The sequence below is a fragment of the Butyrivibrio hungatei genome, assembly GCF_900101605.1.
Taxonomy (GTDB): Bacteria; Bacillota; Clostridia; order Lachnospirales; family Lachnospiraceae; genus Butyrivibrio; species Butyrivibrio hungatei_B.
The window spans coordinates 115,344-173,014 of the sequence record NZ_FMUR01000009.1 but is presented as its reverse complement, the minus strand read 5'-3'; the positions used below and the strand labels follow the sequence as shown (position 1 = coordinate 173,014).

48 protein-coding genes (2 of these 48 cut by a window edge) are annotated in these 57,671 nt (G+C 41.7%); 42 read left to right on the top strand and 6 right to left on the bottom strand.

What is annotated here, in order from left to right; all coding sequences use genetic code 11:
- Both clpP and clpX read left to right on the top strand, forming a co-directional pair.
- Positions 1–419 carry the 3' portion of an ATP-dependent Clp endopeptidase proteolytic subunit ClpP gene (gene clpP / locus BLP87_RS08620; protein WP_074462336.1) on the top strand. The gene continues 184 nt to the left of window position 1, outside the view, so 419 of the gene's 603 nt are visible here — the last part of the coding sequence; its start codon lies beyond the left edge, outside the window; it ends in the stop codon at positions 417–419.
- On the top strand, positions 419–1,687 hold the full coding sequence (gene clpX, locus BLP87_RS08615) for an ATP-dependent Clp protease ATP-binding subunit ClpX (RefSeq protein WP_074462335.1): 1,269 nt from the start codon (positions 419–421) through the stop codon (positions 1,685–1,687). Before clpP ends, clpX begins: the two co-directional genes overlap by 1 nt.
- A gap of 98 nt (positions 1,688–1,785) precedes the next feature.
- On the opposite strand, the gene BLP87_RS08610 is transcribed toward clpX, so the two are convergent.
- Together BLP87_RS08610 and BLP87_RS08605 are read right to left on the bottom strand one after the other, a co-directional pair.
- Positions 1,786–3,084: a galactokinase gene (locus BLP87_RS08610; protein ID WP_074462334.1), complete on the bottom strand. Its 1,299-nt coding sequence runs from the start codon at positions 3,082–3,084 to the stop codon at positions 1,786–1,788.
- 12 nt (positions 3,085–3,096) lie between these two features.
- The gene (locus tag BLP87_RS08605; RefSeq protein ID WP_074462333.1) at positions 3,097–5,151 is read right to left on the bottom strand and encodes a beta-galactosidase; all 2,055 of its coding nucleotides are present in this window, start codon (positions 5,149–5,151) and stop codon (positions 3,097–3,099) included.
- Positions 5,152–5,486: 335 nt separating this feature from the next.
- On the opposite strand from BLP87_RS08605, the gene BLP87_RS08600 reads away from it, so the two are divergent.
- The 9 genes from BLP87_RS08600 (at position 5,487) to BLP87_RS08560 (ending at position 16,762) form a co-directional block, all read left to right on the top strand.
- On the top strand, positions 5,487–6,530 hold the full coding sequence (locus tag BLP87_RS08600; protein WP_074462332.1) for a LacI family DNA-binding transcriptional regulator: 1,044 nt from the start codon (positions 5,487–5,489) through the stop codon (positions 6,528–6,530).
- A gap of 120 nt (positions 6,531–6,650) precedes the next feature.
- Complete coding sequence (locus tag BLP87_RS08595) at positions 6,651–7,973, top strand: extracellular solute-binding protein (protein WP_074462331.1); 1,323 nt, start codon at positions 6,651–6,653, stop codon at positions 7,971–7,973.
- 105 nt (positions 7,974–8,078) lie between these two features.
- Positions 8,079–9,578: a carbohydrate ABC transporter permease gene (locus BLP87_RS08590; RefSeq protein WP_242871834.1), complete on the top strand. Its 1,500-nt coding sequence runs from the start codon at positions 8,079–8,081 to the stop codon at positions 9,576–9,578.
- On the top strand, positions 9,578–10,426 hold the full coding sequence (locus tag BLP87_RS08585; protein ID WP_074462330.1) for a sugar ABC transporter permease: 849 nt from the start codon (positions 9,578–9,580) through the stop codon (positions 10,424–10,426). The genes BLP87_RS08590 and BLP87_RS08585 overlap by 1 nt, the downstream gene beginning before the upstream one ends.
- A gap of 202 nt (positions 10,427–10,628) precedes the next feature.
- On the top strand, positions 10,629–11,159 hold the full coding sequence (locus BLP87_RS08580) for a UBA domain-containing protein (protein WP_074462329.1): 531 nt from the start codon (positions 10,629–10,631) through the stop codon (positions 11,157–11,159).
- A 31-nt stretch (positions 11,160–11,190) separates the two neighbouring features.
- On the top strand, positions 11,191–11,910 hold the full coding sequence (locus BLP87_RS08575; protein WP_074462328.1) for a response regulator transcription factor: 720 nt from the start codon (positions 11,191–11,193) through the stop codon (positions 11,908–11,910).
- Entirely contained in the window at positions 11,885–13,147 is a 1,263-nt protein-coding gene (locus tag BLP87_RS08570; protein WP_176756625.1) for a sensor histidine kinase, read from the top strand. Before BLP87_RS08575 ends, BLP87_RS08570 begins: the two co-directional genes overlap by 26 nt.
- Before the next feature lie 136 nt (positions 13,148–13,283).
- Positions 13,284–15,128: a diguanylate cyclase domain-containing protein gene (locus BLP87_RS08565; RefSeq protein ID WP_074462327.1), complete on the top strand. Its 1,845-nt coding sequence runs from the start codon at positions 13,284–13,286 to the stop codon at positions 15,126–15,128.
- Positions 15,129–15,130: 2 nt separating this feature from the next.
- Entirely contained in the window at positions 15,131–16,762 is a 1,632-nt protein-coding gene (locus BLP87_RS08560; RefSeq protein ID WP_074462326.1) for an alpha-amylase family glycosyl hydrolase, read from the top strand.
- On the opposite strand, the gene yihA is transcribed toward BLP87_RS08560, so the two are convergent.
- Positions 16,763–17,362 (bottom strand): ribosome biogenesis GTP-binding protein YihA/YsxC, encoded by a 600-nt coding sequence (gene yihA, locus BLP87_RS08555; RefSeq protein WP_074462325.1) that lies wholly within the window; start codon positions 17,360–17,362, stop codon positions 16,763–16,765.
- Positions 17,363–17,664: 302 nt separating this feature from the next.
- Here yihA and BLP87_RS08550 point away from each other — a divergent pair, with 302 nt between their 5' ends.
- The 5 genes from BLP87_RS08550 (at position 17,665) to BLP87_RS16330 (ending at position 26,044) form a co-directional block, all read left to right on the top strand.
- Entirely contained in the window at positions 17,665–17,874 is a 210-nt protein-coding gene (locus BLP87_RS08550; protein ID WP_074462324.1) for a hypothetical protein, read from the top strand.
- A gap of 102 nt (positions 17,875–17,976) precedes the next feature.
- Positions 17,977–18,486 carry a hypothetical protein gene (locus BLP87_RS08545; RefSeq protein ID WP_074462323.1) on the top strand — a complete coding sequence of 170 codons (510 nt, stop codon included), beginning with the start codon at positions 17,977–17,979 and terminating at the stop codon, positions 18,484–18,486.
- Positions 18,487–18,652: 166 nt separating this feature from the next.
- Positions 18,653–21,136: an efflux RND transporter permease subunit gene (locus tag BLP87_RS08540; RefSeq protein WP_074462322.1), complete on the top strand. Its 2,484-nt coding sequence runs from the start codon at positions 18,653–18,655 to the stop codon at positions 21,134–21,136.
- A 1-nt stretch (position 21,137) separates the two neighbouring features.
- On the top strand, positions 21,138–24,827 hold the full coding sequence (locus BLP87_RS08535; protein ID WP_074462321.1) for a hypothetical protein: 3,690 nt from the start codon (positions 21,138–21,140) through the stop codon (positions 24,825–24,827).
- A 98-nt stretch (positions 24,828–24,925) separates the two neighbouring features.
- A complete protein-coding gene (locus tag BLP87_RS16330; RefSeq protein WP_242871833.1) occupies positions 24,926–26,044 on the top strand; it encodes a cob(I)yrinic acid a,c-diamide adenosyltransferase in 1,119 nt (372 codons plus the stop codon).
- An 80-nt stretch (positions 26,045–26,124) separates the two neighbouring features.
- Here BLP87_RS16330 and BLP87_RS08525 read toward each other — a convergent pair whose 3' ends face one another.
- A complete protein-coding gene (locus BLP87_RS08525; protein ID WP_074462320.1) occupies positions 26,125–27,177 on the bottom strand; it encodes a LacI family DNA-binding transcriptional regulator in 1,053 nt (350 codons plus the stop codon).
- Positions 27,178–27,389: 212 nt separating this feature from the next.
- Between BLP87_RS08525 and BLP87_RS08520 the strand changes: the two genes are divergently transcribed.
- The 7 genes from BLP87_RS08520 (at position 27,390) to clpB (ending at position 37,619) form a co-directional block, all read left to right on the top strand.
- On the top strand, positions 27,390–28,310 hold the full coding sequence (locus BLP87_RS08520) for an ABC transporter permease (RefSeq protein ID WP_026514944.1): 921 nt from the start codon (positions 27,390–27,392) through the stop codon (positions 28,308–28,310).
- 12 nt (positions 28,311–28,322) lie between these two features.
- Positions 28,323–29,237 (top strand): carbohydrate ABC transporter permease, encoded by a 915-nt coding sequence (locus tag BLP87_RS08515; protein WP_074462319.1) that lies wholly within the window; start codon positions 28,323–28,325, stop codon positions 29,235–29,237.
- A 109-nt stretch (positions 29,238–29,346) separates the two neighbouring features.
- Positions 29,347–30,999, top strand: a complete 1,653-nt coding sequence (locus tag BLP87_RS08510) for an ABC transporter substrate-binding protein (RefSeq protein ID WP_026654170.1) — start codon at positions 29,347–29,349, stop codon at positions 30,997–30,999.
- A 127-nt stretch (positions 31,000–31,126) separates the two neighbouring features.
- The gene (locus tag BLP87_RS08505) at positions 31,127–32,434 is read left to right on the top strand and encodes a family 43 glycosylhydrolase (RefSeq protein WP_176756624.1); all 1,308 of its coding nucleotides are present in this window, start codon (positions 31,127–31,129) and stop codon (positions 32,432–32,434) included.
- Complete coding sequence (locus tag BLP87_RS08500; protein WP_074462317.1) at positions 32,431–33,915, top strand: glycoside hydrolase family 32 protein; 1,485 nt, start codon at positions 32,431–32,433, stop codon at positions 33,913–33,915. Before BLP87_RS08505 ends, BLP87_RS08500 begins: the two co-directional genes overlap by 4 nt.
- Positions 33,912–34,883 carry a carbohydrate kinase family protein gene (locus tag BLP87_RS08495; RefSeq protein ID WP_074462316.1) on the top strand — a complete coding sequence of 324 codons (972 nt, stop codon included), beginning with the start codon at positions 33,912–33,914 and terminating at the stop codon, positions 34,881–34,883. The genes BLP87_RS08500 and BLP87_RS08495 overlap by 4 nt, the downstream gene beginning before the upstream one ends.
- Positions 34,884–35,027: 144 nt before the next feature.
- Entirely contained in the window at positions 35,028–37,619 is a 2,592-nt protein-coding gene (gene clpB, locus BLP87_RS08490; protein WP_074462315.1) for an ATP-dependent chaperone ClpB, read from the top strand.
- 198 nt (positions 37,620–37,817) lie between these two features.
- On the opposite strand, the gene BLP87_RS08485 is transcribed toward clpB, so the two are convergent.
- Positions 37,818–38,000, bottom strand: coding sequence for a DUF4250 domain-containing protein (locus BLP87_RS08485; protein WP_074462314.1), 183 nt, complete (start codon positions 37,998–38,000; stop codon positions 37,818–37,820).
- Between the two features lie 104 nt (positions 38,001–38,104).
- Here BLP87_RS08485 and BLP87_RS08480 point away from each other — a divergent pair, with 104 nt between their 5' ends.
- The 14 genes from BLP87_RS08480 to BLP87_RS08415 all read left to right on the top strand — a co-directional run bounded on the left by BLP87_RS08480 (position 38,105) and on the right by BLP87_RS08415 (position 50,107).
- A complete protein-coding gene (locus BLP87_RS08480; RefSeq protein WP_074462313.1) occupies positions 38,105–39,034 on the top strand; it encodes a hypothetical protein in 930 nt (309 codons plus the stop codon).
- Positions 39,035–39,249: 215 nt separating this feature from the next.
- Positions 39,250–39,975 carry a CpsB/CapC family capsule biosynthesis tyrosine phosphatase gene (locus BLP87_RS08475; protein ID WP_074462312.1) on the top strand — a complete coding sequence of 242 codons (726 nt, stop codon included), beginning with the start codon at positions 39,250–39,252 and terminating at the stop codon, positions 39,973–39,975.
- A 60-nt stretch (positions 39,976–40,035) separates the two neighbouring features.
- Complete coding sequence (locus tag BLP87_RS08470; protein ID WP_074462311.1) at positions 40,036–40,749, top strand: YveK family protein; 714 nt, start codon at positions 40,036–40,038, stop codon at positions 40,747–40,749.
- Between the two features lie 20 nt (positions 40,750–40,769).
- A complete protein-coding gene (locus tag BLP87_RS08465) occupies positions 40,770–41,603 on the top strand; it encodes a polysaccharide biosynthesis tyrosine autokinase (protein WP_074462310.1) in 834 nt (277 codons plus the stop codon).
- A 54-nt stretch (positions 41,604–41,657) separates the two neighbouring features.
- The gene (locus tag BLP87_RS08460) at positions 41,658–42,119 is read left to right on the top strand and encodes a DUF5011/hyalin repeat domain-containing protein (RefSeq protein ID WP_074462309.1); all 462 of its coding nucleotides are present in this window, start codon (positions 41,658–41,660) and stop codon (positions 42,117–42,119) included.
- Positions 42,120–42,128: 9 nt separating this feature from the next.
- A complete protein-coding gene (locus BLP87_RS08455) occupies positions 42,129–43,190 on the top strand; it encodes an LCP family protein (RefSeq protein WP_074462308.1) in 1,062 nt (353 codons plus the stop codon).
- Positions 43,177–43,977 carry a class B sortase gene (locus tag BLP87_RS08450; protein ID WP_176756623.1) on the top strand — a complete coding sequence of 267 codons (801 nt, stop codon included), beginning with the start codon at positions 43,177–43,179 and terminating at the stop codon, positions 43,975–43,977. Before BLP87_RS08455 ends, BLP87_RS08450 begins: the two co-directional genes overlap by 14 nt.
- Positions 43,978–44,029: 52 nt before the next feature.
- Complete coding sequence (locus tag BLP87_RS08445) at positions 44,030–44,941, top strand: hypothetical protein (RefSeq protein ID WP_143002115.1); 912 nt, start codon at positions 44,030–44,032, stop codon at positions 44,939–44,941.
- Positions 44,942–45,131: 190 nt separating this feature from the next.
- Positions 45,132–45,353 carry a type II toxin-antitoxin system RelB family antitoxin gene (relB, locus tag BLP87_RS08440; protein ID WP_074462305.1) on the top strand — a complete coding sequence of 74 codons (222 nt, stop codon included), beginning with the start codon at positions 45,132–45,134 and terminating at the stop codon, positions 45,351–45,353.
- Positions 45,350–45,616, top strand: a complete 267-nt coding sequence (locus tag BLP87_RS08435; RefSeq protein WP_074462304.1) for a type II toxin-antitoxin system RelE family toxin — start codon at positions 45,350–45,352, stop codon at positions 45,614–45,616. The genes relB and BLP87_RS08435 overlap by 4 nt, the downstream gene beginning before the upstream one ends.
- Before the next feature lie 129 nt (positions 45,617–45,745).
- Positions 45,746–46,801 (top strand): histidinol-phosphate transaminase, encoded by a 1,056-nt coding sequence (hisC, locus tag BLP87_RS08430; protein WP_143002117.1) that lies wholly within the window; start codon positions 45,746–45,748, stop codon positions 46,799–46,801.
- 46 nt (positions 46,802–46,847) lie between these two features.
- A complete protein-coding gene (locus tag BLP87_RS08425; RefSeq protein WP_176756622.1) occupies positions 46,848–47,318 on the top strand; it encodes a COG2426 family protein in 471 nt (156 codons plus the stop codon).
- Between the two features lie 27 nt (positions 47,319–47,345).
- Positions 47,346–48,281 carry a class I SAM-dependent DNA methyltransferase gene (locus BLP87_RS08420; protein ID WP_074462302.1) on the top strand — a complete coding sequence of 312 codons (936 nt, stop codon included), beginning with the start codon at positions 47,346–47,348 and terminating at the stop codon, positions 48,279–48,281.
- A 113-nt stretch (positions 48,282–48,394) separates the two neighbouring features.
- Entirely contained in the window at positions 48,395–50,107 is a 1,713-nt protein-coding gene (locus BLP87_RS08415; RefSeq protein WP_074462301.1) for an LIC_10190 family membrane protein, read from the top strand.
- A 311-nt stretch (positions 50,108–50,418) separates the two neighbouring features.
- Here the strand turns inward: BLP87_RS08415 and dapF are convergent, their stop codons facing one another.
- Positions 50,419–51,333, bottom strand: coding sequence for a diaminopimelate epimerase (gene dapF / locus BLP87_RS08410; protein WP_074462300.1), 915 nt, complete (start codon positions 51,331–51,333; stop codon positions 50,419–50,421).
- 766 nt (positions 51,334–52,099) lie between these two features.
- Here dapF and BLP87_RS08405 point away from each other — a divergent pair.
- The 5 genes from BLP87_RS08405 to BLP87_RS08385 form a co-directional block, all read left to right on the top strand.
- Positions 52,100–52,921, top strand: coding sequence for a hypothetical protein (locus BLP87_RS08405; protein ID WP_026656850.1), 822 nt, complete (start codon positions 52,100–52,102; stop codon positions 52,919–52,921).
- A gap of 102 nt (positions 52,922–53,023) precedes the next feature.
- Positions 53,024–54,250 carry an LL-diaminopimelate aminotransferase gene (locus BLP87_RS08400; protein ID WP_074462299.1) on the top strand — a complete coding sequence of 409 codons (1,227 nt, stop codon included), beginning with the start codon at positions 53,024–53,026 and terminating at the stop codon, positions 54,248–54,250.
- Positions 54,228–55,055 carry a sulfite exporter TauE/SafE family protein gene (locus BLP87_RS08395; RefSeq protein ID WP_330390027.1) on the top strand — a complete coding sequence of 276 codons (828 nt, stop codon included), beginning with the start codon at positions 54,228–54,230 and terminating at the stop codon, positions 55,053–55,055. Before BLP87_RS08400 ends, BLP87_RS08395 begins: the two co-directional genes overlap by 23 nt.
- Positions 55,056–55,201: 146 nt before the next feature.
- Entirely contained in the window at positions 55,202–55,708 is a 507-nt protein-coding gene (locus tag BLP87_RS08390; protein WP_026514689.1) for an SEC-C metal-binding domain-containing protein, read from the top strand.
- Between the two features lie 131 nt (positions 55,709–55,839).
- A protein-coding gene (locus BLP87_RS08385) for a threonine--tRNA ligase (protein WP_074462298.1) crosses the window boundary here: on the top strand, positions 55,840–57,671 show its 5' portion. 52 nt of this gene lie beyond the right edge of the window; the window shows 1,832 of its 1,884 coding nt (coding positions 1–1,832); it begins with the start codon at positions 55,840–55,842; its stop codon lies beyond the right edge, outside the window.

Here is a 57,671-nt window from a genome sequence, read left to right as displayed (position 1 = left end):
TGTATATTAACAGTCCCGGGGGAGAAATCACATCCGGAATGGCTATATATGATACAATGCATTATATAAAATGCGATGTTAGTACGATATGTATAGGAATGGCTGCAAGTATGGGAGCATTTCTTCTTGCAGGCGGAGCAAAGGGTAAGAGAATGGCTCTTCCCAACGCGGAAGTTATGATCCATCAGCCTTTGGGAGGAACACAGGGTCAGGCTACCGAGATTGAGATTGCTGCAAAGCACATCATCAAGACAAAAGAAAAAATGAACAGGATGCTTGCTGAGAATACAGGTAAGCCTTTCGAGCAGGTTGCTGCGGATACAGAAAGAGATAACTGGATGTCTGCGCAGGAAGCTTTGGAATACGGGCTTATTGATTCTATAGTTGAGAACCGTCCTAAGAAAGAGGAAAATAAATAATGGCGAAGATACCGGGAGAGATCAAGTGCTCTTTTTGCAATAAGACACAGGATCAGGTAAAAAAATTAATAGCGGGACCTGCGGGTGTATATATCTGCGATGAATGCGTAGAAATATGTTCAGACATCATTGCCGAAGAGTTTGACGATGAGCCTGAAGTAGCCGAGAGGGACCAGCAGATAAATCTTTTGAAGCCTGTTGAGATCCGTAACTTTTTGGATGAATATGTTATTGGACAGGAAGAAGCCAAGAAAGTTCTGGCTGTTTCCGTTTATAACCATTACAAGAGAGTTTTGTCTCCAAAGAGCGAAGATAAGTCGGAAGTAGAACTTCAGAAGAGCAATATCATAATGGTAGGTCCTACCGGATCCGGTAAGACATACCTTGCACAGACACTTGCCAAGATAATCAATGTACCTTTTGCGATTGCAGATGCTACAACACTTACCGAGGCAGGATATGTCGGAGAAGATGTTGAAAACATCCTGCTCAAGCTTATTCAGAATGCCGATTACGATATTGAGAGAGCTCAGTACGGCATTGTATATATTGATGAGATTGATAAGATCACCAAGAAGAGTGAGAATGTTTCCATAACAAGAGACGTTTCAGGTGAAGGCGTTCAGCAGGCACTTCTTAAGATTATTGAGGGTACTGTTGCAAGCGTACCTCCGCAGGGCGGAAGAAAGCATCCTCACCAGGAGCTTATCCAGATTGACACAAGCAATATCCTGTTTATCTGTGGCGGAGCATTCGATGGATTGGATAAGATCGTTGAGGCAAGACTTGACCGCAATTCAATCGGATTTAATGCAGAGATTGCAGATAAGACTGAAAGAGAGATCGGAGAAGTTCTTAAGGAAGTTACACCTCAGGATCTTGTTAAATTTGGACTTATCCCTGAGTTTGTGGGACGTGTGCCTATCACTGTAACACTTGAAGGTCTTTCAAAAGAAGCGCTCGTCAGAATCCTTACAGAGCCAAGAAATGCTCTTGTTAAGCAGTATCAGAAGCTCTTTGATTTTGATGATGTTAAGCTTACATTTGAGGAAGATGCCGTTGATAAGATAGCACAGATGGCATACGAGAGAGAAACCGGAGCAAGGGGACTTCGTTCCATCATGGAAAAGACTATGATGAATGTTATGTACGAGATTCCTTCCGATGAGACTATCAGTGAGTGTGTTATCACCAACAATTCCGTTGACGGAACAAGTGAGCCGCTTATTGTTCACAAAGAGCAGGGGAAACTTAAACCCGCAAAGTAATTGCAAGACATAAATAATTGAAAAGAATAGAAATGGAGCCATGACCTATAAAGTCATGGCTCGTTTTTTAGTGGGGTTATATTTAAAACAAATATTGTTTAAATATCAATTTTCATACCGCCGTATTTTCTGATCTTAAGAACAAGACAGGATCCTTCACCGAATATGCTATCCAGAGCTTTCTTGTATATTTCGACCTTATCATTTCGAACAAAAGCCTGGATCGTTCCGGCAAAACCACCTCCGTGAACTCTGCATACACCACCGTCTTCGCCGAGGATGTTTTCGCTGATACACAGTGCGAGCGAAACGCCCTGATGCTTAACATCCTGATTGGTATATACGTTCTGAAGGAACTTAAATGATGAATCGCCGGATTCCTTTACGGTTTTTAAGAATGTAGCAAAATCATTACTTTTAAGAGCATCTACTTCTTTTATAACTCTCTTGTTTTCTTCATAGAAGTGGAGGGCACGCAGAACTGCTCTGTCTCCGAGCTTTTCACGAAGAGCGGGGATGGAATCAATAACTTTGGATTCGGGAACATTTACAAGTACGGCTGTTCTGAATTCCTCGGCTACAGATTTCATTTCCTTGGTAACGGCAGCATATTCCGAAGTTAAGTCAGCATGATTTCCTTTGGTATCCGTGATGCAAAGACTGTAACCCGAGGCATTGAGGTCGAGATTTAATGTTTCAACCTTTGGTGTGCCGGGAACCTTGAAATCTATGTGACTCATGTTTCCAAAAGCGCAGGCCATCTGATCCATAAGACCGCACGGCTTGCCAAAATATATATTCTCGGCGTATTGACCTATGGTTGCAAGGGTCATCGGTTTGATCTTACCGTCGTTGTACAAAGAGGAGATGATGGTTCCTATCACTGTCTCAAATGATGCGGAAGATGAAAGACCTGAACCGTTGAGCACATCGCTTGTGATGTAGGCGTCAAAACCGCCGATCTCAAATCCGTTCATCTTGGCTCCGGCAAGAACACCTTTTATCATGGCAAGTGAAGTGCCCTGCTCGTTTTTGTTAATGGCTGTATCTTCCGAACTAAAGCTTATAATATTGTCATAACCTTCAGATCTTACATTTATCATCTCGGAGTTTTTGGCTACGATCGCTATGATGTCCAGGTTAATGGATGCCGTAAGAACATGACCGTGCTGATGGTCGGTATGATTACCGCCTATCTCAGTACGTCCGGGTGCATTTATTATGCATACGTCATCATTGTATCCCGGTGTTGATCTAAAAGTATCCTCATAGCTTTTTATTGCTCTGATATATCTGTCTGTCTGATAAGCAATCAAGGATTCATCGATATAGATATCAAGAAGCTTATCATTTAATCTGCCGGCTTCAATATAACTGATCAAGTCTTGTGTTTTCATATTTTTTAATCCTCATCTGTTGACAAATATCTTAATACCCCAAGGTCCTATACTGATTCTGTCTCCGCGGTTGTAGTTATCTGAGCTTATAAGTTCCGTGCAGTCTTTAAGTATTGAGATAAGCTCAATTCTAGGAGAGTAGTTAAAGTAGTAGGTGATTTCCTCACCGAGTGCATTGGTTCCCGATTTAACTATGATGGGGAATATCTCCTCGGGTACGGAAAGGCCGATTCTTCTAACGAGTTTCTTAAGGATGGAAGTGAGGCCTTCGCACTTCATATAACATCCGATATATGTAACGGTTCCGTTTCCTGAGTCATAAAGCTTCTTGTGAAGAATCGCAGCATATTTATCCCAGCACGGATGAACGTAGGTACCCCAGATTTCTTCGCCGGTTCCCTGAGGCCTTAATAATTCCATCCAGTGAGAAACATTGAATTCCCTTCCTTCAATCTTTATTGTTGTATCTACAGGTCTTGTAATCTGGTCGTAGCTTCCTCCGATCATATCTGTCATGTGATAAGGAAGAGCATCGGGATATATCTTAAGCTCTTCATCGGAAACAAGACTCTTAAATCCAAGTACAAGATTTCCGCCTTTCTCAACGTAACTGCGAAGAGAATTGATCAGCTCAACCGTCGCCGAATAGAGCGAAGGAGCGATGAGAAGAGGATACTTTTTAACAAGCTCTTCCGGATCCGCATTGATGATATCGTCTTTGTAAACAATATCTGTTTCAAGATTCATCTTGTAGCAGGCGTTGTACATCCAGCGAAGGATATGATTATAACTAAGTTCCTTGGGACTCCAGTCATCTTCGCCGACACTTACGTCGGATACATCGTCGATAGGGAATTCGTCAAGTCCCACAAGGCTTCTGTTATCTGCAATAATGGCAGCGTAGCAGTGCTTTTTGAGGTTCTGTAAATGACTGTCTATCTTAAGTTCTTCAGATCTTGTAAAAGCAAGTTCTTTGTAAGTCTCGCCCGGAATCAGATCGTGGCTTAAAATTCCTTTCCAATAGGATTCGAGGGAATTGTGGATCGAATGCCAATTCCAGTACATTACACCGTTTGCACCGCTCGCAAGGTGGCTGTAATAAGCCTGCCTTAGCTGACCGGGATATGCAAGCCAGTCGAGTCTTCCCTGAGACTGTGTTTCAAGTACAAGATAATTATCTTTTTTGAGTGATCTTCCGATTGCACCGCCAAAAGCTATGGTAGCGCCGTCAAATCTGTTCTGTGTGGGATGATAGATATCAACTCCGGCAATATTTACCGCTTTTGCAGCATCTTGCTGATTTACAAGAGGCTGAATGCCGTATGAAAATCCGTCCCATGAGAAATCATAATTGTGAGTGATGAACTGATCGTCTCTTTTGTACTCATTTATAATATCTGCCTGCCATTGCTGGTAATCGGTGATCTTGTCTCTTAGGAATGCCTTGTAGGCAGCGGAAAGACTACCGTTTATCGTACCGCGGATATCGGGCATGTCGTCCCAAGAATCGATGCGGTTGCTCCAATAATTAAGCCCAAATTCAGCGTTGAATTTGTTGATATCGGGATATTTTTTCTTCATCTCTTCGATGAACAACTTTTGATTTTCGGGGGAGTATCCGTTTCCGGAACGTGTTTCGTTATCAATCTGATATCCGATAACCTGTGGATTTGCCGCTACTTCCTCCATCATCTTTCTGATGATTCGCTCAGCATGGAAAAGAAAATGCGGATTGGTGATATCGTGTTGCTGTCTGCGTCCGTAGATGTTCTGTCCTTCGGGAGTCACTGCCATGACATCAGGGTATTTCTTTGCAAGCCATGAAGGTATGGCGTAAGTAGGTGTGCCTACGATGACCGAGATATCATATTTTGCGGCCGCATCAAGAACCTTGTGTAAATATGTAAAATCAAATACGTTATCGGAAGGCTCATAGCTACTCCAAGTGGATTCGGCTATCCTGATAACGTTCATGCCGGCATCCTTCATGAGCTGGAAGTCGGTATCTATTCTGTCGTAAGGCATATATTCAGCATAATATGCCGTGCCAAAAAGAGTTGATTTCATAACGTTTACCTCATAAAAAACATAAAAAACTTTACATATATATTTTATAAAAAAATTTGCCTTATATGTCAAAAAAAGAGAAAAAATATTCGTATAAACAAAAAATAAAAAGATGCTAAAAATGATTCCATTCAGCTGTCAATATGAAAAATCAGGTAACAATTGCGGTTGACGAAAAATTGATAAAGTGCTAAATTTCAAACAAGACAACCAATTGCGCAAAGTATAACACAGAGTTTAAAAAAAGCAAAGTATTATTTTAAATATCGAACAAATTAAATGTCGAATAAATTAAACATCATATAAATAGGGGTTTTTATAAGAGGTTTTACGGTATGGGAGAGAATGAGAAAAAGAACATAACCATAGGGGACGTGGCGGAAGCCTTGGGGGTGTCAAAAACAACGGTTTCACGTGCAATCTCCGGCAAAGGCAGAATAGGAAATGAAACAAGGCAGAGAGTCCTTGAGTATATAGAAAAAAACAACTACAGACCTAATCCGATGGCAAAAGGCCTTGCAGACCAGAAGAAATACAACATATGCTGGGCAATCCCGGGGGATTCGAATGTATATGCGCTCCCTTTTTTCCAAAGGTGCATGGCGGGAGTCTGCGAAGTTACAATGGCTACGGATTATGATGTTCTGATCTCGCTTGTGTACGAGGATAATATTTCTCATTTGGAAAGAATCGTCAAAAATAAAAAAGTAGACGGCGTGATCCTCGGACGCACAATGGTCAACGATCTTTCCGTTAAGTATTTAAAAAGCATGAATATCCCGTTTGTTACTGTGGGAAGCACCAAAGAAAAGGGCGTCATTCAGGTTGACAACGATCAGGAGAAGGCCTGCATGGAGATGACATCTGCTCTTATAAAATGCGGATATAAAAAGCTTGTTTTGATCGGCGGTTCACTTAGTCATATGGTGAATATGGCAAGGCAGCGTGGTTTTGAGATGGGACTTGAGTCAGCAGGTATTGAAGTTAAGCCCGATATGCTCCTACTTGGAAACGAAACTTCCAAAGAAGTTGAAAACGCAGCAGATCTAGCGGTTAGATCCGGCGCAGAGTGCATAGTATGTATGGACGACAGCATATGCCGTGATGTGATATTGAAACTTAGGAAAGACGGTGTGTGTGTTCCCGGAGATGTGGGGATAGCATCTTTTTACAACAGCGATCTTCTCGCGGGGAACCAGCCTCAGGTCACTGCGCTTCAATATGATCCGAAGGAGCTTGGGAACGTTGCATGTAGGACGCTTCTTAAACTGATAGACGGTGAAGAGGTTCCGGAAAAAAGCATTCTGGGCTATAAAGTGTTAATGAAAGAATCTACACAGAAAATCGATAATTCGATTATGTTATCAAAAAAACATTGATGCAATCTCGTAAAAAAGGTAAAATATAATAGTATGGACAACCGTTTGCGTGTGATTTTGCGCAATTGTACAGGCAGAAGAACTTTTATATTACATATAATTGTTAGGAGGGAAACGATTATGAAAAAGAAGTTTCTATCAATTGCTTTGGCATCTATGATGGTTGCAGCTGCTATTACGGGGTGTGGCAATCCTGAGGTTGCCAACGATACGGAAGAGACTCAAACAGAACCTGCAGCTGATAACTCCGGAGATAGCGCAGAATCGGGGGGCGAAGCTTCCGCAGATGCAGTTCAGAACCTTATAAACAATACGACAGGTCCTGTCGATCTTACACTATGGGCTTCCGAGGAAGACCAGGATTTTACACAGGGAGTTATTGAAGATTTCAAGGCTCTCTATCCTGATATAACATTTAACATCACACTTGGCGCAGAGTCAGAGTCTACAGCAAAGGATAAAGTTCTTACAGATGTTGAAGCTGCTGCTGATGTATATACTTTTGCGCACGATCAGATCAATGATCTTGTTAATGCGGGAGCACTTCAGGAAGTGCTGGCTACTTATACATATGATGTAAAGAATGCCAATGTTCAGACTTCTGTTGATGCCGCAACGGTAGGAGGAAAGCTTTATGCTTACCCTATGACGGCAGATAACGGATACTTTATGTTCTATAACAGTGAAGTTATCAAAGATCCTTCAAATCTTGAAGCAATGATTGCCGATGCAAAGACTGCAGGTAAGAAGATTGCAATCGAGTTTAAGAACGGATGGTACCTTTACGGTTTCTTTAAGGCTGTCGGCCTTGATGCAACACTTAACGAAGACGGAAAAACAAACACTTGTAACTGGAACGGAGAGGGCGGTGTTGACGTATGTCAGGCAATCCTTGATGCAGTTGCTTCTGGTGTTGTTGTTAATATGGATGATGGAACCACAGTTACAGGAATTAAGGATGGAACTGTTTGCGCAGCCATCAACGGTATCTGGAATGCACAGGTTGCTGCAGATGCCTGGGGAGAAAATTACGAAGCAAGTAAACTTCCCACAATGAAGATCGGTGGCAAAGATTGTCAGCTTTCATCATATTCCGGATTTAAGCTTATCGGAGTAAATCCTCATGCCAAGAATATCGGTTGGGCTATGCTTCTTGCTGAGTATCTTACTTCAGAGGAAGTTCAGACAGCAAGATTTGAGGCCAGAAACTTAGGACCTTCCAATATAAATGCGGCTTCATCGGATGCGGTTAAGAGCGATAAAGCTATTTCAGCTCTCGCAGCTCAGGCACCTTTCTCAACGCCTCAGATTATCGGAGGAAATTACTGGAGTCCCGCTGAGACACTCGGACAGATTCTTGCCAGCGGAAATCCTGACAATACGGATCTTCAGCAGCTTCTTGACACGGCAGTTGAAGGTATCACAGCACCGGCTAATGACTAAAAACTGAATTTTTGGCCTGTTACCGGCCGTCAAAGTATAACCCCATATCGAATGAGGTATGGGGTTATATTTGTCAAAAAAGGGTAAGAGAAAGGAGTGAGATAATTGGCTAATTATAGGAGCTATCCGACTAGTCATAAAAATTATCCGCGTAATCAAAAGACTGTTCGTACCAAGAAGGAACCCAAAGTAAATCCGATCGTAAAATATTTCAAGGAGCTGGGTACCTGTCTTTCGGAGGGCAGCACTTGTTTGAAATTGTCGACCGTATTTATGGGATTGGGGCACATATACAATTATCAGTTTATGAAAGGTGTGCTTGTTTTTATTGTGCAGGCACTGTTTATTGTATATCTCATTTTTGGTGCCGCACCCAATCTTGCTAAGTTCAGTACACTTGGAACAGTGAAAAGAGAAGCAATTTTCGATCCTCTTACGATGCAGAATACGGTAAATGATTATGATAATTCATTTATGATATTGCTTGGATCGGTAGGAGCACTGTTTATTATTTTCATGTTCTTTTTATTCTGGGTAAGTAATATCAAGAGCATGTATAAGACTCAGCTTTTACTGGAGGCAAGAAAGCATGTAAATACTTTCGGCGAAGATTTCAAAGAGCTTTTGGGCGAGAAGTTTCATATTACACTTCTTTCATTCCCTATCCTTGGCGTTATTTTGATGAATATCATTCCGATATTGATCCTTATTACGATTGCATTTACCAATTACGACCAGAATCATTTGCCGCCGAGTGAACTGTTTACCTGGGTTGGATTCAGAAACTTTGTAAAACTCTTTACACAGACAACTTCGTCTTCCTTTGGATATGCATTCAGGAAAATTTTGGAATGGACTTTTTTGTGGGCGTTCCTTGCGACAGTATCGAATTTCCTGCTTGGACACCTCATTGCACTGCTTATTAATTCAAGGCTCATCAAGTTGAAGAGATTCTGGAGGACATTGTTTATAGTTACCATTGCGGTACCTCAGTTTGTAACGCTACTTTTGGTAAGAAATTTCTTTGCGGATTCCGGTATTGTCAATTCGATATGTTCCAATGTCGGAATAACCGCTTTTTTGCAGAATATAGGACTTGTGAGCAAGAATATTACATACATTCCTTTTCTTACAAGTCCGGGCTGGGCAAAAGCTACAATTGTTATAATAAATATCTGGGTTGGTATTCCGTATCAGATACTGATATCTACAGGAATTCTTTTGAATATTCCAAGAGATCAGATCGAGGCGGCGATGATCGACAGAGCGTCACCGTTTGAGATATTTAGAAACGTGACCATGCCGTATGTTATGTTTGTTGAGGGACCGACTTTTGTAACCGATTTCGTTAGAAATATCAATAACTTTAATATAATCTATCTGCTTACGCAGGATGTATATGTAACGACGGATCAGGCGCTTGCCAATTCACACGGAAAAGAAGTAGACCTTCTTGTAACGTGGCTCTTTAGATTGACAAACGAGTATTATGACTACAAGATGGCTTCGGTCATCGGCGTCATTGTATTCTCGATATGTTCGATATTTACTATTCTTTCATTTAGCAGGATCGTAGCAGGTGAAAGAGAGGAGGTATTCATGTGATGAAAGTAAAAAGATTTATTGTATCAAGCCTCCTTCATATTTTATTGGCGTTCATTACATTTGTATGGATAATACCGATTATTTGGCTTGTGGTTACAGCATTCAGCGGATACAAGGGAATTGACATATCTCATTTCTTTCCTGAGACATGGTCGGTAAATAACTTTGCCACCATTTTGTTCAAACCGGACTCTGTTGTTCAGTATGTGACCTGGTTTAAAAACACGCTTATCATAGCAATCTTTACTTGCATAATTTCCACGGTATTTATATTTATGGTCGGTTATGCATTTTGCTGTTTGAGATTCCCCGGACGTAAGCAACTTATGGTATTCAGCGTTGTTTTGAATATGTTCCCCGGCGTACTGTCTATGATAGCCGTATACTTTGTGCTTAAGTCACTCGGACTTACAAACAGTCACATTGGTATGATAATAGTATATTCGGCGGGTTCCGGACTTGGATTCCTTATAGTTAAAGGCTTCATGGATACAATTCCCATATCTTTGCGTGAGTCGGCAAGACTTGAAGGAGCCAATGAGCTTGAGATCATGCTTAATATCATACTTCCTATCTGTAAACCTATAATTGTTTATCAGGTAATCGCCTCATTCCTTGTTCCATGGGGGGATTTCGTACTTGCAAAGCTTATGCTCAATTCCGGTCTTTCAAAAGACTGGACTATTGCGATCGGACTTTACAACATGCTTGATAAGTCACTTATAAACAAGTACTTCTCAATATTCTGCGCAGGAGGATTACTGGTTTCCATACCGATATCGATTCTGTTTATCATCATGCAGAAGTTCTATGTTGAGGGCGTGTCCGGAGGCGCGATCAAGGGATAATAAAAACTATATGGCTTATGTACAGATCGAAAAAGATATGTACATAAGCCTTTTTCTTTCACGGTATAGACCTTTCTATGCAATAAACATTATAATGACATTAATCTGTTTTTAATCTTTCTCAAAGGATTGTTTAATTTAGAATGCCTATATTGATTACAGTGAACAGAAAAAAATCCTAAACAGAGAAAGGAAATATACTATGGACGAATTTGAAAAGATTGAAAAATTAAGAACAAGAGCGAACATCACTTATGAGGAGGCTAAGGCAGCGCTTGATGAGGCAAACGGCGATCTTCTTGACGCCATGATCGTTTTGGAGAAAGAGGGTAAGGTTACAAAGCCCGATCAGCAGGTATATTCAACGGAATATACAAAAGAACCCGGTTACGAAATGGTTCCTGTCGGCAATGAAAAAGATTGCGGTGAGAAATGGGGAACCAAGATTAAAGAAATCCTTAAAAACGTGATCGACTATCTTTCAAACAATCACATGAAAGTTTCGCATCATGATGAGCAGGTGATCGACCTTCCTCTTTGGACGGCGGTTTTGATATTGGTACTCGGCTGGTGGTTTGTATTTGTACTTATTGTAATTTCATTGTTCTTTGACTGGAATTATAAATTCTATGGAAAAAATAATCTGCAGGGCGCAAATAACGTGATGGATAAGGCAAAAGAGACTGCAGAACAGGTTAAGGAAGAATTTCATCACAATTCTTCGGAATCATAACAGTTTTGACTAAACACGACGGGAGTATTACATGGCGGCACATTTACTTATAGTTGAAGATGAAGAAAAACTCGCAAGATTTGTTGAACTTGAGTTACAGCATGAAGGATATGAAGTGAGCAAAGCGGCCGATGGCCGCGAAGGCCTTAAGATGGCTACTGAAGGAAATTTTGACCTTATACTTCTTGATATCATGCTGCCCGGATTGAACGGTCTTGAGGTCTTAAGGCGTCTTATGCAGGATAATCCGACGCCGACTATTCTTTTGACAGCGCGTGACGAAGTCATGGATAAAGTATCGGGACTCGATGGCGGAGCGGTGGATTACATCACCAAGCCCTTTGCCATCGAGGAACTTCTTGCAAGAGTCAGGGTTGCACTTAAACTTCATGGAAAAGTGGGCGCGGAAAGTACGACAAGTGGCGTCTCTGCCACAAAGGAAGAGGGCGTTTATACCTGGCAGAAGCTCAGACTTGATGAGAAAAAGCGTGAAGTTACTTATGACGGGCATATTATCTCGCTTACAAACCGTGAATTCCTGATGCTTGAAATGCTTCTAAAGAATAAAGACATTGTACTTTCGAGGGACACCCTTCTTGAGAAAGTGTGCGGTTATGATTATGTCGGAGAAACCAATATGATTGATGTTTACATCAGATATCTTCGTTCAAAGATTGATGATGCGTATGATGTCAATATGATCACTACCGTGAGGGGAGTAGGCTATGTCATCAAATCCGATGCAGAATAATGTGCGTCCGTCAAAAAAAATGACATCCATTACGCACCATATCGCTGTTCAGATAAGCCTGGCAAAGGCTAAAGTATATTTAAAAACCGATCTGCTGCTATTTATTCTGCTGAATGCGGGATGGGTGTATATGAAAGAACTCGAGGTTATCGGGAATTTTGATTTTTTGGGCCGCAATCGAAGTTTTTATTCAGAGACCGGTCATATAGGCGAATTGTGCTACCGTGTTTTTTCTACGGACGGAAAAATGCTTATGTCCGTAGATTTTTTTACCGTGTTTTTCAGAATAACTGTTTTTGTGGCGATACTTTTTGCTATGCAGATGATAGGGCTTTTGCTATCACTTCCTGTTGTATTTGGAAAGGCACGTCGCACGCTTAGACCAATCCGCGAGATTGCGGAAAAAGCAGATGAACTGAACAGACTTGCTTTTTCTGAGGATAAATTCAGACTTATTGAAGACGCGATAGAGAATGCAGATCCTGAGGGAACGATAAATTTTAACGACAGGGATCTTTTGGGGATAGAGCAGGCGGTCAATCATTTGATAGAAAGACTTCAGGATTCATATAGGCAGCAGGCACGTTTTGTAAATGACGCTTCGCATGAGCTTAGAACCCCTATCGCAGTCATAAGGGGATATGCAGATATGCTTGAACGCTGGGGAAGAACTGATGAAAAAGTGCTTGATGAGTCTATTCTTGCCATTTCCAATGAGGTCGAGAATATGAACCGCCTTGTTGAGCAGCTTCTTTTCCTTGCGAGGGGCGATAGCGGAAAGACCGTATTGCAGAAAGAGAATATTCTCTTAAATGAACTTATGAAGGAAATATATGAGGAATCATTTATGATAGATGAAGAGCACCCGTACAAGTTCAGGGATGCGTCTGAGCTTATAACGATTGAGGCCGATCGAACGCTCCTTAAGCAGGCGGTTCGCATACTTGTGGATAATGCCGCAAAGTATACGAATAAAAATGATGAGATAATTCTTGGAGTCGGGCGTACAGATGATGACAGGCCGTACATGATGGTGCAGGATACGGGTATCGGCATGACGCAAAATGACGTTGAGCACATGTTTGAAAGATTCTACAGAGCCGATGAAGCCAGAAGTTTTCAGGGAACGGGACTTGGACTTTCTATAGCAAAATGGATAGTGGACAGACACGGCGGACACTTTGAAGTTGTTTCAAGAACGGAACTTGGAACAAGGATAATGATAGTTTTGTCTTAAAAATTGACTTAAAAAAGCATAAAGAATGAAATTGCCCTATTTATAATTATTGAAGATGTGTGTTATACTAAGTGTGTCGGCAAAAAGTACATTTGTCTACGAAGTGGCATTTTGATATTTAGGAGAATAAGGGCTTATGAAGAAAGTTGCTCTGGTAATGGAAAGCTGGGGACGATATATCACTAACGCATGGATAAGTGGAATCCTCAGCAAGATCAAGGAAGCGGATGCAGATGTAAACTTATATGTATTTAACGCTTATGCCAATTGGAGCACAGATGAGCTTTATAATCAGGGAGAACACGATATATTCGATCTCCCTGATTTTTGTGATTTTGATGGAGTCATAGTTGAACTTAATAACACGGAAGAGCCTGCTGTAAGGGCAGATGTTATAGAAAGAGTCAGGGCTTCGGGAACACCGGCTATTCTTATCAATGCAAAGGAAGACGGTTTCTATCTTGTTGGTGTAAATAATTATCAGTGCATGTATGATAACATAAGCTTTTTATATAATGAAAAGAACTGCAAGAGCTTTTGGTTTGTCATGGGGCCTGAAGGAAATTATGAGAGTCAGAGACGTGCCAAGGCACTTGTTGACTTTGCAAAAGAAAAGGGCCTTAAAAAGAACAAGGATTATGTTCTTGAATTTAGAGGCTTTGATATTAAAGATGGCAGAGAAGCGTTTAGAAGCTTGTATGGGGCAAAAAAGAAGATGCCCGATGCGGTGATCTGTGTTAATGACAATCTTGCGGTCGGCGTACTTGCAGAGGCGGAAGAATACGGAATCAAATGTCCCGAGGACTTTTATATAACGGGATTTGATGATTTTGACAAGGCAAGATTTTATTCTCCGAGAATCTCTACCGTAAGCTATAAGAGAGAAGATGCCGGAGAGATGGCGATTCAGCTTTTCCTTGATCTGTGGAGCGGAAAGCCTGTGGAGCAGGAGAATTATATTAATTCCACCAATATATATTGGGACAGCTGCGACTGCGAGTCTGATATCATTGTTGACAGCCGTGCCCAGATGAAAGGCAATATCCTGTGGAATGAGAGCAGCGTAGAGTTTGCAAATGACTTATTAAAGCTTTCTTCAAGGATCACTCATGCAGACAGCATGAAAGAAATGGTTGATGTTATCCGCGATGTTGTCAAAGTATCCAGATGCGAAGATATCATAATGGTACTTGATCCCAAGTTCTGGGCGCAGTTTGAGACCGCCGAGGAAGAGTGGATCTTTGATACGGCTTACATCAATGAAGATTGTATAAAAAATGTTTTCCCGACTTTTGAAGGAACGGGCAGAGGCGATTGCTATCTGTTTATTCCCATTCACTTTAGGGAAAAGAGCGCGGGATATCTCGCAATGAAGAACCCGATATATCTTATGGAGCAGCAGTTCCTTTTTGACCTTATCAACACATTCTTATCGGGAATGGAGATCCTTTATCAGAAAGAATGTCTTGCAAGGGCCAATGAGAAACTCTCGGATCTTTCTGTAAAAGATGCTCTTACGGGCCTTTATAACAGACTCGGATTTGGCGAATATGCAGAAAAGCTTATCGCTGACGGACACAAAGAAGGAAGGCAGATGCTTATCCTTTATTCCGATCTTGATATGCTTAAGTATTTGAATGATACTTATGGCCACGAAGTTGGTGACAAGGCCATAATATGTGCTTCCAATGAGTTAAAAGAGCATGTTACCCCTGAGGGAATGTGCTTTAGACTTGGCGGTGATGAATTCCTTATCATAGATAAGTTTATGAGCGATGAGATAGTAAGGGATTGTATCGTTGAGATCAGAGAAAATCTGGTGCGCGATTCCAGAAAAATAGAACTTCCCGTCGATCTGTCACTCAGCTTTGGATATGTTGTGACGGAAGGCAAAGGAAAAGTTTCTTTGGATGAATATATAAGCAGAGCAGATACCTTGATGTATGAGGATAAGAGAAGGAGACGGAAAGGTAGGATATAGCAATGCCGGGTTGGCTTAAGAATGCAGTATTTTACGAAATTTATCCGCAGAGCTTTTATGATACAAACGGTGACGGAATAGGCGATATTCAAGGAATCATCGAAAAACTTGATTATATCAGGGAACTTGGCGCAAATGCGCTCTGGATAAATCCGTGGTATGATTCACCATTCAAGGATGCCGGATATGATGTGAGAGATTACAAAAAGGTTGCTTCAAGGTACGGAACTAATGATGATGCGAAGCGCCTTTTTGAAACAGCGCACAGTAAGGGCATCCGTGTACTTCTTGATCTTGTTCCCGGACATACATCCGAAGAACATGAGTGGTTTAAAGAAAGCGGGAAGGCAATTCCCGTTGTTGACGGAGTTCCTCAAAAAAATGAACACTCCGACAGATACATCTGGACTGAATACTGGCTGTCAGGTATTGGCGGCCATCCTTATATAAGCGGAGAATGTGACAGAAACGGCGTGTATATGCTGAATTTCTTCAAGTCACAGCCCGCTCTTAATTATGGTTTTGCCGCTCCGACCGAGAGCTGGCAAATGTCTTACAAAGATCCCGAACCGCAGAAAACACTGGAACTTATGATGGATGTTATGAGATTCTGGCTAAATATGGGATGTGACGGCTTTAGAGTGGATATGGCAGATTCACTTGTAAAAGACGATGATGAAAGAAAGACATGTACGTGCTCACTTTGGAAAAAAGTAAGGGCAATGCTTGACAGTGAATATCCGGAAGCTGCGATGGTTTCCGAGTGGTCAAATCCCGAACTGTCTCTGAATGACGCCGGATTTCATATGGATTTCTATCTCGATCATGCAGGGAATGGATACAACAGACTTTTCAGAGATTACGAGACACTTGAAAAGTACCATGTATTTCCGATAGCTGAGGATAGGAAGAATACCGAAGGCAGGGACAGAAGCTTTTTCAAAAAAGACGGTGACAGCGATGCATCGGCTTTTCTAAGTGACTATATTCCAAAATATGAGAAGACAAAAGACGCAGGCTATATATGCTTTATGACCTGCAATCACGATACACCGAGACCTACAAGGACGCTTGATGAGACAGAACTTAAGATCGCGTATGCCACTATATTTACGCTTCCCGGAGTTCCGTTTATTTATTACGGCGATGAGATCGGGATGAAGTATATTGAGAATCTTCCGACAAAGGAAGGCGGATATACCAGAACCGGTAGCAGAACGCCCATGCAGTGGGACGTAGATGCCACGAACATGGGATTTTCAGGTGCTTCATCAGATAAACTTTATCTTCCTGTTGATGAAGGCGGTCCAAGCATCAAAGCGCAGCAAAGCGACAAGTCTTCGCTGTATAACGTCGTAAAAGATATCCTTAATATAAGAAGAAACGAGAAATCCCTTTGCGCCGATGCACCGTTTGAAGTTCTGTGCAGAGGAAAAGAAAAGCCCTTTATATATAGAAGAGGCGAGCTTATTATATTGGTTAATCCGGGTGAAAAAGATATTGAGTATACCGCCGACCATCCTGCAATAAAGAGCGGAAACTTCGAAGAAGTCTACTCAATAGGCAGGATAGAGCACAGCGGTGATAAGGTTGTTCTTAAAGCGCAGAGCTTTGAAATTATAAGATCAAAGTGATTATGATTCTTTTGCTTCGGCGAGTAGCTCGTCCATGAAGTCATAGATATCATCGCGGCCGTCTTTACTTAGGGCTGAGTAAGGGAATATTTTAACATCGTCCGGAAGACCGAGACCGTTTCTGAGCATATTAAGGTGCTTCTCATGCTGGCTCTTTTTAATCTTGTCGGACTTGGTTGCGATAATTACGGGCTGGAATCCCTGATGTACTATCCATTTATACATCTGAACGTCGTTTGCCGAGGGTTCATGCCTTATATCAATTAAAAGAAAAACTCTAAGGAGCTGTTTGGAAGTGTGAAGGTAGTTTTCAACCATCTTTCCCCACTGCTCCTTTACTTTTTCAGGCACACGTGCAAAGCCGTATCCCGGAAGATCCACGAGATAGAATTCGTTGTTTATGTTGTAATAGTTTATTGTCTGGGTTTTACCGGGCTCCTGCGAAGTTCTCGCATAGTTCTTTCTGTTCATAATGCCGTTTATAAGAGAACTCTTACCGACATTACTCTTTCCCGCAAAAGCAAATTCGGGGTAAGGATTGTCAGGTAGAGTGCTTGTGATACCGCATACTGTCTCAAGATTTACATTCTTTATTACCATCTTATATTATCTCCATGATCATGCTGATTCGTTTTTTGTTCCCATATATTCTATCAAAAAAGATTTATGCTGTATATTGATGGTGAACATTTGCTTATTAAATGCATGTGACAGTGTAATGAATGTTGTGTATTACAGATATGCAAATTTTTGATATTAAAGATATTTATTTTCTTATATCTGATATAGGACAAAATGAATGTAAAATGTTAAAAAAATACTAATAAACTTTATTGTCGCTTCCGGATGAATGGAGTATTATGAGTTATGTCAAAATTAACATTCTGAAAGGAAACGAGTAGATGAAAAAGAAGCTTATTTGCATTTTGGCACTTGCTATGGTAATGACCGGATGCTCATCCAAAAATGCAGAATCTGATGCGGAAAAAGAAGCAGCGCTTGAAACTATCAGAACAGGCGGAGAAAGTAGCTTTTCCGAAGATGATGACAACACTATCACAATAGGTAGTGCAGACAATGCCGACGCTACAGAGAGCGAAATGGCAAACTAATTTTGAAGAGAACACTCGTAAAATTGCACTTAAAATATATGTTATGATGATTACATTCCGATTAACATCATGATTTTTGCTTGAAAGAAAGGAATTGAGGAGATGAAAAAAAGAATTATCAGTATTTTAGCACTCGCGTTAGTGTTTACCGGGTGTTCTTTTAACAATTCAAATTCGGATTCAGATACAGCCGATGCACTTGCAAGTATGTTTGCCGATGAAGAGGAAATCGACACCGGAGCAAACAGTACAGCGGCAAAAGATACTTCATCTGTGGGAAATGCAGCAGATGACAGTTCCTCAAAGGCTGCTACCAAAGACAGGATAGGAGCTCCCGGAAGTGACAATGTTGTAAGTGACAAACCTGTAGGTATCTTTTCCAGAGAATATACTGAGGAGATTGACGGACAGGAAATAAAGGGAATTTATTCTGTTACATTTAATGAGGACGGAACAGGAAGTCTTACATTCCAGGATACGGTAAAAATAACCTGGGCTGACGGTAAAATAACCACTGAAGGTGGAGATACATACGAGTATGAGTATAAAGCTTCCACCGACGTTCTCAGAATCAAAGAAGAATCCGGATGGGAAGATTACTGCAAAAAGTGATCGACAAATTCAAGGCATATCGCGTTATCGCGGTGTGCCTTTTTCAATGCATAGGCCTTGGTTGTTAATGTACACACAGAGGTGTACAATATATAGTATACAAATTTATGTAAATGCGTAGGGATTTGTATTATGTTCATTATGAAAAAATTTTGAGGGGGCAAAAATGAGTAGTAATGAAAAAGCCGGAAACAGTTTTATGCTTAAAATCTGTAAGTTTATCGTTGATAAACGAAATCTTTTTTTCTTGATATATGCCATTGCGTGTATATTTTCTGTGATAGCGAGAGGCTGGGTCGGTGTAGAGAATAAGCTGCCCAAGTATCTTCCGAAAACTTCTGAGACATATAGAGGACTTGAACTTATGGAGGAGCAGTTTACAACTTACGGCTCCGCTAAAGTCATGGTCGCAAACATATCTTACGATCAGGCACTTATGATACAGAAAGACCTGGAGAAGAGGGCCGGAGTTTTCTCTGCGGAACTCGATGATTCGGATGAGCATTATGCAAACGGATCGGCACTTTTTAATATTACCTTTGATTATGATGAAACAAATGATAAATGCCTTGAGCTTCTTGATAAGGTAAAAGAGTACTTTAACGATTATGACTATTATCTGACTACAAGTCTCGGTGATACACAGTCTGAACTTATAGATCAGGAGATGAATGTCATTTCGGTGATAGTCGTTATCGTCGTGGTTCTTGTACTTATTTTTACATCACAGGCGTATGCCGAAGTTCCGATACTTCTTTTGACATTCGGAAGCGCAGCGCTTGTTCAGATGGGAACAAACTTCCTTCTTGGGACTATTTCTTTTGTATCAAATTCGGTTACGATTGTTCTTCAGCTTGCGCTGTCTGTCGATTATGCGGTTATTTTCCTAAACAGATACAAAGAAGAGCATATGACGCTTGAGCCAAGAGAAGCCTGCATTGTCGCCCTGTCAAAGTCAATTCCCGAGATAACGGGAAGTTCCCTGACAACGATCGGTGGCCTTGTTGCCATGCTGTTCATGCAGTTTGGTATCGGCGCGGATATGGGTATAGTTCTTATCAAAGCGATCATTCTCAGCCTTTTGTCGGTATTTCTCTTGATGCCCGGAATCATCATGGTATTCGCGGGACTTCTGGAAAAGACCAAACACAAGAACTTCATTCCGCAGATTCCTTTTGTAGGCAGATTTGCGTATAAAACAAGATATATCATCGCTCCGCTTTTTGCTGTCGCAATAATTATCGCAAACAGGATCTCTTCGAAAACTCCGTATGTATACGGCTACTCGCAGATCACACCGCCTCTTACCAATGCCGTTCAGAGGGCGGAGAATATCCAGAAGGAGAATTTTGCATCGGATAATATGATGGCGCTTGTTTTTCCGTCAGGTGATTACGACAGGGAAAAGAGGCTGATCGATGAAATACTTTTGGAAGATGATGTTACATCTGTGACAGGTCTTGCAAATACCGAGGCGATGAACGGATATACACTTACGGATAAGCTGACACCGAGGCAATTTTCCGAGCTTCTTAATATAGATTACGAAGTTGCGGAGCTTGTTTATGCTGCATATGCCGTTAACGATGAGGACTATGCCAAAGCGGTCAACGGGCTTTCCAACTACAAAGTTCCGCTTATTGATATGTTCATGTTTGTATATAAAGAGATAAAAGAAGGATATGTCACCCTCGATGACGACCTTATGCAAAAGCTTGAAGATGCAAACCGCATGATGAATTTTGCAAAGAATCAGCTTGAGAGCGATGAATATTCGAGAATACTCATATATGTAGATCTTCCGCAGGAGTCGGATGAGACTTTTGACTTTATAGAAAAGCTTCATAAGATAACGGAAAAATACTACACTCCGAGCAAGATCTTTGTGGTCGGAGAGTCTGTCAGCCAGTATGATCTTAAGAAGTGCTTTTCAAGGGATAACACGGTGACCGGAGTTATTTCGATACTGGCGGTTCTTGTGGTGCTTCTTTTTACATTCAAATCAGCAGGTATGCCGGTGCTTCTGATAGCGGTAATTCAGGGCTGTATCTGGATCAACTTTTCGATACCCGCCATCCGGCACGACAATCTCTTTTTCTTGGGATATCTTATAGTCAGCTCCATTCAGATGGGCGCGAACATCGACTATGCGATCGTTATAGCAGGCAGATACACTGAGCTTAGAGAGACCATGGGCAAAAGAGATGCGATCATCGATACCATGAATCTTTCATTCCCCACGATCATCACGTCGGGAACAATGCTTGCGGTCGCCGGTACGCTTATAGGAAACATGACGTCTGACTGCGCGATTTACGGTATCGGAAAATGTCTCGGTCGAGGAACAATAATTTCCATCCTGGTCACTATGTTTGTGCTTCCACAGATACTTCTTGTCGGCGACAGAGTTATCGAACTTACAGCATTTGTTATGAATATGCCTCTTAGAGTTAAGCAAAGAACCGGAACCATGCGGATTGACGGATTTATCAGAGGCCGCGTTGAAGGTAATGTGACCGGTGTCATTCATGCCGTTGTAAAAGGTGATGTAAGTGCGTATATAGAAAACGGCGATATAACTCCTATGGAGGACGAGCCAATCGATGCTGAGAATGCTGAATTTTACTACACGGAAGGGGAGGACATCTGATATGAAAAAAAGAGTGTTAATGCTTCTTCCGGGAATAGTTCTTTTTATCAATTCTGCCGTATGCGTGTACGGCGAGACGGGAAACGACGGACAGGAGACGGTTACAACAGGCACGCAGACGGGAGCTTTGGAAGAACAAAAAGATGTTGATGCGGATATAAAAGATGATATCGACAAGCTGATTCCTGATGATATAGAAGAGATAACCATTAAGAGCGCGGAAGACTTTGTAGAATTTTCTGAGAAATGCAAGTTGGATACATGGTCGGTAAATAAGAAAGTTATCCTGGCAAAAGATATTTCGCTTTCAAATATTTCTTTTTCCGGAGTGCCGACGTTTGGCGGAGAATTCGACGGCTGTGGGCATGAGATAACAGACTTTTCGATAAAGAATGATATGTCATATGTGGCTCTTTTTTCCAATGTCCAAAAGACCGGTATCATTAAGAATCTTGTCGTTAAAGGCACTGTGGTTCCTACGGGAAAACAGATCGCAGTGGCCGGGATTGTTGCGGATAATCACGGCCTTTTGAGTGAGCTAGAATTTGAGGGTATCGTATCGGGCGGTGATTATGTTGCCGGAATTGCGGGAAAGAACGAACTTACGGGAAATATAAAGGATTGCAATTCCAAAGGATATATCAAAGGCGTCCATTTTACAGGTGGAATAGCCGGCGAGAATATGGGAAATATATCCGGATGTGTCAATGAGAGTGCGGTAAATACGACAAATGTGGATTCGCAGATCACCATAGACAGCATGAATACGCTTAATAAGGTCATTAACATGCTAAAGAAGGACGGGAAGGAAAGCGACGAAGCAAATGCCGACATAACTTCGGTGGATATAGGCGGAGTTGCCGGAACTTCCATAGGTATAATATCCAGCTGCATTAATAAAGGGCAGGTCGGATACAAACATGTCGGATACAATGTCGGCGGAATAGTGGGAAGGCAGTCGGGATATGTATCAGGGTGCACCAATAACGGAGTTGTTCGCGGACGAAAAGATGTCGGAGGAATTGTCGGACAGGCTGAGCCGTATATTACGGTTGACCTTAGCAGGGATGTTGCTTATCAGCTGAATACTGCCATAAGCGAGCTTCATAACAGAGTTTCCGCAACGCTTAAGGATGTCAAATATCAGTCGGGAACCATAACAAACAGATTGAATGTGATACAGCAGTATACGGCAGGCGCTATCGAAGATGTCAGGTTTATTTCAAATGAAACTGCGGATTTTGCAAACGGAGTGTCGGGATCGACATCTGAGGCTTTTTCGAGAGTTCAGTATATTCTTGAAGAATCCGCCAAAGACGACGGCCTTCTTGATAACGCGGATGATGCGGTAGAGCATACTTCCGATGCGGCCAGGAGCCTAAAAGAAACCGTGGGCGATCTTAAGATCGAGCAGTACATGAGTGACAGCGACAGAGAAAAATATGAAAGAGCAAGAGATACATTGGAAAGTCTTTCAAGTCAGTATGCTGTTTTGAGTAAAGATGCCAACAGGGCGTATTTCAATTACTTTATTGATACAAACAAAGGAAGTGCATCATATCCTGAGACGGCAGACCTTACGTACAGTGCAGGCTTTGGAACGGATGTAGCAACAGATACCGAACTTGTAAGATCTTATAATGTCTCAGGAGAATGGAAACATTCGACTGACGGCCGGATTTTCCCTGATGTGGATGTGGAAGATGACAAAAAATTAAGTTCTGATGCTGCCTCTTATGCGCAGCTTCAGGCAGATCTCTATGCAAAAAGCAATTATCAGAGTCCGATTGACGATAGCATCGGAAGTTTCTATTACGATAGAGATCTTGCGGATTCAACGGAGGAAATAAGGAGTCAGACAACATATTATCTTCCGTTCATGGCCGATGCAGCCAGAGGAGATGCGCTTGATGCCATGAATTCCCTGGAAAAGGCATCGGATAATCTTGAATCGGCGGGAGATGAAGCCAAAGGAATAGTGAGAAATGTTGCGGGACGCGGCGCAATCTCTTTTCCACAATTCAGTTCGGAATACAAGGCACATACAGTATCGCTTTCCGATAATATGCAGGGAATGAATGATAACTTCGGGCTTCTTAACAATGAGATGAACAGTGCCACGGGAGTTATCGTTGACGATCTTCAGTCGATAGCGGATCAGTTCAATGTGATAATGAATCTGTATGCGGATGCCATTGACGGTGTTCTTGAAAAAGACTATTCGAATACATTTGAGGATGTCTCTTTGGAGGAAGCGCTTATCTGTACGGATGCGACAATCGACAGATGCATTAACTACGGCGCAACTTACGGAGATATCGATACTTCGGGAATTGCCGGAACAATGGCAATTGAGTATGACTTTGATGCGGAGAGTGACATAACGGGAATCAAAGATGCCAAGCTTAACACCTCTTTTATCTCGAAATGTGTTCTCAGAGACAATAGGAACTATAATACCGCAGAAGGTGAAAAGAGCTACATCGGAGGAATCTGTGGGCTTCAGGAGATGGGAACCGTCATTAACTGCGCAAACTACGGAAATATGAAATCCAATTCCGGAGAGTATGTCGGCGGGATTTGCGGAAGTTCGCTGTCTTACATTGTAAGTTCAAGTTCAAAGGGAATACTTGACGGTATGTCCTATGTTGGTGGTATAGCGGGTGATGGAACCAATATCAGAGATTGCAGGACTTTGGTTGATATAAAGGATGCAGACAGTAGGTATGGTGCGATCGCAGGGCATGTAAGCGACGACGGAGAAGTGAGAGGCAATTATTTTGTAAGTGATACACTTGCGGGAATTGACAGGGTCAGCTATTCGTTAAAGGCAGAGCCCGTTCCGCATGACAGCAAGGAACTTCCCGCTGATTTTGAGAATCTTACGGTCACATTCGAGCTTGAAGATGAAGAATCGGATGACGGAAATGTAATTATCAAAAAAGGAAACAGAAGATACGGTGAAAAATCGGATAGCCAAAAGTATCCCGTTATTGAACCAAAGGACGGCTATTATGTGGCATGGGATAAAGCATCCTCGGATTTCGTAACTACGGATGAGATCGTTACCGCCAAATATTGCAGGTACAGAACGACTATCTCTGAAGAGGTAAAAGAGAAGGATGAGGGCGGAATTTATCAAAGCGAGATTCTTGTTGACGGAAAATTTAAGGATGAAGATAAACTTATTGTTGAAAGAGAAGATTCTTTTGATGTTGAAAAATTCACCTCGGCAAAAGACTATGATGCCGATACTTTAAAGAATTATACGACGATAAAAGTAACCGTTCCCGACGATGGTCAGTCTGTTCATACGGTGAGATATAAGCCCGTGGCCAAGATAAAGGAAGCACTTGGTAGTTTTGAGGTTTATCTTGTAAACGGAGATGAGGAACAGCTCCTTACAAAGACAGGCGAAATGGGAGAGTACAGCACGTATGATGTTGAAGGCAATGAGTTTACGCTGAAAGTCAGATTCCCCAAGGCGGGACTTGCGGTCTCTAAGTACAAGTACATGGTGATCGGCGCGATCATAATCGGACTCATATTTATCGCATTGCTTGTCATTGCTGCCATATGCGGAAGCAAGAAGGTTCCGAAGATATTCAGGCGCATTGCCCGAAAACTTTCCAAGAGAATTGAAGGAAAAGAACAGATTTTCTACGACGACAGCGACGAAGATAAAAAGTAATATCTTATGCCTGACCGCTATATATGCAGGCAGTTGTAAAAATATGCAAATAGTTGTATTTTTATTCTGAAATATGTAGTTAGCTGTATCGGAGAAATATGACATTTGAACCTTTATCGGTAGCACTTGATGAGAATGGGATCAAGGGCTTTATCAAGCGCTATCATTTTAAAACAAGTGAAAAAAAAGATATTGTTATGCTTTACAGGCAGCTTCACCCAAGAGTACATGCAAGTTTTCATCATGTGATCGAGGGCGATACCGTCTATGTTGTCGTGACTTTGGGTGATGCCTTTGACAGTTTTCAGGACAGCTTTTTGCAAAAAGGTGAGATCCAGAAGGCGTTTATAATAGACTGCCTCGGAACTGAAATGCTGTCACTTGCTTATGAAGAAGTTGACAAGAAGATATTTGAAAAGACAGGGCTCTATGTCGGAAGCTATGTCTTTGCGGGAAGCGATAAGATGCCGCTTGAAGAACTTGCGGTTGTTATGGCTAAGCTGGGGCAGAAGATTGTAAAATGCAATGAGTCTTTTGTCCTTGTTCCGAAAAAGAGCGTTGTTTTTTCAGCAAAACTTCATGAAAAGAGAACCGAGAAACATTCTGATTGCGCAAACTGCAGCGCGGTGAGTTGTCCTATGAGAAAAGAGCCTCAGAAGAAAAGCAGTACTTCCAAGTCGGGTTCAAAACGTAAAAAAGGTCTTATACATCTTTATACCGGCGAGGGAAAAGGAAAAACTACCGCTGCAATAGGGCTTGCCGTAAGGGCAGCAGGCGCGGGCAGGAAGGTTATCTTTTCACAATTCATGAAAGGAAGACAGACTTCGGAGCTAAGCAGCCTTTCGCTTATTCCGGGAATTACGATAGTCAGAAGCGATAAGGAACTTGGTTGGCTTCGACGTGATGATGACGAACAGTGTGAGGCTTTTCGCATCGTTCACAATGAGATCCTTGATAAGATTATTGAGCTGATTCAGGCGGGAGAATGCGACGTACTTATAATGGATGAGATCACATATCCTTACAACTATGGTGTTATCGACAAGAAGAAACTCGAAGATCTTATAGACAATAAGCCGTCCGGACTTGAAATAGTTATGACGGGAAGAAATGCGGACGAGCTTCTTGCAGACAGAGCAGACTACATAACATATATGGAGAAGATACGACATCCGTATGACAGGGGAATAGAGGCAAGAGAAGGCATAGAGTTTTGATTAAATACTCCATGCCTTCTTGAATCAAATTCTCACGAAATTCGCAGCCGGTGCGGATTTCTGTAATTTCATTTAAAATATCATACATTGGTAGATTCTCTGTAAATAAGATCGGTTTCCGTATATGTGATACGATAGTTCAGATCAGGCTGTTCTATTCGTGAAATAACCAGATTGGCTGCAGAATAGCCGATTATCTGACTGTGAATATGGCTTGTTGAAAGAGACGGAGTCATTATCTTTGATTCCGGCGAATCATCAAAGCCAAACAACTTTATATCTTTGGGGCATTCTATGCCTATCTTACTAAGTCCATACAAAAGATCCAATGCAACAAAGTCATTTGCACAAATAAACATTTCGGGTAGTTCTTTCATTTTTTTAAGAGCTTTAAATAAGTAGTCCTTGTACTCAAGACCGTGAGGATGAACCTCAGAAAGGCAGTATTTATCTTCAAATGTAAGATTGTTGATGTACATGGCTTCTCTAAATGCCATAAAACGCTCATAGAAAGAGCGGCAGTGTGTTACCTGTCCGACAAAACCTATTTTTGTTATACCTTTTTTGCTCATGTCGTTTACGACGCGGTATATATCGGAAAAATTATCCATCAGCAGAATGTCGGCATTAAGTGGTCGCCAGTAACTTGCGACCGGGGCGTCTATCATAAGAACGGGAAGGCCGAGATTACAGAGCATTTCGCAGTACTGCTGATCGAACATTTCTATACAAACAATAGCTTTTGTGTTTTCGGGCCTGAATGTAAGAGGAAGGCTTAAGTCCGCAAAGTTGTTTGCATCGACTCTGTGTATGGTGAGACTGTATCCGATAACGGAAATCTCGTGCTGAAACTTGTCGAGCATGGTTGATGCAAAATGCGAATTATTAAGAAAAATTCCGGTGAAAAGAGCTATTTCACCCGAAACTTTGGCCTTTGTAAAAGAAGGATTTTTTATATCCGCAACAGAATTGGCATATGAGAACTGCTTGTATCCCATTTCCAGCGCTTTTTCAAGAACTTTCTGCCTTGTGGATTCAGCCAGTACACCTGTATTGTTTATTGCTTTGGACACCGTATTTCTGGATAATCCCAGAGCATCGGCTATATCTTGAATAGTAACTTTTGTTGACATATTTTTTCTCCGTTGGTCAAAAAATATTGTGCATATTATTTTACATTTGCACACTATGCAGATAAATTATATGATGCAATGCGGGAAGTGTCAAATGTAAATCAAAATTGTTCAAATGTAAAAATTAATATGTTGACATATAAGTTTACATGTGATAATTTTTACATATACAAAATGAATGTTACAAATGTAAAAGTAATGGAGGAACTAATATGAATGCTAAAACGAAGGATAATACGCTGCATAACACACTCGTATATATCAGGCAGCACTGGCAGTTGTATGTATTCTTTTTAGGACCTGCACTTATACTCACCATTATTTTCAAATATATTCCTATGGGAGGAATCCTGATTGCGTTTCAGAAGTACAACCCGTTTAAAGGAATACTTGGAAGTGAGTGGGTTGGACTTAAATATTTTCAACAGTTTTTGTCTTCACCTGACTTTATGCAGTATCTGGTGAATACGTTAAAACTTAGTGTATACGGACTGTTGTGGGGATTCCCGATGCCTATCATTTTGGCACTTCTTCTCAACAGAATAACAAGCAGCAAGATAAAACAGAAGATTCAGCTGGTCCTGTACATGCCCAACTTCATTTCAGTAATCGTTCTTTGCGGTATGGTAAGGATTTTGCTTTCGGTAACAGGACCTTTCAACATGTTCTTGGGAACAAACATAAACTTCCTTACCATCCCTGCAGCATTCAGACCAATTTATATCATAAGCGGTATCTGGCAGGGAGCAGGATGGGCATCCATCATGTACACGGCGGCGCTTTCAAATGCAAGTGCAGAGTTAAAAGAGGCGGCGCAGATTGACGGAGCGAATATCTGGCAGCAGATCAAAGCGGTTGAATGGCCTGCCATAAAGGATATGGTAGTTATCCAGTTTATACTTCAGGCCGGAAACATCATGAGTATCGGATTTGAAAAAGCATATGCTCTTCAGTCGGATATGAATCTCGCCTCATCGGAGATCATTGCAACTTATGTTTATAAGAAAGGTCTTTTGAATGGCGATTACAGTTATTCAACGGCGGTAGGTCTTTTCAATACGATCATAAACGTAATACTTTTGATAGCAGTCAATAAGGTTGTTGAAAAGCTCAATGACGGTCAGGGATTATAAGGAGAAAGAAAGATGGAAAAAACACTTACAGTTAAGAAAAGTGAATTTGCAAGAGCTTCCGTGGGAGATAAAATCTTTCTTCTGATCGGATATATACTTTTGGGATTGTTTGTAGCAGCGATAATCGGACCGATAGTGTACATTATCATAGCTTCATTTATGGATCCCATAACACTTCAGAACAAGGGAATTGTCTTTGATATCGGCAAGTGGACAACTACGGCATATGAGAGAGTAATGTCCAATTCCCAGATATGGATCGGATTTGGCAATGCAGTTCTTTACTCGGTCTTATTCAGCGGAATATCGGTATTTATAACGCTACTTTGTGCATATCCGATGTCCAGAGATGATTTTAAAGGGAAAAAGATATTCAACACAATTTTTATCATAACTATGTTTTTTGGCGGCGGTCTTATCCCCACATACCTTCTTATCAGTAACATGGGACTTTTGGACAGCATGTGGGCGGTAATACTTCCGAACGCTTTCAGCGTATGGAACATGATAATTGCCAGAACTTATTACAAGGGAGTTCCAAACGAACTTAGAGAGGCTGCAGATGTTGACGGAGCGAACGAGCTTGTGTTTTTCTTCAGGATACTGCTTCCGGTGTGCACACCACTTATTGCGGTTTTGGTGCTTTGGCAGTTTGTCGGAATGTGGAACAGTTATTTTGACGCAATGATCTATCTTAATTCGGCTGAAAAACAACCGCTTCAGTTGGTGCTCAGGGCTATCCTCATACAGAACGAGCCCGATCCCGGAATGATCGCAGATATGCAGAGTACCGCACAGAGGGCGCAGCTGGCTGAACTTTTAAAATATGCAACGATAATAATTTCAAGTCTTCCGTTAATAGTGATGTATCCATTCTTCCAGAAATACTTTGATTCCGGAATTATGATCGGATCTGTAAAGGGATGAGAAGAATTGCAGTGGTTTTTTCAAGGATAGCTTAAATGTACTTTGGAGGGTAAAAAAGAGCATAACATCCTTGTGAAGGCATAAAGTATTAATAGTAAGGAGAGGGCTAATGAGAAAGGAAAAAACTAAGTTTATGGCGGCAGCGCTTGCTTTGACAGTATCTGCAGGCGCACTTATGGGATGCGGCAAAGCATCTTCGGGAAGTGATATTGCATCTGTTTCAACAGATAATCTGAGCTTTCCGCTTCAGGAAAAGGTTACGATCACCGGAACGATAAGTTATCCGTCCGGTACGGAATCGGAACCAAACAATAGGACAATCTTCAAGAGACTTGAGGAAGAAACAAACGTGCATGTTGATTGGACAGCTATTTCAAGCGATCAGTGGGGGGACAAAATCCAGCTGAATATGGCAAACAAGAATGCTCTTACTGATTTTGTGTTCAATGCAAGTTTTGGAAACTCAGATCTTATCAGATATGCTGACCAGGGGGTTATCATTTCTTTAGAAGATTATATCGACAATAACATGCCTAATCTAAAAGGCGTGTTCGATAAGTATCCGGAGTACCGCACGATGTGTACCGACTCGGAGGGACATATCTGGGCACTTCCATGGATAGAGCAGCTTGGTTCCAATAAGACTGCTATCCAGACAGTTGGAAACAACTTTACTTATATCAACAAGAAGTGGTTGGATTTCCTCGGACTTTCAACTCCTACAACAGTTGATGAATTCGAGCAGGTTTTGAAAGCATTTAAGGATCACGCTTCAGAGCTTCAGGCTGAGTTTGGTATTGAAGGTGACATCATTCCTATGTCATGCATAATGAACGATCAGGATCCCAGTCTTCTTATCAACGGATTTGGAGAGGGATACGGAGATAACGATATCGGACAGCATATTGCTGTGACAAATGACAAGAAGGTTATCTGCACAGCAACACAGGAAGGATTTAAGTCAGGCTTCCGGTGGCTCCACAAGCTTTACGAAGAAGGACTTATCGATCCTGAGTGCTTTACACAGGACTGGTCTACATATGTAGCAAAGGGTAAGTCTCACAGATATGGCGTTTGCTTCACATGGGACGTTGCAAATATTGATAATCTTCAGGACTTTGTTCCTCTTGCAGCGCTTCAGGCAGACACAAAAAATGTTACTCCTCTTAACAGCTCTTTTACTTCCGGATTTGATCGCGGAAGATGCGTTGTAACTGCAAAGTGCGAGAATCCTGCACTTGTATGCGCATGGCTCGATAAGATGTACGATCCGTTCCAGTCACCTCAGAATAACTGGGGAACATACGGAGAGGATGATGAGTTTGATATCTTTGAGTTGTCAACAAATGATCAGGGTGAAAAGATGCTTAAGCATGCGGCACTTGGCGATGCTTCTCCTGTAGAAGTACGTGAAGCAGAGTGTGTAGGCGGACCTCTTGCAATCCTTGATGAGTATTACGGCAAATATGTTACATGTCCTGATGATGCTCAGTATCGTCTTGACTGGATCAAGGAGTATTACACCAATGATATGCACAATGAGTATGTATATCCCAATGTATTCATGACAGCGGAAGATACAGAAAAGCTTACATCTATTCAGCAGGATCTTATTACATATATAAATTCAAGCAGAAGTAAGTTTGTAATGGATGGCCTCAGCGATGCTGATTGGGAGGCTTATCTTAATCAGGTTAATGCATACGGAATCGATGAATATCTTGCAATTTATCAGAAGTATTTTGACGAGTTTTACAAGTAATCGGAAGGTTAATGTTTATTGGAGATGGGGAGGAGATGATCCTCCCCATTTAAAAAAGATGAAAAGAATAACAATTTGTTTGCTACTTATATCGTTAATGATGATACAAGGATGTGCCGGTAAAAAAATGAATGAATGTTTATTCCCAAGGGCTGAAGACAGTTACGTCGGAGATGTCATGGCACTTTCAACGGAAAAAGGTGTATACCTCAATTATCTTTATGAAACGGATAATAACGGAGTGGGGTATCATCCGATACATCAGTTCTACACCCGTAATTTTGTAAGCTTTGAAGACAAGGGACAGGTACTTGCATATTCAGAGGAAATGGAAGCACCGGATCTTGCTGTGGGAACAGGATCATTTATTATTGATGATGCCGGAACATATCATTGTTTTTATACAGGACATAATGATTATTATGAGGAATACGGGCTCGACAAAGAGTGCCTGATGCATGCCACAAGTAAAGACAATAAGACTTATACCAAGGATACTGAAAATATTATACATGCTCCTGAAGGATACAGTACGGAAGATTTTCGCGATCCGCAGGTGCTGCGAACAGATGACGGCTATATGATGCTTGTGGGAGCGAGAAAAGAAAACGGGAATGAGAGCGCGATAATATGCTATCGTTCCGATGATCTTAAAAACTGGAAATTTGAAGGAGACTTATATACAAATAAAGAGTTATATTTTATGGAATGCCCGGATTTGTTTAAGCTGGGAGATCATTATTATCTGACGTTCAGTTGGAATAACGTTGTATATTACAGAATGTCAGACAGTATCAACGGACCGTGGGAGACACCAAAGATAGATACATTTGACGGAAACGGTTTTTATGCGGCAAAGACCTGTGAATATAAAGGAAAAAGATATCTTATAGGTTTTTTGGATAGAAAGAAAAGAGAAAGTGACAGGCTTCCTTATACCTGGGCGGGAAATCTCCTTGTATATGAACTTAAGGAACTGGAAGATGGAACGCTTGGCGTAGCGATGCCTGAAGAATATATAAATTATTTTGACAAACAGATTTTTGAAGCAGAAAGTGTAAAAGACGAATCGGAACTTGGAAATGTTCCGGAAAGCTGCCGGCTTACATTTGAGCTTGAGATGGAAAACGAAGGCAAGGCGGAGATTGTATTTAACAATGCAGAAAAGAATGAAGAATACAGAATAACTATAGACAATGGCGAAGATAAGATTACCTATGATGCTTATCCCAATGAACAAAGTATGAGCCTTAAGGTGGGAGTTAAGTATCAAGTTGATGTAGTTGTGGAAAAAGATATAACAGTGGTTTATGTTAACGGCGAAAAAGCATTGTCAAATCGCATTTATTCGGCGGTGGGCGCGGATTGGAAAGTGCGCCTTCAGGGAGCAAGCATAGACAATTTAAAGATATATGGTAGGAAAGGAATACTATGAACGATAAGTTATTAAAAGCAAGAGAATATGAGTGCAAAAAGGAAAAGACAATCGCGGAGGGATTTCGTCCTCTTTTCCATCTTACTCCAAGATGCGGATGGATGAACGATCCGAACGGATTTAGCATATATAAGGGTAAATATCATCTTTTTTATCAATATAATCCTTATGAGACTGTTTGGGGACCTATGCACTGGGGACATGTAGAGAGTGAAGACCTTATCGATTGGAAGTATCTTCCTGCCGCTATGGCACCGGAAACAGATTATGATAAGGACGGATGTTTTTCGGGAAGTGCGATTGAAACAGAGGATGGGAAACATCTGATACTATATACCGGTGTTCTCAGGAAACAGGATGAGAATGGCAACTTCTATGATGTCCAGACTCAGTGCGTTGCTGTAGGAGACGGAAGAGACTATGAGAAATATGAGATGAATCCGGTAATCACGGGCGATAAGCTTCCGGAGGGAGCAGGGAAAATAGATTTCAGAGATCCGAAGATCTGGAAAGAAAACGGAAAATATTATCTTGTTGTAGGAAACAAGACGGTAGACGGCGACGGTCAGCTTTTGCAGTATTCAAGTGATGACGGTTTTAACTGGAATTATGATAAAATACTTATAAAGAACAACAGAAGATTTGGAGTTATGTGGGAATGCCCCGATTACTTTGCGCTTGACGGAAAGCGTGTACTTCTCACAAGTCCGCAGGACATGCTTCCCGAGGGGCTTGAATTTCATAACGGTAACGGCACATTATGCATAATCGGAAGTGTCAACGATGAAGGAGATTTCTGCGAGGAGAATTGTCAGGCGGTAGATTACGGAATAGATTTTTATGCGCCTCAGACTATCAGGACCAAAGACGGAAGACAGGTTATGATAGGCTGGCTCCAGAACTGGGATGCTTTGGCAATAAAACGTGAAGATTTTCCGTGGTTTGGACAGATGAGCCTTCCCAGGGAAATATCGATAAAGAACGGAAGGCTGATTCAAAAGCCTATTCGCGAAATAAAGAATTACTACGGTAAAAGAGTAAGCAGACAAAATGTCATCGTTACCGATGATTGCGTGCTTTCAAGCGTAGAAGGCAGATGCATTGACATGACGGTTAATGTAAGACCGACAGGTTCGGATCTTTCATACGGAAAATTTGAGATACGCTTTGCAGATAACGGTAAAGAATATTCAAGCATAGAATTTGATCCTGTTGAATCTGTTGTGAAGATCGACCGCAAGCATTCGGGAAACAGAAGGGCAATCGTGCACCAGAGAAGGTGCAAAGTGGCTGATAATAACGGAGAGATTACACTGCGTGTGATACTTGACAGATACAGCATGGAATTGTTCATTAATGACGGAGAACAGGTAATGTCAATGGGCATCTTTACAGATATTAAGGCTGAAGGAATCAGCTTTAGAGCAAGTGGCGAACTGTCAATGGACGTTGTGATGAATGAATTGGAGAAGAAAAAATGAGTGAATTTAATGTTGTAGCACTTGGCGAGTTACTGATCGATTTTACAAATAATGGGGTGAGTGGACAGGGAAATCCCATGTTTGAGGCTAATCCCGGAGGAGCTCCGTGTAATGTCTTATCAATGCTCCAAAATCTCGGCAATAAAACGGCATTTATAGGAAAGGTCGGCAACGATTTTTTCGGAAGAATGCTGAAAGAGAGAATCGAGGCACAGGGAATAGACTCCGTAGGATTGGTGGCGGATGACGCGGTGCATACAACATTGGCATTTGTTAATAAGCTTCCGAACGGAGACAGAGATTTTTCTTTTTACAGAAATCCGGGGGCGGATATGATGCTGACTGCAGATGATGTTAATAAGAGCAGAGCTGTTATCGAGAATGCGGAAGTTTTCCATTTCGGAACTTTATCCATGACAGGTGAACCTGCAAAAGAGGCAACAAAGCTTGCTGTGGATATTGCAAAGAAGAAAGGTATTCTTATTTCTTTCGATCCAAACTACAGGGAACCTTTGTGGAAATCTGTGGAAGAAGCACTTGAGGCTATGAGATACGGATTTGAGAAATGTGATATTCTGAAGATTTCCGATAATGAGGTGGAACTGTTCACGGGCATGACGGATATCGAGGCGGGAGCCAAGAAAATACAAAAAGAATTTGATATTCCCATCGTATTTGCAACGCTCGGCGCAGAAGGAAGCATGGCACTTTACAAAGATATAGTTGTAAAGAAAGCGGGCTTTAAGAATCCCGATACGATAGAGACGACCGGTGCGGGCGATACTTTCGGCGCATGCGCGATCGACTACATCCGCAGGAACGGTCTTACAGAATTATCAGAGGAGAAGCTTACGGAGTGCCTGACATTCGCCAACGCAGCGGCATCCATCATCACAACAAGAAGAGGCGCTCTGGCAGTCATGCCGACTCTTGATGAAGTTAAAGATTTTTTGAAAAAAGTTATATAAAAGGTATTATGAAACTTCCCACACTTTGGCTTGTTATGGCTGAGGTGTGGGAAGTTTCATAGTATGAGTGTTGACAATTTTATAATTCGTGTTATAGTTGTAGTAGAACAAATAGAATTATGTATAATGCAGTAGGAGGAGATTATGAATATCCAGAAGTTTACACAAAAGTCCATAGAGGCTGTGAGCGGATGTGAGAAGATTGCTGTCGAATACGGCAATCAGGAGATAGAACAGGAACATCTTCTCTATGCTCTTATGACAATAGAAGATAGCCTTATTTCAAGGCTTGTGGAGAAGATGGGCGTTGATACGTCTTCTTTTGTCACAAGAATTGAACAGGGAATCGGCAAGAGAACCAAAGTTCAGGGCGGGCAGCCTTATATAGGAGCACAGCTTAACAAGGCTCTTTTGTCCGCAGAGGATGAAGCCAAGGCGCTCGGAGATTCTTATGTTTCTGTTGAGCATATTTTTCTGGCACTTTTAAAGCATCCAAACAAGGAGGTAAAAGAAATCTTTGCGCAGTTCGGAATCGACAGAAACAGATTTCTTCAGGTGCTTTCTGAGGTTAGGGGCAACAGAAATGTCACAACGGATAATCCGGAGGCAACTTATGATACGCTCAGCAAATACGGCACCGAGCTTGTCGAGAAGGCAAAGCAGCAAAAGCTCGATCCCGTTATAGGGCGTGATACCGAGATCCGAAACGTGATAAGGATTCTTTCCAGAAAGAGCAAGAACAATCCCGTTCTCATAGGTGAACCCGGTGTAGGTAAAACCGCGGTTGTTGAGGCACTTGCGCAGCGAATAGCAAGCGGCGATGTTCCATCTGCCCTTAAGGATAAAAAGATCTTTTCACTCGATATGGGGGCTCTTGTTGCAGGAGCCAAGTACAGAGGCGAGTTTGAGGAGAGGCTTAAGGCTGTCCTTGAGGATGTAAAAGGTTCTGATGGTGAGATAATTCTTTTCATCGATGAGCTTCATCTGATAGTTGGTGCGGGTAAGACTGACGGCGCAATGGATGCGGGCAACATGCTAAAGCCTATGCTTGCAAGAGGTGAGCTCCACTGCATCGGTGCGACGACGCTTAATGAGTACAGGCAATATATTGAGAAGGATGCGGCTCTTGAGAGACGTTTCCAGCCTGTCATGGTAGATGAGCCGACGGTTGAAGATACGATAAGTATTCTTCGTGGATTGAAAGAGAGATATGAAGTTTTTCACGGCGTAAAGATCATGGACAGTGCGCTTGTGAGTGCTGCGGTTCTTTCAAACAGATATATTTCGGATCGTTTCCTGCCCGACAAGGCAATCGATCTTGTGGATGAAGCATGTGCACTTATCAAGACCGAGATGGATTCAATGCCTGCAGAGCTTGATGAGCTCAATCGTAAGATTATGCAGATGCAGATCGAGGAAGCGGCTCTCAAGAAAGAGGACGATTCTTTGAGCGCGGAGAGACTTTCCAATCTGCAAAAAGAGCTTGCGAATCTCAAGGAAGACTTTGATACGAGAAAGGCTCAGTGGGAGAATGAAAAGCAGGCGGTTGATAGACTTGCCGCTATGCGTGAGCAGATAGATACGATCAATTCCGAGATTGCCATCGCACAGAGAAACGGCGATTATGAGAAAGCGGGAGAGCTTCAGTACGGTAAGCTTCCTGCACTTAAGAAGGAACTTGAAGAAGCGGAAGAGCTTGCGCATCAAAAAGAAGCTGATACAACGCTTGTTCACGAGAGAGTTTCAGATGAAGAGATCGCGGGAATCATCAGCAGATGGACCGGAATTCCTGTAAACAAGCTGACTGAGAGCGAGAGGAATAAGACACTCCATCTTGCGGATGAACTCCATCAGAGGGTTATCGGACAGGATGATGCGGTAACACTTGTTTCCGAAGCAATCATGAGATCCAAAGCTGGAATAAAGGATCCCGGAAAGCCTATCGGTTCGTTCCTTTTCCTCGGACCTACCGGCGTCGGTAAGACTGAGCTTGCAAAGAGCCTTGCTCAGGCACTTTTTGACGACGAGAACAACATGGTTCGTATTGATATGAGTGAGTACATGGAGAAGTACAGCGTGTCACGTCTTATCGGTGCACCTCCCGGATATGTCGGATACGAAGAGGGCGGTCAGCTTACGGAAGCTGTGAGAAGAAAGCCTTATGCGGTAGTTCTTTTTGACGAGATTGAAAAAGCACATCCCGATGTGTTCAATATACTGCTGCAGGTGCTTGATGACGGCCGTATCACCGATTCACAAGGAAGAACGGTAGACTTTAAGAATACAATTCTTATTATGACTTCAAATATCGGTGCACAGTATCTTCTTGACGGAATAGACGGCGCCGGAAACATAAGCGAAGAAGCACAAAAAGAGACGATGGAGGATTTAAGAAACCACTTCAGACCTGAGTTCCTCAACAGACTTGATGAGATTATCATGTTCAAGCCTCTTACCAAAGATAACATTGGCGGAATCATCAAACTTATCGTTGACGATCTCAACAGCAGACTTTCAGAGAGAGAAATCTCCATACGTCTGACCGATGCGGCGCAGAATTACATAATCGATGAGGCCTACGATCCGATCTACGGCGCAAGACCTCTTAAGAGATATGTACAAAAGCACGTTGAGACCTTGTCCGCAAAGCTCATTCTCGAAGACAGAGTTAAGCCTCACGACACCATAGAATTCGATGTCCAAGGCGGCGAACTTGTTGCTTCGGCGAAACACTGATGCAAGGAACCACAGTCCGGCTATAAGAGAAGTTTTCTTGCTATTGAATATGGCAACATATGTAAATGCTGCGAAAACTCCCCTTATAGCCGGACTGTGGTTTTTGATTTATCTATTTAATGATAGCGGCATAACCCAGATAGATTTTGCGGAAGATAGAAGGTTTATCTGTGGATTTCTGCAATTTCATTTAAGATGTCATGTAAATTGATTTCTTCCGGAATCATACTTATATCCGATTCCTTCGAGCTTGCCTATGATTTCGGCAAGCTCTTCATTATTAATTTCAAGATCGTCGCAGAGAGCATCGAGGCTTGAATAGTTGTCTCTCAGTTTCATATTCATATAACTTAATAGCATAACAGGATCTTTCGGTAACATAGTGAACCTCCCGGAGAATGTGCTTTCGCACTGTTAATAGTATTAATTACATGATACGATATTTGAGTTTGAAAACAAGATGCAACATGGCAAGGAGACGGAATATGTTTAGGAGAGAGAAACTAATATTGGCAGCAACGGTGTGTTTTTTGCTTACTGCCTGTGGAGAGGCTAAGGATGATGCAGAGAAGATTTTAGAAAAGACACAGGTAGGCAACGAATTATTTACTGATGAAAAAGAACAAGGTGATAGTAGTGTTTCAACTTCGATAGAGGGTGAGTCTGACGGTGAATCATCTTCTTTTTCAGATACTGCAATCAATAGTACGGCTTCCGACAGTGAGACAATAGCTTTATATGGAAAAGAAGGTTCTGCTGACGAGATGTATGATGCATACAAAAAAGCACTCAGAGACTTTGTGGCAAAAGGGAAATGGCTGTGTGAGGAAGAAGAGAATTATATGTATAATTATATGTATGATATAGATTCAGATTCAGATAGTTCTGTTGCAGATTTTAGTGTGTTTGATCTTGACGGAGATGGGTATGATGAATTGATTTTCAGATTTAATGCTAGCATTTCTGCCTCTAAGTATGAACAAGTTATTGGATATGATTTTACAAAACATGAATTATATGAAGTATATCGTGGATATTATGGGCTTGAATTTTATGAGAACGGTGCTATTGAAGACGGCCTGTCTCATGGTGCTCCGTATGGAGGTGTTTTTTTGCCTTATAATTTATATGTGTTTAACAAAAATACAGGCAAATATGACAGTGCCGGTTATGTTGAGGCATTATGGTCTGAAGCTTGGCCATCAGATGAAACAGCATTTCTCTCAAATGTGGATAAAGACGGAAATGGTTATGTCTATTTTATTGATTCTTATTATTCTAGTGATAATTTGAAATTTGCAGTAGATGATGATAAATATCAGGCGTGGCTTAAGTACTATACAAATGGAACTGAGAAATTGGATATTGATTATCATGATTTAACCGAGGAAGAGATATCAAAAATCGGGAAATAATGATAAATCGTCTACCTAAAAATTATGCATTCTTGAACATCAATAATGCATAATTCAGCACATTATGTTGAAAGTGCCTATTTTGTTGGTGTATAATTTAATGTGATATAAGAGCTTATTTTATTTGATTATATCTGATATATTAGCTTTCTCGGTTTGTGTACTTTAAGCATATAAGCGGGAAAATTAAGTGATTATTACTGAAAGCGAATGATATGCAAAAATCAATCGATATTCATTGTCATATAATGCCGGGTGTGGATGATGGCTCAAGGGATATTGAGACAAGTCTTAAGATGCTTAAGATTGCGGAGAAGAACGGAATAACCCATGTTATACTTACGCCGCATCATAAGCCCATGCACCATAATGTGAGCCCTTTGCATAACAGAAGTTATACGGAACAGCTCCGGCAGGAAGCATCCAAACTTGGAATAAATATCAACCTGTATCCCGGGAATGAAGTATATTACAGCGATGAGACTCAGGAAGAACTTGAAAACGGCAAGATAACTACACTTGCAGGTTCCGAGTATGTACTTGTGGAGTTTCATCCGACCAATACATTTAAAGCAATACATAACGCGGTGTACAGAATCCAGTCCGCCGGATATATGCCGATAATAGCGCATGTTGAACGTTACAGCGATGTAGTTTTGCATCCTTCTTATGTGGAAGAACTGCGTGATATGGGGTGCTATATTCAGGTCAATGCGTCGAGTATTATGGGCAAGTATGGCTTTGGAATAGGTCTTTTTACAAAAAAACTTCTCAAGAAGGGGCTTGTGCACTTCGTTGCGACCGATGCTCACGATACGGCAAAGAGAGCGCCTGATATTCTTGATTGCAGAAACTATGTGGACAGGAAATTTGGGGAGGACTATGGGAGAAAGATTTTTTACGATAATCCCATGAGCGTCATAAATAATGACGTTATCTGAGGGAATACGGATGAAATTGACGGTTCCTTTAATATGAAAAAAAGTTTGTTGGAGTAATTGATGGATAAAAGAGACGACATCGTTGAAATTAATCTTGGGGAGCTTTTTTCGATTCTTTTGGGAAGGGCATTTCTCATAATCAGTGCGGGGCTGTTTTTTGCTCTGACAGGTCTGTTTGTGAGTAAGTTCGTCGTTCACCCGGTTTTTGAATCAACGACCAAGATTTACATACTTAATAAAGAGGAAAATCAGACGGTGACATATTCCGATGTTCAGATATCTACGCAGCTTACTTCGGACTATGCGGAGCTTATAAAGAGCAGATATGTTCTGGAAGAAGCCATACAGAGGCTTAATCTTGTAGACATAACTTATGAGGATCTTGCCAAGGTTGTCAAGGTTGATACACCTTCCGATACCAGAATCGTTGCCATTACGGCTAAGGACGAAGATCCGCTTATGGCAATGGAGATTGCAAACTGTATCAGAGAAGTTTCAAGTGAACACATTACAAATGTTATGGATATAGATGCCATCAATGTTGCGGAGACGGCCAATGTTCCTACTAAAAAAGCGAGCCCGAGCGTCTTCAGATGGACGATAGTTTCGGGATTTGCGGGAACGGTTATCGTGGCGTTTTTCGTGGTACTGGGCTTCCTTATGGATGACACCATTAAGAGTAACGACGATGTTGAGAGATATCTTGGACTCAGCACTATCGGACTTATCCCTCTTTCTTCAGATGAACAGGGAAAAAAGAAATCAAAAAAATAAAAAAATAGAATGGAGATTTTATGCAGACCGCAAAACTTCATTTCAGTCAGGCAGAAAATAATTATCAGGTAAAAGAAGCATATAAGACACTTCGAAGTAACGTAGAGTTCAGCGGACAGAATGTCAGAGTTATCTCTGTTACAAGCTGTACTCCGGGAGAGGGAAAAACAACAGTTGCTATGGCACTTGCAAGAGCGTTCGCCGAGGCGGGCAAGAAGACAATTCTTGTCGATGCCGATATGCGTAAGTCTGTTCTTGTGGGTAGATACAGAACGGGTTCTGTAAGGCTCGGTCTTACGCACTGTCTTGTAGGAAGAGAACGCCTATCAAGTGTTATTTGTGAGACGGATACACCTAATCTCTACGTGATATTCAGCGGCCCTGTTCCTCCCAACCCAAGTGAGCTTCTCGGAGGCAGGATTTTTGCCAAAGCACTTGAAAATATGAAACAGGTTTTTGATTACATAATCGTTGATACGCCTCCTCTCGGAAGCGTTATCGATGCGGCCGTTGTTGCCAAGCAGTGCGATGGAACGGTAATGGTAATCGAGAGCAATTCGATCAGCTACAGATTTGCACAGAGGGTAAAAGACCAGCTTGATAAGGCCGGAGCAAAGATGCTCGGAGTGGTACTTAACAAGGTTGATATTAATGGCAAAGGTTACTACGGTCATTATGGCCATTATTACGGCAAATACTATGGTAAGTATTACGGTAAGTACTATGGCAAGTATGGCGAAGGCGAAGCAATGCAGGTTACCCGCCCTAAGGCGCAGGAGACTGTGGCAGAACCTGACGATGACGATTTGGATGAGCTGAATTACCTGGCGGGAGTTACCAGAAAAGACAGATAAGAATTACTACTATAGGCGGCTTAAAGGCTGCATGTGACACATTCGGAGGATGAAGTGAGAGGAAATATACTCGGTATATTTTTTACCATATTGAGCGGAGTGATGATCGCTCTTATAGTCTTGGCATACGGAAGGAGCGATAAAATGGCTCCTGAGTTCAGGTTTTCGGCACTTGATCTTGTTTATGATTCCGCGACAAATGACAAAGACTTAATTGTTGGGATCAATGCGTATGATGCAAAGGACGGAGATATTACAGACAGAATAGTTGTTGAGAAAGTCGTTCTTAACAAAGACGCGGAAACGGCGGTAGTATATTACGCGGTTGCCGATCACAGCGGAAATGTAACAAAACAGTCGAGAGTTTTTCCGGCAAACATTGCGGATATAGAATTTAACGGTGATTCCTCTGAAAAGATAGAGGACGGTATGCACCCCAATATTTCTTTTGAAAACGGGGAGAGCGTGGCTGCGGCATCTTCAGCCGACAGCGAAGAAGAAACAAACGGTAACTAGGAGTCAGGGATGAGGGGAAAAGGAAAGATTTTTCTCATTATATGGGCAGTGCTGATGACGCTTATTTCGGGGGCGTTGCTGGGCTTTGAGATAATGAGAGGTTTTGGAAGAGCAAATCTTGATTCAAAATCGGCAACAACAGCACCTGTTATGGCAAAGTCTGCTCTCTATGAGGGCAATACGACAGGCGATTCCAAGTGGCAGGATGACTGGATCAGATATAACGGCGCTGTTTATGATTACAATGAAGATATAATCACTTTTTTAATAATGGGTATCGACAAGGATGATGAGATCGTTACCAAGGTTGCGGAAGGAACCGATGGAGGCCAAGCGGATGCATTGTTCCTGCTTGCACTTAACCCGCATAATCAGACGATCAGCATTATCGGAATCAACAGAAATACAATGACAGATGTCGATGTTTACGACGAGTACGGAAGATATCAGACAACAGCAAAGGCACAGATTGCTTTGCAACATGGCTTCGGCAACGGCATGGAAGAGTCTTGTGAATATCAGGTGAAGGCAGTGTCGAATCTTTTTCACCAGCTTCCGATTCATGGGTATGCCGCGATAAATATGAGTGCGATTCCTGTGATAAACGATCAGGTCGGTGGCGTGGATGTTGTTGTTTTAGAGGACCTTACCAAGTTTGATAAAAAGCTTGAGAAAGGTGCAAGGGTTCATCTTGAGGGGAAAACGGCATTTCACTATGTAAAGAGCAGGGATATTTACATCCCGAATTCAAACGGCTCAAGACTTGAGAGACAGCGCCAGTACATAAATTCTTTTATTAATTCTGCAAGGACTATGTGCAGGGAGAATAATAACGCGGCGGTTGAACTCTTTACCGCGATAGGAAATAAGATGGTCACCAATATTTCCGCCGACGAGATCTCTTATCTTGCTCCGTTTCTTGTATCATACAAGTTCGATATTGACAATATCGTGACCATAGATGGGAAAACTGAGAAAAACGGCAAGTACGAAGAGTTTTATGCGGATGAAAATAGTCTGTATGAGGCTATTGTAAATGTTTTTTATGAAAAAATTAATGATAAGAACTAATGTAATGTACAGAATGAGACGATATATTGATATGGAGAAGAAAGCCGTAAAAGGATTCTTTTTACTGTTTATTGTACTCGGACTTACGGGATGCTCCAAAGAGGCGTCGAATTCTGTTGGAAATACGGGATTTGAAACGAGTGCGCTTCCTACAGAGCAGGAGTCGGGATTCGACAGTGTAAAAGAGCTCAATGAGGATGCTTTTGCGTGGCTGTATATTCCCAAAACGGAGATCAACTATCCGATCCTTCAAAATGCTGAGGGTGACGATATGTTTTATACGGATCACAACGAGTTCAAAGAGCCCGATGCAAACGGTGCCATATATATCGAGGCGGCAAATCTGAATAACATGTGTGATTTTAATGAGGTTATTCACGGAGCGTCGCCTGCGGACGGGACCAGGTTTGCGGGAATCAATAATTTTTTGGATAAAAAATTTTTTGATGAGCATGAATATGCATATGTATATATGCAGGATAATTCACTTACATATTACATAATTGCGGCCTACACGCGCGATAATACAAGGCTTCTTGAGCAATATGATTTCTCGTATGCTTCGGGATGTTCTGAGTTTATTGATGAGCTTTACAGTAAAGCCGGCATGAATGGGATTATCAGAGAAGGTTGTGAAAGCGGGCTTTCTCCCGAACATTTTCTTATTACGCTTACCACCGACAGTGTTACGGAGCCGGGCAAGCAGACGGTTGTTGTGGGATGCCTTGTAGGTGATGCGGCAGGAAAGATAGACCGTGAGATTGATTACGGAAATGAAGATCAATGATGTAATAGTATATAAAACAGTAATGTTTAATAAAGGAACGGAGGCAAAAATTATGAGAAAGATTCTGGCACTTGCAGTTGCGGGTACACTTATGGTGACAAGTTCCGTATGTGTATTTGCTGCAGAGGGTATTGGTGTTGCTGAAGAGAATACGGATGCAGGTTCAAACGGAGGCAGCGAGGCAACATACAGCCCGACTACGGCAGAATATTGGCAGGAAAAGTATGAAAAAGCAAATGGAGATATTGCCGATCTGAATCGTCAGGTAGGAGCTCTCAGTGCGCAGAAAGATATGCAGGAGCAGCAGCTTAGATCTCTTCAGGATCAGTTTGAGGCTTTTAAGGCTGCCCAGGAAAGAAATAATGCATCTCTTTCAGCTGCAAACAGCACACTTAATAATCAGAAGAACGATCTTATCAATCAGAAAAACAATCTTACAAAGCAGCTTGAAAATACAAAGAAGAGTCTTGATGACGCTGTAAAAGTAAGAGATAAATATCAGGAAAAGTATAGAAATGCAACAAAGCACGGTAAGAACGAAACTCCTTCAAGAGCTGCGCAGCTTAGCAGAAACAATGCGATAGGTGACGGATACGGCGGATATATTGCTCAGGGCGGACACGTTCAGATTAACGGAGGAAAGAGCAATGTGACATTTACACTCGCTGCTCCGACTTCAGGTGTTTTAAGTTCTGCAAGTCAGTATGCAAACAGTGTCGGCGGTACACTTCTTCACTGCGTAACAACAAGCTCACCCGGAGTTTCATTTAAAACTGCGACAGTAAACTTCACTGTTACCGGCGTATATGCGAACGACACTATCGCTGTATATCAGCTCCAGGGCAAAAACTGGGTACAGGTACTTGTTTCATCCGTAACGGATAATCATGTAACCGTAAATCTTACACAGCACGGACCTCTTGCATTTGTGAGAGTTGCAGCGGTTGCCACAGCAACACATTGATAAGATTTTGAAAAAGAATAAAAGATTTAAGGGCGCTTATGCAAAGAAAACTGCATAGGCGCTTTTTAATAATAAAAAGCATTTCACTCGAAAAATCCGCACTGGCTGCGAATTTCTGCAATTTCATTCAATATGAATTGACTTTATTATTTGCGCGTATTACAATGTATTACAAAGAGAGGTGGTTGTTATGGCAATTTCTTTAAGACTAAGTCAGGAAGATACAATGTTGATAAAGAGTTATGCTGCATTACATAATATCAGCATATCAGAACTTTTTCGTCAGTCTGTTATGGAAAAGATTGAAGATGAATATGATCTTCAGTGTTATGAGAAGGCTATGAAGTTATATAAAGAGGACGATAAAACTTTCACTTTGGATGAAGTGGAAAGAGAGTTGGGACTTGATTGATGTATCATGTTGAATTTACAAAAAATGCCTTGAAACAGCTGAAAAAGATGGATAAATCAAGTGCTTCGCTCATTCTTGGTTGGATCAGAAAAAATATAGAAGGATGTGATAATCCCAGAGTTCATGGGAAAGGATTAACCGCAAACAGAAGTGGACAATGGCGTTATCGTGTAGGGGACTATAGAATAATTACGGAAATAGAAGATGATAAAGTTATTGTTTTGGTTTTGAATGTCGGACATCGCAGAGATATATATGATTAACAGGAATATAATTAAACGTTCCGATGGGGAATACGTTCAATTTGCAACGAGTTGCTATGCAACTCGTTGTTCTGTTATAATAGCGTTGCTGTGCATATATATAAATGCGCATGGCAAGATGAGGAGAATATTATGAGTTGGGAAGAAAATGTACGCAAGGTTGTTCCGTACACACCGGGTGAACAGCCCAAAGTTAAGAATATAATCAAGCTTAATACAAATGAGAATCCTTACCCGCCGGCACCTGCGGTTGTGGAAGCGCTTAAGAATATGGATGCGGAAAGTTTTAAGAAATATCCCGATCCTACCTGCGATGTTCTTGTGGAAGCTATAGCTGATTTTTACGAGGTTGATAAAGAGAATGTCTTTGTCGGAGTTGGTTCCGATGATGTGCTTGCAATGGCTTTCATGACATTCTTTAATTCGGATAAGCCGGTTCTTTTCCCGGATATAACATATTCGTTCTATGATGTCTGGGCAGAGCTTTTCAGGATCCCTTACAAGCAGATCCCGTTACTTGATGATTTCTCTGTAAGGATTGAAGATTACTTTGGCGAGAACGGCGGTGTTGTTCTTGCTAATCCCAACGCACCGACGGGCGCACAGCTTCCGATTGATGCAGTTGAGGAAGTGATAAAAAGAAATCCCGACGTAGTTGTTATCGTTGATGAAGCCTATGCTGATTTCGGCGGACAGTCGGTTCTGCCTTTGATAGACAAGTACGATAACCTTTTGGTTGTTCAGACTTTCTCAAAGTCGCGTTCAATGGCAGGAATGAGAATAGGCTATGCATTTGGATGCAAGAAGCTTATCAAATACCTTCTTGACGTGAAATTTGCGTACAACTCATATACAATGAATATGCCTGCACTTGAGCTTGGTTCTCTTGCAATAAAGGACAGAGCTTACTTTGAGAAAACTGTGAGTATGATCGTCAACACGAGAGAGCGCGTTAAGAAAGAGCTTCGTGGGCTTGGCTTTGAGTTTGCAGATTCCAAGACCAACTTCGTCTTTGCAAAGCACAAAGAGAAGTCAGGAAAAGAAATCTTTGATTACCTCAGGGCAAACAACATAATCGTAAGAAGATGGGATGCGCCCAGGATCAAGGAGCACCTCAGAATATCAATCGGAACGGATGAGGAGATGGATATTCTTATTGCAAAGCTTAAAGAGTTTCTGGGATGAGATGTATTTTGTAGATTGATTTGATAAGGAGTGTTATTAGTTTATTATGTTGAATTATTTAATTGTTTTTCTGATATCAATGGTCCCTTTGGTAGAACTTAGAGTAGCAGTGCCTTACGCTATCAAAATTGGACTTCCGGTACTTCCAAGCTATATTATCGCAATTATCGGTAATATGCTTCCGATGCCTTTTATTTTCTTCTTTGCAAGAAAAGTTCTTGAATGGGGAAAAGATAAGCCGATAATCGGTGGATTCTTTACTTTTTGTCTTGAGAAGGGACATAAGGGCGGAGAAAAATTAAAAGAGAAAGCCGGAAATAGCTTGTATTGGGCACTTTTCTTATTTGTAGGAATTCCGCTTCCGGGAACAGGTGCTTGGACAGGCACGCTTGCTGCTTCAATCCTCGATATGGATTTTAAGAAGAGCGTTAAAGCAGTTGTCTGTGGTGTGGTTTTTGCGGGTATTATAATGGGACTTGGAACGAAGGCAGTATTACTTATAGTAAGTTTGTTCTGAACATTTAGTTGAGACAAAGGATTAAACATGGAAGCATACACAGATTTTGCAAATGTATATGACACATTCATGGATGAAACCCCATACGACGTATGGGGTGATTTTGTAGTGGAGCTTTTGAATAAATACGGAGTCACTAAGCCTGTGAAGAATGCAGGATGTCCGACATGTTCAAATGATGAAGCTAATAATACAGATGACAATGATATTCCTGAACAGTCTGCAAATGACAAGGTGCAGAATGAAAATGAATGCGTTACATGTGAATATACAACTGAGGAAGATACCGAGCAGGCGCTTGAAGAAGAGAAAAATCTTATCGTTGAACTTGGCTGCGGAACAGGTTCTTTTACCCTGAATATGGCAAAGCGCGGCTATGATATAATCGGAATAGATATGTCATCCGATATGCTGGATATTGCGAGAAAAAAGACTGCGGCCGAAGGACTTAATGTCATGTATCTTGAGCAGGATATGAGAGAACTTGACCTTTATTGTACATGCGGAACGGTTCTAAGCGTTTGTGACAGCGTAAATTATCTTCTTGAGGATGAGGACGTTATCGAGACTTTTAAGCTTGTGAATAATTTTCTTTTCCCCAAAGGAGTGTTCATATTTGATTTCAATACGCTTCACAAATACAGAGATGTCATCGGTGATGTGACGATAGCGGAGAACCGCGAGGATTGCAGCTTTATCTGGGATAATTATTATCATGGCGAAGAGCATATCAATGAATATGACCTTACGATATTTGCAAAGTGCGGCGAGGGAGATGTGTTCAAGCGCTCTGTTGAGACTCATTATCAGAGAGGATATACGCTCGATGAGATGAAGTCTTTTGTTGAAAAAGCGGGACTTAAGTTTATCGCCTGTTACGATGCGGACACCCACGAGGCTCCGACAGAGGAGAGTGAGAGGATTTATATTGTTGCGGGTGAAAACGGCAAAGATGCGATGTAAGTGCATAAAAATTTTGGTAAAAGTAGTGAGCCTGTTCCCGCATTAAAGAGATTTATGGAAGTATTGATATGCAAAGATAAATGCGATAAATGCATAACAGAGAGGATTAATATATGGTTGTAGTATTACTCAGCTATATTTATATATTTTTAATCTGCCTTATTGCGGGAGTGACGATAAGAAAAGTTCTTTCAAGATTTATTCCCGTTCCGAACGAAGAGAGAATCGGTATTACAGGCATCGTTACCACCGGCATTGTGACGCTAACCGTATATGCCGAGTGTTTCAGTATCTTCTACAAGGTAGGAGCGGTATGTCATGCCTTGATGCTCACGATTCTTGCGATCGGAGCTTATAAGTGTCGCAAGGAAGTAAGCGCGCTTCTTATAAATGTAAAAAAGAGATTCAGGTCAAAAGAGGGCGTTGTTTGTCTTATAATCGTGCTTATATCCGCTTTTTATGCGTCGAGAGGCGTTTTCCACAGGGATACGGGCATCTATCATGCTCAGGCAATCAGGATAATTGAAGAGTATGGTGTCATAAAGGGTATCGGTAATTTCCAGTTGCATTTTGCATATAACAGCTCGTATCTTGCGCTTTGTGCGCTGTTTACGATGAGCTTTATATTGCCGTTTGCACTTCATACGATGACAGGCTTTATAATGGCTCTTTTCACCTGTTATGCCGCTTGCGGCCTTATGAAGTGGACATCTCGCGCTAGCCATACGGCTGATATGGCGAGACTTGCGATAATCATCTATGGCATCACGGTTCTTGAATATCTGCAGTCTCCTGCAACGGACTACGGTGCGATGTACATGGTTCTTTACATCATGTGTGCCTGGATTACGCAGGCAGTTGAGAAAAAAGATGATTCGGAGGATATTCCTGTCTACGGGTATCTTGCGGTTCTTTCTATATTTACGGTCAGCATGAAGCTTTCCGCGGCAGCGCTTGTTGTGCTTGCAGTTCTTCCTTTTATTCTTCTGGTAAAAAAGAAGATGACAAAAGAGACGATTTCTTTTATCGTGATAGGTTTTTTGTCCTTCCTTCCGTATCTTGTAAGGAATGTGATAATCTCCGGATGGCTCTTGTACCCTGCGGAAGCGATAGATTTGTTTAATGTTGTATGGAAGGTTCCTGCAGAATATATGAAGTTTGATGCCAATCAGATCAAGGTTTGGGGCAGAGAGCTTCAAGATATCACAAGTGTAGAGGAAGGCATAACAGTCGGTATATCCGAGTGGCTTCCAATTTGGTGGGAAAAGAAAAGGTTTTATGAGAAACTTCTTCTCGCGTTTCAGGTGGCGGGAGCGGGGGCGGTGCTTCTTAATCTTATCATCAGGAAAGTTAGAAAAAAGATCCGCGCGGATGTAGCAATGTTCTATATCGCCGTGTTTATCAACATTGCCATGTGGTTTTTTACCGCGCCTTTTATCAGGTACGGACTGGCATTTCTGATGCTTCTTCCGATTTGTGCGGCAATGGATCTTGCAGAGAATATATTTAAGGGGAAAGCGTTCCTTAGATTTGCAATGGTAGCTATCGCAGTTGTATGTTTCGGAAACTGGACGGCTCATTATCTTAAGGTTGATAAGAATCGTTTTTCTGAACATGTGAAAGACGGCTATTATGTAACGCCGATTCCGTTTCCTGATTCTGAGACGGAAAGAATTGATATGAACGGAATAATCGTTTACAACACCGTTCATGAAGACGATGAAGTAAACAGTTATTATAATTGCCCGAGTTCATGCTACGGCGACATGATGAATCGAAGTGAGCCGATAGGTACAACTTTGAAAGAGGGATTTAAAGCAAAGTGACGCGGCGGCACAGCCTTGAGTTAAAGCGAAAGGGCTGAAATAGAACAATACAGTCGTAGAGTGACTAAAACAGACAAAAGAGCGCTATTTAGTCACTTGATGAAAATAGCTGTGACTTTAACATGGTGAAAAAAATGACTAAACTCATTAAAAGATGGTGGTTTAGTCATTTTTTGTCTGAAGCAGAATATTCTTTGGGTTTATGTAAACTACAGTTTCAATTAAAACTTAAAGTCGAATTATATCTCAAAGTCGCATTAAATCTCAAAAATAAATTAAAACTCAAAAATAAATTAAAACTCAAAGTCGCGTTATATCTCAATCTCACCTTCAAATACAGTAGTTGCGGGGCCTTCCATGATCACGGGCGATTCGGGCTTTTTATCCCAGGAGCACTTGATGTCGCCGCCGAGAACGTGTACGGTAACTTCCGTGTCTGTAAGACCGTTAAGTATGCATGCAACAGTGGTAGCGCAGCATCCTGTTCCACAGGCAAGTGTCTCGCCTGTTCCGCGTTCCCAGACTCTCATGTGTACGTTGTTCTTGTCATCTATCTTTACGAACTCAGTGTTTGTGCGGTTAGGGAACACTGAGTGATTTTCAAATAAAGGACCTACGGCTTCAATATCGAAGTTTGCAAGGTCTTCGTTTTCCGGAAGGAATACAACGCAGTGGGGGTTACCCATTGATACGCATGTCATGTGCCATGTCTTTTCTGCAACTTCGATGGGAACATCTACAGCGAGTCTTCCGTATTTTGGTGAAAGAGCTTCATATTTTTTATTATCATTAGTAAGAAAATCGTCAGATACTGAAACGGGAACGCTTGTAGCATCAAGGATCGGAGCACCCATATCAACTTTGACAGTCTCTACAAGTCCGTCGGATCCGATCTTAAGGTCGATGTATTTCTTTTTACCTGCACTTACTATTGTAAGGGTGGTCTTATCTGTGAGTTTCTTGTCATAGACATATTTTGCAACGCATCTGATGCCGTTTCCGCACATCTCGGAGCGGGAGCCGTCGGCGTTGTACATTTCCATTTCAAAATCAATGTCATCATCTGCAACTGGATTTATAAAGATAATACCGTCAGAGCCGATTCCGAAGTGGCGGTCTGAAACCATTTGTGCCACCTTAGATTTTTTCTCGGAAGGAACGTTTTCTTTTCCTCCGTCTACATATACATAATCGTTGCCGCAGCCGTGCATCTTGGTAAATTTCATATTGGGTACCTCGCATTCTGTGTATTATAAAGTAAACCGCAAATGTATTGGCGCTTACTATAGTGCTATCTACATTGTATTATAAGTTCAAAAAGTATGGAATTGGTGCTTTTTATTTTGTAAACGTTGATTAGTGTGCTTTTGTGTGAAGATTGTTTATCAAGAGCAGTGTATCAATGTAAGACTGAGTAGTGTATCAGCGTAAGAAAGAGCTTTACTTTTTTGGATTTTTATAGTACATTTTCTCTGTTATTTGTCTTTTTGAATAATCTAATATGATATCAGGAATGTTGCTTGTTCTTAAGCAGCTATATATTCCCACAATTATAACCTATAATGAACAAATTGTTTAAGATGTCTTTGCGTTGCCAAGCTAATGAGTTTAAACGCTTTTATAAAAGCTGAACAGTGGTAATCTCATTGGCGGTTACATAATGAGAAAATTATCTGCTCGCATTCTCAGAAGCTTAGTGATGTATAAAGCATATAAAGTTTGAATACGCAACAGACTTATATGCTACTTGGTAAAAAAATAAAGTGAAGAGCAATAAAATGTATAGGAATTGCGGTCCTTATATGCTTTTCTGAGGTGGGAGTAAGGGAGGATAGCATATAACTTTTTTCATGCTTAGACTTTTTATATGCCTATTGAATGTGGGAACAGAGGTGAAAAGCATATAACAATGGCAAATCAATTTTGAATTATATGTTTTGTGCGCTTGAATAGGGCGTAATAGGGCAAAGAAGTCTCAAAATCGGAGGAAATATGAAAAGGATAGAAGAGATAGATCAGCAGGAGCAGCTGTTGGAATTGCTTAAAAAAAGAAAAGAAATGTTGAAATACCTGATAAGCGAAAAGGAAAAGGCATTGAAATCAGCGCCGGAAGGGACTCTCAGAGTGCTTAAAAGGCCGAATGGATGGCAGTATTACCGAAGGACTGATCCAAAAGATACGAATGGTATTTACATTCCAAAGAAAAGGCAACGGACTGCGCGTGAGCTGGCGCAGAAGGGATATGACAGAAAGGTTTTGGACTTGGCAAAAGAAGAGTTGGAAGTAATTAAGCATTATGAGGACTTCATAAATACAAAATCTATTAAAGATTTATTTGCTTTAATGATGCCCGGTAGAAAGGAACTTATAACTCCGGTATTTGTTACCGACAAGGAATATATAGAAGCCTGGAGAGGGGAGATATATAAACCTATGGGCTTTGAAGGGGATATGTCGGTATATTGTTCAAATGGTGGAGTAAGACTTAGGTCCAAGTCGGAAATAATCATCGCTAACATGCTTGAACAATTCAAAGTTCCATATCGCTATGAATATCCGATAACACTAAAGGGGATTGGAACGGTTCGCCCGGATTTTATGTGTCTTAATATACGAACCAGAAAAGAGTTTATATGGGAACATTTCGGAATGATGGATAACATTGCCTATGCCAATAAGAATATTGCGAAGATAAATGCTTATGAACAGAGTGGGTTTTATCAGGGGAAAAACATGATCATGACATTTGAAACTTCGCAGTATGCTATTAGCTCTTATGTAATAAAGAATATGATAGAGCAGTATCTTCTATAGCGAATTGTAAATAGCTGATTTCATTCCGAAAAGAAAATGTATACAATTATACAAAAAAGTAGTAAACTTTTTCTATATTCGCATGAAAGTGAGGACGAATCGATGTTTAAACCTAACAGTGACTATTTGAAACTTCCCGGAAGCTACCTTTTCAGCACTATCGCAAAGAAGGTTAATGCTTATCAGCAGGCTAATCCGGATAATAAAATAATTAGACTCGGAATCGGAGATGTTACACAGCCTCTTTGCCCCGCAGTAATCGAGGCGCTTCACAAGGCTGTTGACGAGCAGGCCGTAGCTGAGACATTCAGAGGCTATGCTCCCGATCTTGGTTATGATTTCCTTCGCCATGCAATGGCTGAGAACGATTTCAGAAGCAGAGGATGCGACATTGCCGACGATGAAATCTTTATTTCTGACGGTGCCAAGAGTGATTCCGGAAATATTCAGGAAATCTTTTCACAGGATGCCAAGATTGCTGTTTGCGATCCCGTATATCCCGTATATGTTGATTCCAACGTAATGGCAGGAAGAACAGGCGATTACGACGAGAGTACGGGAATCTGGAGCAATGTCATCTACATGCCTTGTACGGCTGAGAATGGCTTTGCACCTGAGCTTCCCAAGGAGACACCCGATCTTATCTATCTGTGCTTCCCCAACAATCCTACAGGTAGTGCTATTACCAAGGATCAGCTTCAGGTTTGGGTTGACTATGCAAATAAAGTCGGCGCCGTTATCATCTTTGATGCAGCTTATGAAGCATATATTTCAGAGGATAACGTTCCTCATTCAATCTATGAGTGCGAGGGTGCAAGAACTTGCGCTATAGAGCTCAGATCATTCTCCAAGAATGCAGGATTCACGGGACTTCGTCTTGGAGCAACAATTATTCCTCATGATCTTACAGTTGATTTTGAGGGCAAAAAAGTTCAGATGCACAGCCTCTGGGCAAGAAGACACGGAACAAAGTACAACGGAGCTCCTTACATCGTTCAGAGGGCGGGAGAGGCTTGCTACACAGATGCAGGTAAGGCTCAGATAAAAGATATGGTTGCACGCTACATGAAGAATGCGAACTATATTCTTAACGGTCTTAAAGACGCAGGATACGACGTTTCAGGTGGTGTTAACTCACCTTACGTATGGCTTCGCACTCCTGACAACATGACAAGCTGGGAATTCTTCGATCACCTTCTTGAGAAGGCAAACGTAGTAGGAACACCCGGATCGGGATTTGGGCCAAGCGGAGAGCACTACTTCAGACTTACGGCTTTCGGAAGCTATGAGAACAGTGTGGAAGCGCTTGAGAGAATTAAGAAGCTCTGATCTTATCAGGAAAAAGAACTGTGTAAACAGAAAGGCATTATTTTTGGAAATGCTTACTAAGTATTTGATAATCTGCCCGCTTATCTTCATTGCGGGCTTTATAGATGCGGTAGCGGGAGGCGGCGGACTTGTGTCGCTTCCCGCTTATATGATTACGGGAATTCCCGTACATAACTGTATAGCTACAAACAAAATGAGTTCATTTATGGGAACATCGGTAACTACGGCAAAATATGCGCGAAGAGGTTTTATTCCGTGGAAGATAGGAATAGTATGCGTTCCGTGCGCACTCGCCGGATCTGCGCTTGGAGTAAAGGCTTCACTTCTTGTTCCCGACAATATTCTTAAGACAATCCTTATGATAATCATCCCGCTCACGGGAATCTATGTTATTACACGCAAAGGAAATCTGGAAACAAATACGGTCCGTTCCGACAAAGCGGCCTTATTTATAAGTGCTTTTGTGGCTTTTTTCATCGGTGCATACGACGGCTTCTACGGCCCCGGAACCGGTGTGTTTTTGATACTTCTTTTGACCTGTTTTGCGGGAATGAAGCTTACAACAGCCAACGGACTTACCAAAGTGATAAATCTGTCCACCAACATCGCGGCACTTGTGGTATTTCTGATAAACGGGCAGGTACTTCTTCCGCTTGGCGCAGTCGCAGGTCTTTTCAACATTGCAGGTAATTACATTGGAGCTACATGCTTTGAAAAAAACAGCTCCAGGATCGTTAAGCCGGTCATGATAGCGGTACTTTCGATTTTCTTTATTAAGCTGATGTTTGAGATGTGTATTGGATAATATTTGAAGAAACGTATACTATATTCGTGGCTTTTGACACCTATATGATAATACGATAGAATAAAATCTGCGTATATCGTAAAAAGAGGTCGGTAGTACCGAGCTCAATAAATGAGATAATTATTTAGAAAACAGGAGTAACGGATATGGCATTATTGAAAAAATGGCATGATATGGCTTATTCAGAGACTACAGACAAGGGTACCCTCCAGAAATTATGGACAGAGTACTTCCAGAAAGAGCGCGACATCTATGCGCAGCTTTTAAAGAATCCCGATGAAGTTGTTAAGGGAACAGTTAAAGAGCTTGCAGAGAAATACAAAGTTGACATAATGACTATGGTTGGTTTCCTCGACGGAATCAACGACAGTCTTAAGGAGCAGAATCCTATCGAAGAGATGGAAGAGGATACTGAGGTTAACCTTGGCTTCGAAAAAGAACTCCTTTACAAAAACATGGTAAACGCCGGCGCAGACTGGCTCTACAACCTTCCTGAATGGGAAGAGATCTTTGACGAGGACAAGAGAAAAGCCCTCTACAAAGAAGAGAAGGCTTCTCACACAATCAGAAAAGAAGAGAAGATCTATCCCAACGATCCCTGCCCGTGCGGAAGCGGCAAGAAGTATAAGAAGTGCTGCGGAAAGAACGCATAAGTAATCACCTAGCGAGGTTTTTTCGAGCTTGGTGTACTACTTAGTTCCGGCGAGCGCTATGCGCGAAAGCGGAACATCATAAATATAAAAAAGCATGGCTGTACCCGGTAGGTATAGCAGAAGGAGCTGAAATGACAAAAGAAGAATATTTAGAAGTTTACCGCCATTCATTGGCACACATTCTCGCTAAGGCTGTTATAGAGCTTTACGGAAAGGAAGTGCAGTATGCAATCGGACCTCAGATCGACGACGGTTGCTACTACGATTTCGTACTTCCCAAGGCTGTGACACAGGATGATTTCAAGACCATAGAGGATAAGATGCGTGAGATCATCAAGAGAAGAGAAGACTTTACACGCAAAGAGGTTTCAAGAGCGGAAGCACTTGAAATGTTCAAGGATCAGAAGTTTAAGACAGAGCTTATCAACGATCTTCCCGAAGATGAAACTTTGACAGTTTATTATACAGGCGATGATTATGTCGATCTTTGCCGCGGACCTCATGTAGCAAACTCTCAGGAGCTTATGAATGTAGCTTATCAGGTGAAGGCTGTTTCAGGAGCGTACTGGAGAGGCGATGAGAAGAGAGACCAGCTTTCAAGAATTTATCTTTATGCTTTCCCGAGCAAGGATGAGCTCAAAAAGCACATCAAGATGATCCAGGAAGCAATGGAGCGCGATCACAAGAAGATCGGTGCCCAGCTCGATCTCTTTATGTTTGATGAGACCGCACCCGGTATGCCTTACTGGCTTCCCAGAGGCTGGAAGATGTATCAGGCACTTCTTAAATATTCAAGAGAAGTACAGGAGAGACACGGTTACACAGAAATCGCAGCTCCCCTTGTTAATAACAAAAAGCTTTGGCTTATAAGCGGACACTGGGCTCATTACGTAAATAACATGTTCATGGTTCCCGGTGTTTCGGGATGGCTCAAGGCAGATGCTGAGATTCCCGGCATCCTTGAGAATATCAATGAACCTGATGAAGAGCCTAAGAACATTAAGATTCTGGCTAAATCCGTTATATATAATCGTGAGCAGGACGACACAATGGCTGCAAAGCCCATGAACTGTCCAAATGCGATGATGACATATAAGAGAACAAACCACTCTTACAAAGAGCTTCCTATCCGTTACAGCGAATATGATGTTCTTCATCGTAAAGAGAAGTCAGGACAGATGAACGGTCTTTTCCGTGTTCAGGAGTTCCGTCAGGATGATGACCATACATTCGTAATGGAATCTCAGATAAAAGAAGAGATTGCCGATATTATCGCGATCGCTGATGAAATCTACTCGACATTCGGTGTTACATACAGAGCCGAGTTCTCAACAAGACCCGATGACTTCATGGGTGATATCGAAGTTTGGAACAGAGCGGAAGCTGCTCTTAAGGAAATCCTCGATGAGAAGTATGGCGAGGGTGGATATGAGATCAACGAAGGAGACGGTGCGTTCTATGGACCTAAGATCGACCTTCAGATCAAGGATGCACTCGGAAGAGAATGGCAGTGCGGTACTGTACAGCTTGACTTCCAGCTTCCTCACAACTTTGGCCTTACATACCAGGCTCAGGACGGAACAATGCAGATGCCTGTAGTTATTCACAGAGCTATCTACGGTTCACTTGAGAGATTCATCGGTATCATCATCGAGAACTTCAAGGGAGTATTCCCGTTCTGGCTCAGCCCTTATCAGGTTGGTATCGTGCCTATCCGTGTAGAGCATAACGAGTATGCCAAGAAGGTTGAAGAGGCTCTTGTAAAAGCCGGAATCCGTGTTGAAGCTGATTACTCAGACAACAACATGAAAGAGAAGATCAAGAAGTTCAAGAACTACAAAGATCCGTACATCATTGTTGTCGGTGACAAGGAAGCACAGGAGAACACTGTATCTATCAATGTTCGTGGTTCCAACAAGCAGGTTCAGAACGTTCCTCTTGATGCACTCGTTGAGATGTGCAA

What these genes read in the sequence shown, in the direction of transcription:
- clpX (WP_074462335.1), top strand. Translation starts at nt 419, where the DNA reads ATGGCGAAGATACCGGGAGAGATCAAGTGCTCTTTTTGCAATAAGACA.
- BLP87_RS08610 (WP_074462334.1), bottom strand. Translation starts at nt 3,084, where the DNA reads ATGAAAACACAAGACTTGATCAGTTATATTGAAGCCGGCAGATTAAAT.
- BLP87_RS08605 (WP_074462333.1), bottom strand. Translation starts at nt 5,151, where the DNA reads ATGAAATCAACTCTTTTTGGCACGGCATATTATGCTGAATATATGCCT.
- BLP87_RS08600 (WP_074462332.1), top strand. Translation starts at nt 5,487, where the DNA reads ATGGGAGAGAATGAGAAAAAGAACATAACCATAGGGGACGTGGCGGAA.
- BLP87_RS08595 (WP_074462331.1), top strand. Translation starts at nt 6,651, where the DNA reads ATGAAAAAGAAGTTTCTATCAATTGCTTTGGCATCTATGATGGTTGCA.
- BLP87_RS08585 (WP_074462330.1), top strand. Translation starts at nt 9,578, where the DNA reads ATGAAAGTAAAAAGATTTATTGTATCAAGCCTCCTTCATATTTTATTG.
- BLP87_RS08580 (WP_074462329.1), top strand. Translation starts at nt 10,629, where the DNA reads ATGGACGAATTTGAAAAGATTGAAAAATTAAGAACAAGAGCGAACATC.
- BLP87_RS08575 (WP_074462328.1), top strand. Translation starts at nt 11,191, where the DNA reads ATGGCGGCACATTTACTTATAGTTGAAGATGAAGAAAAACTCGCAAGA.
- BLP87_RS08570 (WP_176756625.1), top strand. Translation starts at nt 11,885, where the DNA reads ATGTCATCAAATCCGATGCAGAATAATGTGCGTCCGTCAAAAAAAATG.
- BLP87_RS08565 (WP_074462327.1), top strand. Translation starts at nt 13,284, where the DNA reads ATGAAGAAAGTTGCTCTGGTAATGGAAAGCTGGGGACGATATATCACT.
- BLP87_RS08560 (WP_074462326.1), top strand. Translation starts at nt 15,131, where the DNA reads ATGCCGGGTTGGCTTAAGAATGCAGTATTTTACGAAATTTATCCGCAG.
- yihA (WP_074462325.1), bottom strand. Translation starts at nt 17,362, where the DNA reads ATGGTAATAAAGAATGTAAATCTTGAGACAGTATGCGGTATCACAAGC.
- BLP87_RS08550 (WP_074462324.1), top strand. Translation starts at nt 17,665, where the DNA reads ATGAAAAAGAAGCTTATTTGCATTTTGGCACTTGCTATGGTAATGACC.
- BLP87_RS08545 (WP_074462323.1), top strand. Translation starts at nt 17,977, where the DNA reads ATGAAAAAAAGAATTATCAGTATTTTAGCACTCGCGTTAGTGTTTACC.
- BLP87_RS08540 (WP_074462322.1), top strand. Translation starts at nt 18,653, where the DNA reads ATGAGTAGTAATGAAAAAGCCGGAAACAGTTTTATGCTTAAAATCTGT.
- BLP87_RS08535 (WP_074462321.1), top strand. Translation starts at nt 21,138, where the DNA reads ATGAAAAAAAGAGTGTTAATGCTTCTTCCGGGAATAGTTCTTTTTATC.
- BLP87_RS16330 (WP_242871833.1), top strand. Translation starts at nt 24,926, where the DNA reads ATGACATTTGAACCTTTATCGGTAGCACTTGATGAGAATGGGATCAAG.
- BLP87_RS08525 (WP_074462320.1), bottom strand. Translation starts at nt 27,177, where the DNA reads ATGTCAACAAAAGTTACTATTCAAGATATAGCCGATGCTCTGGGATTA.
- BLP87_RS08520 (WP_026514944.1), top strand. Translation starts at nt 27,390, where the DNA reads ATGAATGCTAAAACGAAGGATAATACGCTGCATAACACACTCGTATAT.
- BLP87_RS08515 (WP_074462319.1), top strand. Translation starts at nt 28,323, where the DNA reads ATGGAAAAAACACTTACAGTTAAGAAAAGTGAATTTGCAAGAGCTTCC.
- BLP87_RS08510 (WP_026654170.1), top strand. Translation starts at nt 29,347, where the DNA reads ATGAGAAAGGAAAAAACTAAGTTTATGGCGGCAGCGCTTGCTTTGACA.
- BLP87_RS08505 (WP_176756624.1), top strand. Translation starts at nt 31,127, where the DNA reads ATGAATGAATGTTTATTCCCAAGGGCTGAAGACAGTTACGTCGGAGAT.
- BLP87_RS08500 (WP_074462317.1), top strand. Translation starts at nt 32,431, where the DNA reads ATGAACGATAAGTTATTAAAAGCAAGAGAATATGAGTGCAAAAAGGAA.
- BLP87_RS08495 (WP_074462316.1), top strand. Translation starts at nt 33,912, where the DNA reads ATGAGTGAATTTAATGTTGTAGCACTTGGCGAGTTACTGATCGATTTT.
- clpB (WP_074462315.1), top strand. Translation starts at nt 35,028, where the DNA reads ATGAATATCCAGAAGTTTACACAAAAGTCCATAGAGGCTGTGAGCGGA.
- BLP87_RS08485 (WP_074462314.1), bottom strand. Translation starts at nt 38,000, where the DNA reads ATGTTACCGAAAGATCCTGTTATGCTATTAAGTTATATGAATATGAAA.
- BLP87_RS08480 (WP_074462313.1), top strand. Translation starts at nt 38,105, where the DNA reads ATGTTTAGGAGAGAGAAACTAATATTGGCAGCAACGGTGTGTTTTTTG.
- BLP87_RS08475 (WP_074462312.1), top strand. Translation starts at nt 39,250, where the DNA reads ATGCAAAAATCAATCGATATTCATTGTCATATAATGCCGGGTGTGGAT.
- BLP87_RS08470 (WP_074462311.1), top strand. Translation starts at nt 40,036, where the DNA reads ATGGATAAAAGAGACGACATCGTTGAAATTAATCTTGGGGAGCTTTTT.
- BLP87_RS08465 (WP_074462310.1), top strand. Translation starts at nt 40,770, where the DNA reads ATGCAGACCGCAAAACTTCATTTCAGTCAGGCAGAAAATAATTATCAG.
- BLP87_RS08455 (WP_074462308.1), top strand. Translation starts at nt 42,129, where the DNA reads ATGAGGGGAAAAGGAAAGATTTTTCTCATTATATGGGCAGTGCTGATG.
- BLP87_RS08450 (WP_176756623.1), top strand. Translation starts at nt 43,177, where the DNA reads ATGATAAGAACTAATGTAATGTACAGAATGAGACGATATATTGATATG.
- BLP87_RS08445 (WP_143002115.1), top strand. Translation starts at nt 44,030, where the DNA reads ATGAGAAAGATTCTGGCACTTGCAGTTGCGGGTACACTTATGGTGACA.
- relB (WP_074462305.1), top strand. Translation starts at nt 45,132, where the DNA reads ATGGCAATTTCTTTAAGACTAAGTCAGGAAGATACAATGTTGATAAAG.
- BLP87_RS08425 (WP_176756622.1), top strand. Translation starts at nt 46,848, where the DNA reads ATGTTGAATTATTTAATTGTTTTTCTGATATCAATGGTCCCTTTGGTA.
- BLP87_RS08420 (WP_074462302.1), top strand. Translation starts at nt 47,346, where the DNA reads ATGGAAGCATACACAGATTTTGCAAATGTATATGACACATTCATGGAT.
- BLP87_RS08415 (WP_074462301.1), top strand. Translation starts at nt 48,395, where the DNA reads ATGGTTGTAGTATTACTCAGCTATATTTATATATTTTTAATCTGCCTT.
- dapF (WP_074462300.1), bottom strand. Translation starts at nt 51,333, where the DNA reads ATGAAATTTACCAAGATGCACGGCTGCGGCAACGATTATGTATATGTA.
- BLP87_RS08405 (WP_026656850.1), top strand. Translation starts at nt 52,100, where the DNA reads ATGAAAAGGATAGAAGAGATAGATCAGCAGGAGCAGCTGTTGGAATTG.
- BLP87_RS08400 (WP_074462299.1), top strand. Translation starts at nt 53,024, where the DNA reads ATGTTTAAACCTAACAGTGACTATTTGAAACTTCCCGGAAGCTACCTT.
- BLP87_RS08390 (WP_026514689.1), top strand. Translation starts at nt 55,202, where the DNA reads ATGGCATTATTGAAAAAATGGCATGATATGGCTTATTCAGAGACTACA.